The organism is Zoogloea sp. LCSB751 (assembly GCF_002028455.1).
Taxonomy (GTDB): domain Bacteria; phylum Pseudomonadota; class Gammaproteobacteria; order Burkholderiales; family Rhodocyclaceae; genus Zoogloea.
On record NZ_MWUM01000019.1, the window covers coordinates 54,904 to 107,392 of the forward strand.

Here is a 52,489-nt window from a genome sequence, read left to right on the forward strand (position 1 = left end):
GACGTCAAACTGGAGCGCGAGCGCCAGAAGAACCTGGACCGTGACAAGGGCAATCACGAGGAAGGCGTCGGAGGTCACGCCCTTCACGAAGTGAAGAAGATGGCCCCGGCCACCAAGGAGAGCCAAGCCAAGAAGCGGGCGGCCGAGAAGTCGCTCGACCGTGGCAAGGACAACCACGAAGAAGGCGTCGGCGGGCACGGCCTCTACGAGGCCACCAAGGGTAAATAAGAGGAATAACGCGGCGGTCCTCCTTGGGCCGCCGCTTCACCTTCAGCCGCGCCCGTCAGAATGCACGGGCGATGGCTTCCACAGGTTTGATTCCGCTCCCGAAGCGCGAGATGGCTTCCCGGTGCTGTCGTAGCTCGCCATACGGCAGATAGCGAATATTCAGTTCCCGAACCTGAGAAAACGCGGGACGCAGCACCTGCTGCCGAACATCGGCTTCCCGATCATCGGGAGCAACGAGGAACAGGTGAAGACGCTGTGCCGTTCCACCTGACAGCGCCAGATCCAGGAGCCGAACGATGCCGGAATAGATCGACGTCGTGTGCTCCACCTCGAAGGCCGCCACGACGGCACCGGAATCCCGTTCGAACCAGATCACATCGATGAGTCGCACGGCCTCAGCTCCTTCGCTCTGCAAAACCGGCGGCAAGACCGTGATACAGCCATCCCCGAGGCGACCCTCTCGATACGGGCGCGTCTGATCGTTGCTGGCGATCCACACCGAGAACCCCAAGGCCAGCCCGAGATCTCTCAGCCACCCTTGCACTTCCGTGTGCCCCTCGTCGGAGACCCGGTTCTTGTCCAGTTGCTTGGCAAAGGCAGCCGTTTCCTCCCGCACGGCCGCCAGGTCCTTTTCCCAGGCGTCGGTCGCCTTGGCATCCCCCGCCGCAGGCGGTAAAGGGTAGCGCTCCATGCCCAGGTCGAACATGAGCCCAGCCACCGCGCCGAGGTCATTGGACAGGCGATCCCGGTGACGCTGGTTGAACTCGATGAGCCCTTGCCGCATCGCCAGATAGTGATCCCAACGCCCGAGCTTGACCGCCGCACCGGTCAGGGCGTTGTAGCCCTTCACGATGGCGGTATTGAACGGAACGACGATCGTCGGATGGATGAAATACAGCAGGTTGGCCGCGGCGGGGCCAAGGCCCTTGATGCCCTTGGCCTCAAGCGTGCGGATCGCCTGGAGCACGTCGGCCTCCTTGGTACAGCAGTCGCATGCATGCAGTAGGCGGCCAAAGGCGCGCTGGTTGTCCCTGTCTTCGTAGATGTCCGGAATCCGCAGCTTGGGCTTCCACAGGAAGGCATGGTCAGCCCCCTTGAAGATCTGGCGCTGCTCGGCAATCGAGGCAACAACGGTTTCGAGGGATGATCCTCGATAGACATTGCCGAATGTGTCCTCGTCGATCTCTTTGATGACCTGGCCGACTCCACGTCGAATCGAACGAAAATTCTTCAGGCGTTCGGGCCACAAGAACCAGGATTGGTATGTTCCATTGGGGTCTTGCTTCCAACGATCGATCAAGAGGTGGGTGGTCTCAGACATGAACAAGAAAGGCAAGACAGATAATCGATCAGGATATCACCAAGCAAAGGTGCAACGGGGCTCGGGCCCACCTTTGCACAGGGGCTTTCCTGATGCCTTTTACACTCGCTCGCGTAGCGCTTTGCCGGCCTTGAATCGCACGACCACTTTGGGAGGGATGTTCACGGCATCTCCGGTCTTCGGGTTGCGCCCCTTTCTGGCGTCACGCCGGTGGGGGGCAAAGCTCCCAAAATCGCGGATTTCTATCCGTCCGCCGTCCGTGAGCGACTGGGCCATCGAGCGGAGGATCGTAAGGACCGACTGTTCAACCCGATCCGACTCGACGTGCGGCATTCGTGCCCCCAATAGAGCCATTAGTTCCGATCTAAGCATTCGAATATTGTATCCAAAATCTCCCGACGACCAGATCACCGTGGGATGGCGTGGCACCCGAAATCGGCCTGCTCCCGTTTAAATCACGTAACTGATGCCACACCACCCAGTTTGAAGTAGCGTAACAGCGCCTCATGCAGGCGTCGTTGTAATTCCTTCGTATCCGCACCGGTGATCGTGGCGTACAACACTGGCGAGATGTCCTTGAAGGTGCCAACAATGCGCGGATCAAAATGACTTCCCGATTCGCGGACAATGATCTGCATCGCCTCCTCGAACCCCATCGGGGATTTGTAGGAACGCTCGGAGGTCAGCGCATCGAACACATCGACGACAGCAAAGATCCGGGCAATCAGCGGAATCTCGTCACCGCGCAAACCATCCGGGTATCCCTTGCCGTCCAGCCTTTCATGGTGGTGCCGGATGATCACCGCGGCCTCCTGCAACCAGGGGTTTCCAGTGACGATCTCCGTACCAAGGACCGGATGCGTCTGCATGATCTGGAGTTCAGCGGGCGTCAAGGTGCCCCCCTTCAGGAGAATGTGGTCGGGAATGCCGATCTTGCCCACGTCGTGCAGGAAGGCGCCGGCGACCAGATGCGAGATCTCCTCCACCGAGACCTTCAGTGCCTCCGCCAGACCGATGGCGTAGAGGGTGACCCGATAGTTATGGGCATCCGTGCCGGAATCCTTCTTGGCCACGGCATTACCCAGGGAGCGGATCAGCGATAGGTTCGAGTCGAGCAAGGAACGGGACAGTCCCATGGAGCGTCGCAGCATGGCGAGCATCAGCGGGTACAGCACGAAGGCGGTGGCCAGCACGGCCCCGACGGCAGTGAGAGCTCCCGTACGAACCTGATCCCGCTGGGCCCGGACGGTTTCCGCATCGAGCCGGCTGATCGTTCGCACGTAGCCCGCAAGGCGGTCATTGCTGTCCACAATTGGAACAACCACGTGAATGAGGTGTTCGGCACTCACGTCGAGCCAGGTGCGGTGAATCTGATCGCGTTCGGGGCGCTTCAGCGCCTGGGTACGGAGGACGTCGATGAGCGAGGTGGCGCTCGTTCCCCAGTTCTCATAGACCTGACGGCCAGCCCGGTCGAACACCTGCAGGCCGACAAAGCGACTCTTATCGAGCAGACGTTCCAGGCCGTCATGACCGTCTGGCCGACCGGAACTGAGGATCATCTGCATTGCAGGGTTCGCGAAATGGCGGGCACTTCGCGTGGCTTGCTCCAAGGCCGCCCGCTCGGCGCGGTAGGTACCAATCCAGTAGGCAACACCGCCGGCGATGAGCGCAACAACCAGCGCAGCCAGCCCAAGTCGGATGGCCAGCATCCAGCGCAACTGACGGGGGGTTTCCGGCAAAGGGGTACTCACGTGAGCCCGTCACTTCAGGTTCTGGAGCATTTCCATTTCATGCTTGAAGTGCCCACTCACCCGGTCCATTGCGAACTGCAGCATCATCGTGTTCTCCGCAAATTTGGCGCGCTCGACATCCATCTCGACCGTGTTCCCATCGATCGAGCCCTGGCTGGGCACATGGTATTTGAGCGGGATGGATGCCTGGGGATTGGCACTTTGCCCAGGCAAATGCCCTGCCGAGGTCGTAACCAAGGAAACCGGAGGTACGGTTTCCGATGCCTGGACAATACGTAGCGCTTCCTGGAAATCGATGTCGATGGCCTTGTAACCCGGCGTGTCGGCATTGGCGATATTCGACGCGATGATCTGCTGCCGATACGCTCGCAGTCCCATCGCGACTTGTTGAAAGTCGTGGCTCGGATGCCCCGAACCTGCCAAGGGAATGTGTCGGGATTGCAAACCCGTTCCCAGCGCCGTCCGTGTGTCGCGCGAAGCCGAACTGGCCCCCGCCGTGCTTGAGGCAACAGGGAAGGACGCACCTGCAGGGGGCGCTCCAACGGTACCGCGGCCCAATGCCTGGGATAGCGCGGACGCAAAAGAGGGTGCGCCGCTCATCGGTGCCCCATGCGCACTGTGTCCGTTATTCTCGACTACCGGAGCAGATCCAGAAGTCCCAACGCCAGTGACGGGAGGCATGGCCCATTACTCCTGTTCGTTCATGATCAGGATGGCTTTCACCGGGTCGATCGGTCCGGTCTCGTGCCATTTACTGCTGAGCTTTGGCACCGGCGGCTTGTCTAGGCAGCCATGGTTGCACTCCACGATCCAGCGTTTCATCAACACCGCCTGGCAAAAAGAAAAGGCGATGGCTTCGGGTTTGCAGCCGACCGCTTCGGCCAGGATGCGGCACGAACACCGGCTCCCGTGTTCATCGTGGACGTGCGATTTCATTTTGGAAACACCGAGGCCCCTAAAGAGGGGCCTCTGAACGATTAACTTACTTAGCGTCTCGCTGGTGGTTGTGACGCTTCGCATCCTTCGCCGGAGCCGGCTTGTCAGCCGTGGCTTCGGAGGCCGGAGCCGGCACGCCGGTCTTCTCGGTCATGTGGGAATGGGGCTTCACCTTCTTCGGTGCAGCCTTTTCGGTTTGTTCGGTCGGCGCCTTGTCGGCATCTGCGGCCTGCGCGCCAAAGGACAGGGCTGCGACGGTGGCGATCAGGGCGGTCGAAAGGAAGGTATTGAGTTTCATGACAGCATCTCCAAAAGTGGGTATCCAAAAAATTCGTGAAGCCGGTGGGCGAGTCCGACATGCCCAGTGTGTGCTTTTCTAGCCGTCAGAGACATGACCCAACGATTACATTCTTGTCAGGTTGCCAGACCGCCACATGCTCACTCGCGCTTTGGAAGTGCCGCCAGAACGGCTTTCTGAAACTCCAGCGTGCAGGACAGCAGCGCCGTCCAGTGATCCACGGCAATCCGACCCTTTTCCGGGAATACGGAGAAGTCCCCGCGTATCAGCGCCTCGGCATCGTGATCCGCCTGGCGCACCCACTTCTGCACGGCCTCAGTGGATAACGTGGCGACTTGCTCGCCGTAAGTAAAACCCAGCCGGCACAAACCCGCGGCTAGGTCCAACTGGGCCTGCAGGCGCTCCCGCAGGTCTTCGTTCGATTCTTGCATGGTCTTCCCCCTCGCTTTCGATGACCCCGCCGCACCTCCCGCCGAGGCACCGTGCCCTCATTGGCTCAGACTGGCCGCCGCGTCGCGATGTGCCTTTTCCAGCACTCGGGCCTCCTGGGCCGCTTCCTTGAGCTTCAGCCTCAAGGCACTGCAGTGAGAGGCCCACAGCCCGGCGTCGCCCTTGGGACGCCCCGAATACGCGACAGCCATCCTGTCGTGTTGCTTCGCTTCGGCGTCGTAGCCCGCCGCCTTCTTCGCAAAGTAATCGGCGATGCGTTGATGATCCGCCGGCGTGGACGCGTTCGAGATGAACTCGGGCAGCTCCGCGACAGGGGGCGTGATCGGCGTCGAAGAACAGGCGCCCAGTGACAGGACCAGTGCGACACCCGCGAGTGTCATGCCAAGACTGCGTTTCATGATGTCACCTCCGTATGAATGTGCAGGATCAGTATGCGACTGGCCGGCTGACGCTGGCGTGACCCAAGCATTACATCGCTGTCCTCGAAATGTCAGGAAGACTGCGGGCCTGTTTCCGCGCTCCGGAGGCGCAAGGCATTCCCCACTACGCTGACCGACGACAAACTCATCGCCAGCGCCGCAATCATCGGCGAGAGCACCAGCCCATAGGCTGGATAGAGCACGCCCGCGGCAATCGGGATGCCGAGGGCGTTGTAGAGAAACGCGAAGGCCAGGTTCTGCCGCATGTTGCGGACGGTGGCCGTTGATAGCGCACGGGCCCGGGCAATACCTCGCAGGTCGCCTTTGACGAGGGTCAGCTGCGCGCTGTTCATCGCTACATCGGTGCCGGTCCCCATGGCAATGCCGACATCCGCCTTGGCGAGGGCCGGCGCGTCGTTGATACCATCGCCGGCCATCGCCACGACATGTCCTTCCCGCTGCAGTCTTTCCACCAGGGCGAGCTTGTCGGCCGGCTTGACCTCTCCGTAGACTTCGTCGATCCCAAGCTGCTGCCCCACTGCGCGTGCGGTGGTGAAACCGTCACCGGTCGCCATCACCACGCGCAGTCCGGCGGCCCGCAGGTTCGCCAGGGCTTCTGGCGTGCTCGCCTTGATCGGGTCGGAAATGGCCAGCAGGCCAATAAGGAGCCCGTCACGGGCGAGATGGATCACGCTGGCACCGCTGTGGCGAAGGGCGTCGAGCTCGGCGGTGGAGTCGAGTGCCACGCCCTCCTGTGCCATCAACGCCGCATTGCCAAGTGCCAGGCGCCGGCCTGCCACGGTGCCATGAACGCCGATGCCGCTCGCCGACTCGAACTGCTCGGCCCTGTCGAGATTCATTCCCCGCTCGCGGGCAGCCCGCACGATGGCATCGGCCAGCGGGTGCTCGCTGCCCTGGTCGAGACTGGCCGCAAGGCGAAGGATCTCGTCCTCGCCCATGCCTTGCAAGGCGATGGCCCGCTCGAAGGCGGGACGCCCTTCGGTCAGCGTGCCGGTCTTGTCGACGATCAGCGTGTCGATCCGGCGCAGATGCTCGATGGCCGCCGCATCCCGGAACAGGATGCCCTGGGTGGCGGCTTTGCCCGTGGCCACCATGATCGACATCGGCGTCGCCAGCCCGAGGGCGCAGGGGCAGGCGATGATCAGCACCGAGACCGCACTGATGAGCCCGAAGACCCAGCCTTGCTCCCCCCCGAACAGCCCCCAGGCAAAAAAGCTGGCGACGGCGATGGTGACGACGGCCAGCACGAAGTAGCCGGCCACGCTGTCGGCCAGGCGCTGCATCGGCGCCCTGGAGCGCTGGGCCTGGGCGACCATCTGGACGATCTGCGCCAGCATGGTCTGGGCGCCGACCTTTTCCGAGCGGATGACGAGGCTGCCCGAGGTGTTCAGCGTCGCACCAATCACCGTGTCCGCCACCCGCTTGCTGACCGGCAGTGGCTCACCGGTGAGCATCGACTCATCGACGGCACTGCCGCCTTCGACCACCACGCCATCCACCGGGACTTTCTCGCCCGGTCGGACTCTAAGCAGGTCACCCACATGGACGTGGTTGAGGGGAATGTCCTCCTCGCTGCCATCGGCCCCGATGCGTCTGGCGGTCTTCGGGGCCAGGCCCAGCAGGGACTTGATCGCCGCCGAGGTCTGCGAGCGGGCACGCAGTTCCAGCATCTGCCCCAGCAGCGTCAGCGAGATGATGACGGCCGCCGCTTCGAAGTACACGCCGATCCGGCCGTGGGCCATGAAGGATTCCGGGAAGAGCCCAGGCGCCAGCGTGGCGACGACGCTGTAAAGAAAGGCCGCGCCGGTACCGAGGCTGATCAGTGTCCACATGTTCGGACTGCGATGGCGGATCGACTGCGCACCGCGCACGAAGAAAGGCCCGCCGGCCCACAGGACGACGGGAATGCTGAGTACCAGCTCCACGCCGCTGAGGAGGGCCGGCGACAGGTTGCCCAGCAGATGTCCCGCCATCGCCAGCACGACCACGACCAGGGTGAGCGGCAGGCTGAACCAGAAGCGGCGCCGGAAATCCCGGTATTCGCCGGTATCGTCCTCGGCCGACAGGTCCGGCATCACCGGTTCGAGCGCCATCCCGCATTTCGGGCAGTTGCCGGGACCGATCTGGCGGACTTCCGGGTGCATCGGGCAGGTGTATTCCGCGCCGGGGTCGGTGCTCGCCGCCGAAGCCTGCGGATGGACGTAACGTGGCGGATCGGTATCGAACTGTGCTTTGCAGTGACTACTGCAGAACCGGTAGGTCGTACCTGAAAATGCGCTCTGATGCGTCGACTCGGGCGGGACCGTCATCCCGCAGACCGGATCTGTCGCATTGCCCAGGATGGCGTCGTGGGTAGCGGACAGTGAATGAGGGTGGGCATGGTCATGCCCGTGCCCGGAAGCGGCGGATTTCATGGCAGCTCCTTGTGGGTGCGCGTCTGGCTCAGTTGGGCGACCGACGCGGCTTGAAGGCCGGCCACCACCCGGGTGTCCGGCGCATGTAGTCGCGATACGCCTCGCCGAAGGTCTCCAGCGCCTGCGACTCCTCCCGCTTGGCGAGACGGACGTAGGTCACGAGCAAGACCGGAAATAGAATGAGCGTCACCAAGGTCGGCCACTGAAACAGGAAGCCGATCATGATCAGGATGAAGGCAGCGTACTGTGGATGGCGGATGCGCTCGTAAGGCCCCGTGGTTGCCAGACTCCCCGTCTTCTGCGCCTCGTAGAGCACCGGCCAGGCGTCGGCGAGCAGCCAGAAACCGCCGATGATGAAGAGACTGGACAGGATGTGGAACGGACCGAAGTGGGGATTGGCCTTCCACCCGAAAATCATTTCCGGCAGATGCCCCGCGTCATGGGAGAGCCAGTTGATCCCCGGGAAATGCTCCGTGAGCCACCCGGAGAGCAGATAGATGGTCAGAGGAAAGCCGTACATCTCGGTAAACAGCGCGACGACAAATGCCGAGAACATGCCCAGCGTGCGCCAGTCCTGTTTGCTCTTTGGCTTGAAATAGCTTGCGGCAAACAGGATGAAGAAGAGCGAATTGATGACGACCAGCGTCCACAATCCGTAATCACCGTCATGGCTGTTCATGGTGATCTCCCTTGTCTTCGGCCGCATGTCCAGGCTTGTGACCATGGTGCCCATGCATGAAGCGGTGCATCAGGGGACAGGCCAGCACCAACAGGTAGGGCAGAACGCCGAACAGATGGGCGCGGTGTTCCGCCAACAGGTAGAACAGGGCCATCGCGGCAAACAGCCACCACATCCATCGACCGCGGCGGTGATGGTAGTGGGCCTGGGCATCCGTTCCAGTTTGAGACGATTCACGGGAGTCGATCATCACGGCCTCCTAAAGTGAAGGACACACTCAGCGCGGCGTGGGCGGCCGGTTGCAGCAAGCCTGAGGCCCGCTGCGGGCCGCGTTCTGCAGTTCGTTGTGCTCGGTGAAGCGCTACAGGCTACGGCGCAGTGCGTGTAGGCCACCTTTCAGGACGATGCCTGCCGCCTGTATTTCGGCTTCGATCTGGGAAAGGGACACCCGGCGCAGGTCATAGTCGATGTGCAGCCGATCCGCCTCGGCCCGAATCGCGCTCACCCCCATCATTGCCTGGAGTCGGCGGCAGGTCTCGTCAAGGGCTGCACCCGTCGCGATGCGCAACAGGCGGCGCTTGGGCATGGCCCGAATATCCTCCCCGCGGACTGCACCGGCGAATAAGGCCGGTGCCTCCAGAAAGTGCGCCAGGCACTGGGCCGAGCAGAAATGGAAGGTCACCCCATGGTAGACCGTGGTGTGAGCGCCATCACTCACCGTCATGCCGCACACTGGGTCCCGTTGGGTTTGCGTGCGCGCGTTCATCTGAGCCTCCTTGTTTATGGCTACCCCTCCAGCCCACGTCCCAGCCGCCATTGCTTGACCAGCGCGTAGATGGCCGGGATCACGGCGAGGGTCAGGACGGTGGAGGAAATCATCCCGCCGACCATCGGTGCGGCGATGCGGCTCATCACTTCCGAGCCGGTGCCAGTGCCCCACATGATCGGCAAGAGGCCGGCCATGATCGCGACGACCGTCATCATCTTCGGGCGGACGCGCTCGACGGCGCCTTCCATCACCGCCTCGTACAGGTCGCCCACGTGGGGTGCGCGGCCTTCCTCGCGGCAGCGGGCCTTGAGCGCTTCCCAGGCGTGATCCAGGTAGATCAGCATCACCACGCCGGTCTCCGCCGCCACGCCAGCCAACGCGATGAAGCCGACCGCCACCGCGACGGACAGGTTGTAGCCGAGCAGCCACATCAGCCACACGCCACCGACCAGCGCGAAAGGCACCGACAGCATGACGATCAAGGTTTCGGTGATGCGCCGGAAGTTCAGATAGAGCAGCAGGAAGATCGTCAGCAGCGTGATCGGGATGACGATCTTCATCTTCTCGATGGCACGCTCCATGAACTCGAACTGGCCGCTCCAGGTCACGTAGTAGCCCGGTGGGAACTTGATTTGCGCGGCGACAGCCTTCTTCGCGTCGGCCACGTAGCCACCGATATCCCGGTCCCGGATATCCACGAAGATATAGGCCGATAACAAGGCATTCTCAGTGCGAATACCCGGCGTACCTTTTGCGACCGAGACCTTCGCCAACTGCCCCAGCGGCACCATCGTGCCCCCCATCGTCGGCACCAGCACCTGGCTGGCGATCTGCTGGGGATCGGAGCGCAGCTCGCGCGGGTAGCGTACGGTCACGCCAAAGCGCTCGCGCCCTTCGACGGTGGTGGTGACCATCTCGCCGCCGAGCGCACTACCGATCACATCCTGCAGGTCGCCGACGGCGAGACCGTAGCGGGCCAGCTGTTCCCGGTCGGGCTCGATGTTGAGGTAGAAGCCCCCAGTGATGCGCTCGGCGAAGGCGCTGGTGGTGCCGGGCACGGTCTTCACGACGGCCTCGATCTCTTTGGCCAGCTTCTCCATTTCAGCGAGATCCTTGCCGAAGACCTTGATGCCGATCGGCGTGCGGATGCCGGTGGACAGCATGTCGGTGCGGGCCTTGATCGGCATCGTCCAGGCATTGGCGACACCGGGGAACTGCAGGGCCTTGTCCATTTCCGATATCAGCTTGTCGGTCGTCATGCCCGGCCGCCATTCGGACAGGGGCTTGAGGTTGATGACGGTCTCGAACATTTCGACCGGGGCCGGGTCGGTCGCGGTGTTGGCGCGGCCGGCCTTGCCGAACACCGACTCGACCTCGGGGAAGCTCTTGATGATCTTGTCCTGGGTCTGCATGAGCTCGGCAGCCTTGGTGATGGACATGCCCGGCAGAGAGGCTGGCATGTAGAGCAAGGTGCCTTCGTTCAAGGTCGGCATGAACTCCGAGCCGAGACGCGAAGCTGGATAGATCGACACGCCCAAGGCCAGCACGGCCAGCACGATGGTCAACTTCTTCCAGCGCATCACCGCGGCGATGATCGGCCGGTACAGCCAGATCAGGACCCGGTTCACCGGGTTCTTGGCTTCCGGCATGATCTTGCCGCGGATGAACAGCAGCATCAGCACCGGCACCAAGGTGACGGACAGGAACGCGGCGCCGGCCATCGAGAAGGTCTTGGTGTAGGCCAGCGGCGAGAACAGGCGGCCTTCCTGGCCTTCCAGCGTGAACACCGGCAGGAAGGAGACGGTGATGATCAAGAGCGAGAAGAACAGCGCCGGGCCGACCTCCTTGCAGGCGGCCAGCATGGCTTCGAAACGTTCGGCCGTGGTGTGGCCGTCCGGCAGGCGCTCCAGGTGCTTGTGGGCGTTCTCGATCATCACGATGGCGGCGTCGATCATTGCGCCGATCGCAATGGCGATGCCACCCAGGCTCATCAGGTTGGAGTTCATGCCCAGCAGGCGCATCGCGATGAAGGCCATCAGCACGCCCACCGGCAACATCAGGATCGCCACCAGCGCGCTGCGCACATGGAGCAGGAAGACCACGCAGACTAGCGCCACGATGATCGACTCCTCGATCAGCGTGCCCTTCAGGGTCTCGATGGCCCGGTGGATCAGCTCGGAGCGGTCATAGACGGTCTGCACCGACACGCCTTCCGGCAGGCCGGGCCCGATCTCGGCGATCTTGTCCTTCAGGTTGTGGATGACCTCCAGCGCGTTCTGTCCGTAGCGGGCCATGGCGATGCCGGCCACCACCTCGCCGTCGCCGTTCAGCTCGGTGAGGCCGCGGCGTTCGTCCGGCGCCAGCTCGACGCGGGCGATGTCGCGGACCAGCACCGGCGTGCCCTTGTCAGCCTTCACCACCAGCCGTTCAATGTCCGCCTTGCCGCGCAGGTAGCCCTTGCCGCGCACCATGTACTCGGTCTCGGCCATCTCCACCACGCGGCCGCCCACGTCCCGGTTGGAGTCGCGGATCACCTGGGCGACCTTCATCAGCGGAATGCCGTAGGCGCGCAGCTTCACCGGATCGACGGTGACCTGGTAGGTTTGCACGAAGCCGCCGATGGAGGCCACCTCGGCGACGCCGTGGGCCTTGGCCAGCTGGTAGCGCAGATACCAGTCCTGGATCGTACGCAGCTCGGCAAGGGTCTTCTCCTTGGCGATCAGCGCGTATTGATAGACCCAGCCGACGCCGGTGGCGTCCGGGCCGATCTGGGGTGTCACGCCCTTGGGCATGCGGCCCGCGGCGAAGTTGAGGTATTCGAGGACCCGTGAGCGGGCCCAGTAAATGTCGGTGCCGTCTTCAAAAATGATGTAGACGAAGGACGCACCGAAGAAGGAGAAACCCCGCACCACCTTCGACTTGGGCACCGACAGCATGGCCGTGGTGAGCGGGTAGGTGACCTGGTCCTCGACCACCTGCGGCGCCTGGCCGGGGTATTCGGTGTAGACGATGACCTGCACGTCGGAGAGGTCGGGCAGCGCGTCGATGGGCGTACGCAGCACCGCAAACACCCCAGCCGCGAGAATGAACAGTGTGGCGAGCAGAACCAGAAAGCGGTTCCGGCCCGACCAGTCGATGATTTGGGCCAGCATGATGGATCCTGTGTCAGTGGCCTGCGTGGGGATTGGCAGCCGGCGCCGAAGGGGCCGCCTTGCCGGCAGGGGTTGCCGAGGTGATGACCCATTCGCCGGGCTGGCGCTCGACGAATTCAACATCCACCTTAACGCCCGGCTTCAAGGCCTGGAGCAGCGAGGGATTGGCCACCTTGAACTCCATGGTCATCGCCGGCCACTTGAGGCTGGCGACCGGGCCGTGACTCAGGCTGACCGTCCCGTCCTTGGCATCGACACTGCCCACCGTGCCTTCAGCCCGGTGCCCGGCCGCTTGGGGCGCCGCCGCAGGCTTCTCGCCGTCCTTTCCGGACTTCGGTGCTCCACCATGGCCCGAATGACCAAAGCCACCGACCGCGGCTTTCAGGTTGCTTTCCGCATCGATCAGGAAGTTGGCGGCGACAACCACCTTTTCGCCGGCCTTGACGCCATCCATCACTTCGATATGGTTCTCGCTACGACCGCCCAGCTTCACGTCCCGTGGCTCGAAACGGCCTTCGCCGTGCGCGACAAGGACGATCTGGCGGGTGCCACTGTCGATGACCGCCGAGCTCGGCACAGTCACGACCTGGCCCTTGCCCTCCACCGGTACCTCTACCTGCGCAAACATTGCGGGTTTCAACAGCTGCCCCGGGTTTGGCAACTCCACCCGAACCGCGACCGTTCGCGTTTCCGCATTCAAGGTCGGATAGACATAGCTCACCTTGCCCTCGAAGACCTTGTCCGGATAGGCATTGATGCGCACCTTGGCGAGGCTGCCGCTACGCACCAGGCCGATGTCCTGCTCGAACACGTCAGCGATGACCCACACGGACGACAGGTCGGCCACTTGATACAAGGTGTCGCCCGGCATGAAGCGCATCCCTTGCAAAGCCTTCTTCTCGGTGACGACACCGGCCACCGGGGAGCGGAAGGTCAGCGTGCGCTTGGTGGCACCCGACTTGGCAAGAGCACGGATCTGCTCTTCTGAAATGTCCCAGTTGCGCAGGCGCAGCAAGCTCGATTCGGCCAGTTGCTTCATGCCGCTCTGTGCTTCGCTGCCGGCATCCTTCAGCGCGTCGACGCCCTGGGCGGCAATGGCGTATTCCCGCTGGGCCGACACCAACTCGGGGCTGTACACCTCGAAGAGCGGCTGGCCTTGGGCGACCGGCTGGCCGGTGACATTCACATGCAGGCGCTCGACGTAGCCCTCGAACTTCGGCGAGATCGCGAAGCTGCGCCGCTCGTCGATCTCCACGCGGCCGGCGGCGCGCACCGTGCGGTCCAGGCTGCGCAACTCGGCCGCCTCGGTGCGCACGCCGAGCTTCTGGACCTTGTCGGTGCTGATCTTGATCGCGTTGGCTGCCGCGGGTTCGTCATCCGCTTCGCCTTCATAGACCGGGATGTAGTCCATCCCCATCGGATCCTTCTTGGGCGTCGGCGACGTATCCGGCAGGCCCATCGGGTTGCGGTAATACAGCAGCTTGCGCTCCTTCTTCGCGCCATCCATCGGTGCCGCCGCAACCGGACTGGCAGCGGGTTCATGGCCTGACGAAGGGCGTTGCCCGAGCCAGTAGCCGCCACCGGCAGCCAACGCAACAGCAAGGCCGACCGCAATGCCTGCGCCTGTTTTCATAGGTCTTCTCCGAGAATGCGTTCGATGTCGGCCAGGCGGATCTGTGCCTCGGCCTGGGCCTTGATTTGGGATTGCCGGGCTTGGCGAATCTGCCGCTGGGCGTCGAGCAGCGTGGCGAAGTCCACCTTGCCGGTCTCATAGCCGGCCAAGGCCGCCTTGAAAGTAAGTTCGGATTGCGGCAAGAGGCTCGTTGAGGCCAGGCTCTCGGTCCGGCGAGCCGCATCGAAACCGGACAGGTTTTCGGCCAGATCGCCCAGAACCTGATTGGCGGTCGCATCCCGGCGCGCTTTGGCGGCGGACAGCATGGCCTCGGACTCCCGCTCCTGGGCCCGGCGGCTGCCCTGCTGTAGCGGCAGGTTCAGTTCCACCATCAATTCCCATTCACGCACCGCGCCCTGGTACTGGATCGGCGAAATGCCCAGCGTGAAATCCGGGTAACGGTTCTTGTAAGTGAGTTCGCGACTCTTCTCCGCCGAGCGAATGCGGGCTTCGTCCGCGAAGATCTGCGGGTTCCTTGTCCTGGCCCGCTCTTCCAGGGTCGTCGGATCGAGCTGAGCGGGCGCGGGTAGTGTCCGCAGGCGTTCCGGGGCTGCCAAGGGCGAAGACGTCGGCCTTGCAAGAAGCGCGTTCAGGCGCGCCTGCAGTTGCCGACGTTCGTTCTGCAGGGCGACCAACTCATTTTTCATGCTGGTCTGCTCGACCTGGGCGCGGATCACGTCCTGCTGAGCGGCCAGGCCGCCGGCGTAGCGCACCTGGGCGATCTTCTCGAGACGGACCATCAGATCGAGGATTTCGCGAGTCAGCTGCTCGTTGCGATAGACGTACTGGAGTTGGGAATAGGCAGTCTTGATGCGCGCGGCCAGTTCCGCCCAGGTGCCGCTGGCACGCCCTTCGGCGCCGCGGGCATCGAGTTCAGCGATCTCCCGCTTGAGGTCCCGCTTGCCCAGCCAGGGCACGTCCTGCATCAGCAGGTAGCGCGTGCTGCCGACCTGGGCCGGCAGCAGCGCTGGATTCTGTTCGCCCATGCGCGTGATGTCGCGCAGTTCGGTACGGAACTTCGGGTCGGGCAGTGCCCCGGCAGGCACGATGCGCTCTGTGGCGGCGTCCGCTTCAAACCGCATCGCCGCGTAGTCAGGGTTGCGACTGCGGGCATAGTTCAGTAGCGAGTCCACGTCGGCGCCGATCGGGGCCTCCTGTGCCTGAGCTACCCAACTGAATGCGCCCAACAACGCGATGGCGGCACACCGCATCCGCCTGCCTCGTATTCTCATGTTCCACTCCCTGGACGGTGACGCCTGGAAGGCGGGTGCTTCCCCGCGCTTCCGACATCGCGAAGCAACTTAGTCGCGCTGCAAGTGCACGACGGTCATAGCACCGTTGATCTGCTCGGCCATGAAGTGGATGGTGTCCCCGGCCTTCACCTGATCCAGCCAGGCCGGATCCTTGACGCGAAACACCATGGTCATCCCAGGCATGCCATTGGGCAGCGGCCCGTGAGACAAAGTGAGTTTGCCGGCCGACTTATCGACCTTCTTCACAAGACCTTCGGTCATTTGAGATGCAGCCATACCGTGCCCAGCATGGTTGTGGGCCGCCGCGTCGGGCGTTTCGTTGTCCGCAAGGGCCGGCAGGCTCACGGTGCCGACAAGGGCGGCAAGGACGATTCCAAGGGTGGTTTTCATGATTTGATCCAGATGAACGCAAATGAATAATCAGTGGCGGGCAAACACGCGGCTGGAGCCATCGGCACGCACAAGCAGCGTCTCGTAGGGCATGGGCCTGGCGCTTTCCATGCCCGGTGAGCCTGGCGGCATTGAGGGGACGGCCAACCCGATGGCCTTGGGCTTCTCTTTCAGCAGGCGCTGGACATCGGCGGCCGGGACATGCCCCTCGATGAGATAGTTGCCGACCTTGGCGGTGTGGCACGAACCATAGGCTTCGGGCATACCGAGCTTCTTGCGCTGGCCCGGGACGTCCGTCACATCGTGCGCTGTCACCTCGAAGCCCTGGGCACGCAGGTGTTCAATCCATTTTCCGCAGCACCCGCAATACGGGCTCTTGTACACATCGACCTGCACCGCGGCCAGCGCCGAGCCGGCCATCAGGCTCAGTACGGACGACAAGATCAGCGTTTGCAGTTTCATGATCCGTCCTTTGGTGATTGGGATGGCTCATTCTGACAAGCGCAACCCGACGGGAAGCTGTCCCAAAAATTACATTTCAGTAATCTGGGACGGCGTCAGTGGCTATGCTTGAAGCCGGGCGGATGGGTATGGCCCTTTTTCTCCTGGGGCGACACCGAGGCGGCCTCATCGTTATGATGGCCGGCATCGTCGCTGTGATCATGATCCCCATGGTCGTCGTCATGCGCGTGCCTATCGTGATGCCCATCGAGCCCACCATGACTGTGTCCCTCGCTGGACGCCACCAGCCTCGTGTAATCGGCGGCAGTCAGCCCAGGGAGCTTCTGAACGAACGCGACTAGATCCCAGATCGCCTCATCCTCCATCCCGCCCTTGGACCAGGCCGGCATACCCGACGCCTTGATCCCGTGCTTGATGATCCAGAACTGGCGCGCCTCGGCAAATTGAGGATCGAGCAGCGCCGCCGGCTTGTCGGCCAGTTTGGGTGGCGTCGGATACAGCCCCTTGCGAATCTCCGAGTCTTCCGCACCCGGAGACAAATGGCAGCCCACGCACATCGCGTCGTAGTTGCCGGAGCCGCGGCGGACGCGTTCCGGATTCGCCAGATCGATCGGCGGCTTGATGTCTCCGGCCCGAACGGCGATGGAGCGCTCCCGGGCAAATTCCAGCAAACGGTAGGTCAGTAGGTGATGCGGCTCATCGGCCGCAATGTTGATGGCGCCGGCGTACAGGGCGATGGCGCCCGATGCTGCACTCACAGCAGCCAGCGCCACGACAGTAATCAGCGTTTTTTTCATGATGGGGCTCCTCAGTTCTCGTTATCGTGACCGCGATTCAGTGTCCGGCGTGCGGGCCTGGCTTTCGAACCTGAACTTCCGTTGCAGCAGGCTTGCCTTGTGCCGGCATGGACTGTCCTCCCTGGCTGCTGGCACGTGGAGGCTCGGCAGCGGGCCCAGTCCATTCGTAAGCACGCGTCCCAGGCGGTTGCTTGTACCAGCCGGGATCCGAGTAATCGCCGGCCTTCTGCTCGGCACGGACCTTCAGGATGGTGAACATGCCGCCCATCTCGACGGCGCCATGCGGGCCTTGGCCCGTCATCATCGGAAGCGTGTTGTCCGGCAGCGGCATTTCCATTTCCCCCATGTCAGCCATACCGCGCTCACCCATCACCATGTAGTCGGGGATGAGATCGGTGATCTGCTTGGCGGCCTCCCGGTGATCGACACCGATCATCGTCGGCACGTCATGCCCCATCGCATTCATCGTGTGGTGGCTCTTGTGACAATGGAACGCCCAGTCCCCCGGTTCGTTGGCAATGAATTCGACCTGGCGCATTTGCCCGACAGCAATGTCGGTCGTCACCTCCGGCCAGCGGCCGCCCTTGGGTGTCGGGCCACCATCCGTGCCGGTCACCGTGAATTCATGGCCATGCAGGTGAATCGGATGATTCGTCATCGTCAGGTTGCCCACGCGGATCCGCACGCGATCGTTCTGGCGCACGTTGAGGGAATCGATGCCCGGGAAGGCCCGGCTGTTGAAGGTCCACAAGTTGAAGTCGAGCATCGTATTCACCTTTGGCGTATCGCTACCCGGATCGATGTCGTAGGCGTTCAAGAGGAAGCAGAAGTCCCGGTCCACCTCGTCGATGAGCGGATTTCGCTCCTTCGGATGGGTGACCCAGAAGCCCATCATGCCCATCGCCATCTGGGTCATCTCATCCGCGTGGGGGTGATACATGAAGGTACCCGGGCGGCGTGCCACGAACTCGTAGACGAAGGTCTTGCCCGGTGGGATCTGAGGCTGGGTGAGCCCACCGACACCATCCATTCCATTGGGCAGGCGCTGTCCGTGCCAATGGATGGTGGTGTGCTCGGGCAGGCGGTTGGTGACGAAAATGCGGACCCGATCGCCTTCGACCACTTCAATGGTGGGGCCGGGGCTTTGTCCGTTGTAACCCCACAGGTGGGCATTCATCCCGGGCGCGATTTCGCGCACAACCGGTTCAGCCACCAGGTGAAACTCCTTGACCCCCTTGTTCATGCGCCATGGCAGGGTCCAACCATTGAGGGTGACCACCGGGTTGTAGGGCCGGCCTGCGCCAGTGACGCCGCGGGGAAGATGTGGCGGTGCCGTGTTCGGATCATTCTTCGTGATCAGTTCCGGCAAGGCGGCCATGGCCACCGGACTTACCGAAGCCGCGGCAACGGCACCTCCGGTCAGTCCCAGACTTTGGATGAATGCGCGACGTGATGTCATCGGATGTCCTTTTGGTTCAGTGATCCGGACGGCCGGTGCTGGCCGGTGCGGTGCGTGCGGCAGGAGCCAGGGACGGCTTACCGATCAGGGCCATCTGCAGATCGCTTTGGGCGATCCAGTAGTCACGCAAGGACTCGATGTAGCTGTTCACGCTGGTGATCTGGGAACGGGCGTCGGCCAGCAGATCGAACACCCCGATCAGCATGCCGTTGTAGCGCAGCAGGTTCTCTTCGGCGATCCGTTTGTTGAGCGGTACGATTTCGTCCCGGTAGTGCTTGGCGATATCGAAGCTGCTGCGGTATGCCGAGTAGGCTTCGCGTACTTCCGAACGGGCATTGATTGCCGCCTCGGCCGCGCGTTCGATTGCTTGCCCATAGATGGCTTCGGCCTTGGCGACCTTGCTGCCGCCAAAATCGAAGAGCGGGAGCTCGAAACTCACTTCGTAGCCGCGTTTGTAGCCACTGTCCCGCGTCCCCTCCAGGACGCGCGCCGGACCGAACTCCAGCACGTTGATGAAGCGCGTGGCCTGGGTAAGGCCAAGGTTCTTGGCCAGCGCTTCCGTTTCGAGACGGACGGCCTGGAGATCCAGCCGCTGATCAAGCGCGGTCTGTTCAACGGCCGGCTGTTCGTCGGGTGCCTTGGGCAGATCCGGCAGGCGCTCGGGGAGCTGAATCGACTGTGGCGACGGCAGACCGAGCAGCTTGGTCAAGCGTTCCCGCGCCGCGATATGGGCTTGCTCTGCGCGAGCCAGATCGAGAGCGGCTGAGGCATAGAAGCCTTGCTCACGCGCCTGCTGCAAGCGATTGAAATTACCGACCTCGGCCATCTTGCGAGCCAGTCCGGCACCCGCTTCTGCAGCTTGCCTGACTTTCCGGAGGTAACGCACCGACTCCTCCGCGGCGATCGCACCGAAGTAGGCTTTGCGCGTCTCCGAGGCCACCCGGGCAACCTCCAGCGCCGTCATGCGCTGGGTCTGGGCGAAATTCCGCTTCTCGACCTCAACGGCCATGGGCATCGTGATCAGCGCAAACAGGTTGAAGGTCAGTACCTGTTCGATCTTGAACTCGCGCACACCATTCTCGGCTCGACTGGCACGCAGCATGGAGAAATGGGGGTTGGGCAGCCGCCCGGCCTGGACCATTTCAGCTTCGCTGATGCCAAGCTCGTAGAACAACGCGCGCAGCCCGCGGTTGTTATAGATGGCGACCTGAACCGCGTCCTCCACCGTCAGCGGCTTGGTCAGCAATTCGGCGACGCGGGCATCGACCTCCTTGCGGTCCGCATCGTCTCTGGCCCAGCGGGCATCGGCGCCGATTCGGGCACGGGTCGTATCCCGGACCGTGCCGAAGCCTCCGTCCGCAGAAAAGCTGGCACAGCCGCTGAGGGTCAGCGTGCCGAGCACCAGCACGGTCAGGGTCTTGATCAGCCCCAGGGGGCGTACGGATAGGTATGAGCGCATGGCGGCCTCCTAATGATGATGGCCGGCAGGCGGCATGGCCGGCGGCGTCGGCGCCGCATCGCCCTTTTTCTGCAAAGCCTCACGGGCTTCACGAGCCTCAGCGGGCTGGTCAGGCGTGGAGGGGGCTGCATGTGCATCCATTCCGCGCTGGACCGATTCATTGGCGGCGCGCCACGGCTCGACCGGCGGTTCCGACCAGGCGTGGTAATCCGACAGGGAGGACACATACGGGGACGGGCTGGAGCTCGTCTCCAGCAAAGGCGGCGTAGCCGCCCAGACGCTGTTCATCATGGCCAGCGCCGATAGCCCGAGCAAATAGGATCGCATCGGTCTTCTCCATGGGGTCAAAAGGTAGGCTGGGAATCTGGCGTTCCCATGGCGAGCAGTGTGCGGCGCAAAAACCGACAGGAGACTGACCCACGAATTACATCTTTGTAATCTTGGGAAAAACGGAAGTGCGTTGCGCCACACTAGCGCCAGCCGTATGAGCAGGAAGCGAGGAAGACCATGAAAATACTGATCGTCGAGGACGAACCCAAAACCGGGGACTACCTTAAGCAGGGGCTGGTTGAGGCCGGCTTCAATGTGGATTTGGTCCGGGATGGCATGGACGGGCTGCATTGCGGCATGACCGAAGCCTACGACCTCATCGTGCTCGACGTGATGTTGCCGGGGCTCGATGGCTGGCGCGTCCTGCAGGCCCTGCGCAAGGCTGGCAAGGAGATGCCGATCTTGTTTCTGACCGCCAAAGACAGCGTTGATGACCGGGTCAAGGGGCTGGAGCTGGGCGCTGACGATTACCTCGTGAAGCCCTTCGCCTTCTCGGAGCTCCTGGCCCGAGTGCGCACACTGCTACGCCGTGGTGTGAAGAACAAGGAAGTCGATGCCTTGCGAGCAGCCGACCTCGAACTGGATCTCCCGCGTCGGCGTGTCACCCGAGCAGGTCGGCGGATTGATCTGACCGCCAAGGAGTTTGCCCTCCTTGAACTGTTGTTACGACGACGTGGCGAAGTGCTCCCGCGCTCGTTGATCGCATCGCAGGTATGGGACATGAACTTTGACAGCGACACCAACGTGATCGAAGTGGCCGTGCGCCGCCTTCGCGCCAAGATCGACGACGGCTTCGAGCCCAAGCTGATTCGCACTGTGCGGGGCATGGGCTATGTGCTGGAAGAACAGGAGAGCGAATAGTGCGCACGAGCATCCGCCGCAAGTCCCTGACCTTCCGCCTGACCCTTCTCTTCGCGGCGGCATCGACGGCCGTGTTACTGGTTTTGGGTTTGATCGTGGCCCAGTCCGTCGAACATCACTTCGAAGAACAGGACATGGAGGCCCTGACCGGCAAACTTGAACTGATTCGCCATGCCATGGCGAAGGTCCGCTCACCCACGGACCTGGCGGCCATTCCCCAGCAGATGGATGACTCACTGATCGGACATCACGGCCTGGTCGTCGCACTCAAGGGACCGGATGGGCGCACCCTGTTTGCGACCGAAGGCGCGCCTTTCCCTCAACCGCTGCTGGATCGTGTCAAGACGGCCGGGGTCAATCACCCCTACGTCTGGCAAGTGGATGGACAAATGCCTTTCCGGGGCATTGCGGCCGAGGTGCCGACCGGGGTGCCGTCGTGGCCGCCGGCCGTTGTCGCAGTGGCGACAGATATCTCCCATCACCGCAATTTCATGGACTCGTTCATGAGGACACTGTGGCTCGTCATCGTGGGCGGCACGGCCGCAACCGGTCTGCTCGGCTGGTTCGTCGCCCGCCGAGGCTTGGCACCTCTGCGCGAGATGAGACGGAGGGCAACGGAAGTGAGCGCCCAGCATCTTGACCAGCGCCTGCCAGTGGACACCGTGCCGGTCGAACTGGCCGAGTTGGCCGAATCCCTCAACGACATGCTGGCCCGGCTGGAGGAGTCCTTCACGCGTCTCTCGGACTTCTCGTCCGATCTGGCCCACGAACTCCGCACGCCAGTCAGCAACCTGATGACGCAAACCCAGGTGGCACTCTCGAAGACCCGCACATCAGGCGAGTACCGGGAAGTGCTGGAATCCAACGCCGAGGAGTACGAACGCCTCTCGCGCATGATCTCGGACATGCTGTTCCTGGCCAAGTCGGAAAATGGTCTCATCGTGCCAGGTCAGGAAACCTTTGATCTGGCGGACGAGGTCATGGCCCTGTTCGATTTTTACGGGGCCCTGGCCGAAGAGAACGGCGTGGCCCTCAAGCTAGAAGGTTCAGGATGGGTGACCGGAGACCGGCTGATGCTCCGACGCGCCATCGGCAACCTTCTATCCAACGCGCTTCGCTACACGCCATCGGGTGGGCACATCACCGTAACGGTCAGCGTCATATGCGACAACACCGACACCGAAATCGTCCACCTCGCCGTCGAGAACACCGGGGAGCCTATCCCGACAGAACACCTGTCCCGTCTCTTTGATCGCTTCTACCGTGTGGACGCATCGCGCCGCCATTCGGGCGATGGCGCCGGACTGGGCCTTGCGATCACCCGTTCCATCCTCCGCGCGCACCAAGGCGACATCGAGGGTCGGACGGGGGAAGACAGCAACATTTTCGAGATGTGGATACCGACATCGATCGTCACGCCCCACAGCGCGGACTGATCCGTTTGCAGGCTCACGGCCATGATCTGCTCAGATGCATTCTCTTCATCAAACGACCTTTTGCTTGAAGCGACGAGTCGTCGCCTGAAGGCCCTCGGACTGCAAACGCTCCAGGCGACGGATTCGGGAGACGCCGAGACGGTCACGGCCTTGTTTGCCCAGTTCATCGACTGCGCGTATCGCAGCTACGCGTTAGAGGAGCGCTGGCTCAAGGCCTGTGCGAGCCCTGATCGGGAAGCCCATCTTCGGGAACACACCTACCTGATCGAACTGACCGCCGAGCTCTACATGAACCTCATGGACGATGACCGACGGACCTGCGCTTCAATACGTCAGGTACTGCAGGAGGCCTTCCTGCCGCACATTACTGTCCGGGACCGCGGCTCATACTGAACCACCACACTGTGGCTTCATGAGCGGAGTGCGCTATCTGCCGGATATATCCAGTGGATACATTCTCTTTTTTGATCTAGTATCCGAGTGCCTTCCCGCCGCGTGGAAGGCGTTCTTACGTACTGTGCCCTTACCATGAAACACTCTGCCCGCAGCCTTCTTATGAAGAAACACGCTTCGTCCCTCAAGGCGAAGAAGCGGCTTGTCGTGTCCGTGGAGTCTGTCCGGCCGACTCAGGCTGTTCAGGAGCGCGCGGTACATCTGGCCGCTGCGGCTCGGCGCGCCAAAGAAGCCCACTTCCTCGACAAGTACCGGATCGCGCTGCCCCCGGCTGATGCTGCCTGAAGAGGGCTATGGCTACCTCCCGATCACGGAGGTGGAGCCCGCGACCCTTGGGGCATTCACCTGCGGAAAGCCTCGGCTGGACGAGTTCCTGACCACACAGGCGCGGGCCTTGCATGAAGCCAGACTGGGCTTCACCAACGTGGTCTTCCATCAGCAGTTCGAAGGTCCAGTCGGCTACTTCACGCTCGCCAACGACGCGATCAAGCTCAACGACTCCGAGAAGTTCGAATTGGGGTTCGGTGAGCACATCGAACTTGCTGCCTTTCCCGCCGTCAAGATCGGGCGACTTGCGGTCCATCAGGATCTGCAACGCAGGGGAGTGGGCGGCGCCTTGATGGCACTCCTCCTCGGTGACATTCTCAATACGGCGGGCTTGTCTGCTGCGCGATTGATCGTCGTCGATGCGGACAACGACGACGCAGTTCTCTGCTTCTACGAAAAGCTCGGTTTCGAGACCAGTCTGTGGGCGGAAGACATGGCCAAGAACCACACTAAGAAGCGCGCTCCCGCCGCCACGATCAAGATGCACCGGGACGTTTTCAAGGGCCTCTGAACGCGAGTTGAAGCGGATGGTCCGAAGACCATCCGCTACCACCTCAGAACTTCGGGTTCAGCGTTCCCTTTTCGGTGATTGTCTTCCACAGGGCATCGTTCTTCATCACGTACTTGGCTCCGTCCTTGGCTTCCATCGTCACACCGTTCCGCATCTTGACGCGATTGCCGGCGGCGTCGATATGAACCATCGTCCCGTCCTTTCGCACGAAGACTTTGCCACCATCCTTGAGTTCAATGGTCTGTGCCGTGACCCGCTCGCCGGCGGCCAAAGCGGACAGTGAGACAGCCAGTAACAAGGGTATCAACAGCTTGCGCATGATCATTCTCCTTCGCATGGATTAGATTGATTGCATTTGCTTTTCTGGGTCGATCTATCACATTTGAATCACCTCCATTTCCGATTCAGGGTTGAGGTGACACCGCCACCGCAGGTCGGCCGAGATCACGAACAGTGATCGGAGCGGCACGGTGATCATGTCGCCAAACCTTGAAACAGGCCGGCAGCCATCGCCATCTCGCAGAGGCAGCGGGGATGACCAGCGTTCGGAGCCAGCAAGAGGAGGCCTGAGCCAAGCTCAGGGCCTTGGCCGACATCCAGCATATGTCGAGCCTCGGTACTGGGGACCGCGGTGCCTAAGGCCAGTGCAAGAGCGAAACAAACGAAGCCAATGGACAGCGCGGAGCGAGTCGGCGAACACGGAGCCTCCAGACATGGAAACGAATCAGCTCGGGCGAATCCCCATGCGAGCGAGCCTAAAGGTCACAAGCGCGGGGGAGCAGAACCGTTGTGCTGTATCGACCGCTCAGGTCGTCAGCACAGTGTCGTCGGGAGGCCTAAATGCGGAAGCAGCAGTGCAAGATGGCGTGCGGTGGGAACGACTCAGCGAGGAAGTTGGCTAAGGCGGCAGGCGGGAACCGGAAATTCAGCTCGGATGCTGTGGAAACGACATAGAGGCTGGTCAGCAGAATTGCAGGCAGCGTCGGGATCTGCGTCTGATCATTCAACTGACCAAAATGGGCATGTTCGGTGCAAAGATTGGGGTTAGCCATGTCCGGTCGCTCCATCCCGTCACAACAGGCGGGTATGTCCATGGATGGGTTGTCGTCCGAGGACATGATGGATACCGATACTTGATTCAATCCAACCGGAGAGGACTGAGGACAGGCATACGACGCAACCGCCATTTGCGCGAACAGAAATACCCCAATCAACAGATGACAGATTAGTTGTTTGAAGTGGCGGGTCATGGTTAACACGCCACAGCGTCAGGCTGACGACGTCCGTTGGCATCGGGCTCACTTTGATCGAGGTCTGCGCCTCCCAAACGGAACCTGCTGCAAGTGCTGCGATGATCGGATGAGACCATGGCATTAGTGCGCCAACACAACGCTCGGCAAGGTTTTCCAGCGTGGAGACTATCGCCCTCCACTGATTGATTGGCTCGAGAATTTCGGCGTCGCCGGGTCATTTCACACCACACATGAAAGCACAACTCATTTTCACTTAATGAAGTCTAGTTCAGACAATGTCGGGGGACCACCACCGAATCCAGCTAAGATTGTTTGCAAACGCGTCAACTGGGTATTTGCCTTCGGTCAGATAGGGCGGGCATCCGGCGCGTCCAGCGCCCGGCACTACCGCGTCAGCGGGGCCAGGCGGATCCCCGCATGAGAAGGCCGCCGGCACGAAACACAGCCGCGGCAGAGCATCCACATCGAACACCCCAGTTCTCACCCGGCGCAGCAGGACAGTTGCTTCACGTCCTTACTGAAGGTCTGCGCCGCGAGCTTGAGTCCCTCAACCATGGTCAGATAGGGAAACAACTGGTCGGCCAGCGCCTGCACGGTCATCCGGTGGCAGATCGCCAGCGCCGCCGTCTGGATCAGCTCGCCCGCTTCTGGGGCTACCGCCTGTACACCGATCAGCCGCCCCGTGCCGACCTCGGCGACCAGCTTGATGAAGCCGCGCGTATCAAAGTTTGCGAGCGCCCTTGGCACATTGTCGAGCGAGAGCGTTCGGCTGTCGGTCTCAATGCCGTCGTGCTGTGCCTCCACTTCGCTGTAACCCACTGTCGCTACTTGTGGATCGGTGAATACCACCGCCGGCATCGTTGTTAGGTCCAGCACCGCGTCGCCGCCGGTCATGTTGATCGCGGCGCGTGTGCCGGCCGCCGCTGCCACATAGACGAATTGTGGCTGGGCGGTGCAGTCACCGGCTGCGTAGATGTGCGGCGCGCTGGTGCACATGGCGCGGTCGATGACGATGGCCCCTTGCGCATTGACCTCGACGCCTGCCGTATCGAGATTGAGGCTGCGGGTGTTCGGTGCGCGGCCGGTGGCGATCAGCAGCTTGTCGGCGCGCACGTCCCCGTGTCCGGTGGTGAGCATGAATTCCCCGTCAGCATAGACGACCTTGCTCGCCTGGGTGTGCTCTAGAACCTCGATGCCCTCGGCGCGGAAGGTGGCCGTAATGGCTTCGCCAATGGCCGGGTCTTCACGGAAGAACAGCGTGCTGCGCGCCAGGATCGTGACCTGGCTGCCCAGGCGGGCGAAGGCTTGCGCCAGCTCGACCGCGACCACGGACGAGCCAATTACGACCAGCCGCTCGGGAATGCGGTCGCTTGTCAGCGCCTCGGTGGAGGTCCAGTAAGGCGTGTCCTTCAAGCCGGGGATTGGCGGGGTCGCGGGGTTGGCCCCGGTAGCGATGAGGCAGCGTTCGAAGCTCACCTCGTGCGTGCCACCGTCACCAGTCGCTACGATCAGCGTACGCACGTCCTTGAAACGGGCTTCGCCACGCAGCATGGTGATGGCCGGGGTGCTCGCCAGGATGCCCTCGTACTTGGCGTGGCGCAGTTCTTCTACTCGGCCATGCTGCTGGGCCAGCAGCCGCTCGCGCAGCACGATCGGCGCTGCGGTAGGCAGACCTTCATCGAACGGGCTTTCGCGGCGCAGATGCGCAATGTGTGCGGCGCGGATCATGATCTTGGAGGGCACACAACCGACATTGACGCAGGTGCCACCGATAGTGCCGCGTTCGATGAGCGTAACGCGCGCTCCACGTTCCACGGCCTTCAAGGCCGCCGCCATCGCCGCACCGCCGCTGCCGATCACGGCGACATGCAGCATCTGCTCGCTGCCACCGCGCTTCGTATCGCCGCCCAGCCAACCCATCGCCTTGTCCAACAGTCCGCCGGTCAGTTTGCCTGCCGAGTCGGCAATCCGTGCGCGGTAGCCAAGCTCTGTCACGGTCGCGACCAACGGGTCCAAGCTCATGTCCGCGTCCATGTCGATCTCGGCCCGTCCTTGCGGATAGGACACTGAGGCCGAGCGCACACCGGGCACGTTCCCCAGAGCCTCCTGGATATGCTCGGCGCACGACGTGCACGTCATGCCATCGATGTGGAAGGCGATTGTTTCGGCCATGATGGCGTCCTCACTGCTTGACGGTAGCGGGGTAGCCCGCGTTTGCCATGGTCTTGGTCAAGGCTTCGGCGTTGGTCTTTGCGTCGTCGAAGGTGACGATGGCTATCCGATTTTCGTAGCGCACTTCGGCCTTTTTCACGCCGTCCACCTTGGTAAGTACTTTCTTGACCGTGATTGGGCACGCGGCGCAGGTCATACCGGGCACAGACAGGGTGATGGTTTGGGATGCAGCCCAGGCAGGGGGGCTCAGGGTGATCAGGATTGCGAGTTTTTTCATGACAATATTCTTTCAGTAGAACAGCGGCAGGACGTAGGGAAAAACGAGGGCAACCAAGACCAAGGTGGCCACGATCCAGAAGATCGCCCTGTAGGCCTTCGCCACCCGCGGCACGGCACACACCTCACCCGGCTTGCAGGCATGAACCGGGCGGAAGATGCTGCGCCAGGCGGAAAACAGTGCGATGAGCGCCGCACCGATGAAGAACGGTCGGTACGGTTCCAGCACGGTCAGATTGCCGATCCAGGCACCCGAGAAGCCGAGCGCGACCAGCACGAGCGGGCCGAGGCAGCAGGTCGAGGCGAGGACGGCCGCTACGCCGCCGGTCGCCAGTGCGCCACGGCCGTTCTTGGGTTCCAACATCAGGTTCTCCTTCCGGGATTTCGCTTGATGTTGTAACGTTATTTCCGTAGTCAACTACGGAGTCAAGCGCCATGGAGAACGCTTCGGAGAACCTGACCATCGGGGCCTTCGCCAAAGCAGGCGGGGTCAATGTGGAGACGATCCGCTTCTATCAACGCAAGGGCCTGCTGCCGGAGCCGGAGCGGCCGTATGGACGCATCCGCCGCTATGGGCAGACGGACGTGGCGCGGGTGAAGTTTGTGAAATCAGCCCAGCGCTTGGGGTTCAGCCTGGAGGAAATCAGCCAACTCCTGAGGCTGGAGGACGGCACGCATTGCGGCGAGGCGGCTGAATTGGCTGCTCTACGCCTGGCTGATGTACGTGCCCGCCTAGCAGACCTCAAGCAAATGGAGGTGGCGCTGTCGAAGTTGGTGAGCGAGTGCAACGCGCACCACGGCAATGTCTCCTGCCCACTGATCGCGGCTTTGCACTGCTGCTAGGTCAAAAGCCGTCGCGCGCCTTAGCGTACGATTTTTCCGTTTCGTGAGCTGCGTGGGTCAGGTGATCGCGGACTAGAGACTCCACGGCCCCCATGTACGTCATCAAGGACCTCTACACGCGTCAGCTGCGACTGACAGGCTACCCCCTCCCGTGAAACGCCTCCAAGTAGGTCGACCATACGCCGTTGAGGAGTTGCCGGTAGCGATGTATGTCGCCCGGACGAACGAAAAGGTCCTGCCCGAAGAGCGGCGTCCCGATGTCCGGTTTATGGACAATGACCGTCGGGTCATCGAGCGCATCCTGCTCCCAATCAGCCAGAAAAAGATGGGGCGCAGCCGCATAGAGTTCTTGAGCCGACGTGCCATCTCCGTGTTTGACGGTATTGGCCAGCAGACGGAGTTCATCCAGGCCAGAACGCTGGTCCATGCTCAGGACCGGATCCGGGAGCGTCTTGTCCCACGCTTTGAGCACATCGGGCCCGAACTTGAGCGGCTTTTGGTGTAGGACTCGAACGTGGAACGCCCGGACTTGCTGCTCAAACAGGTGGTAGAGACTGACCGCGAACATGTTCTGAAGCCCCTGGCGCAAATCGAGAACGATGTCGAAATGCGCTAACGACGCTTCGAAAGCAGCCTCATGAGCCATTTGCGGATCGAGCCAGTTGCCATCGTTGGCACACTCACGGCTCGCTCGGTACGCCTCCTGTTGAAGCGCCTCGACTTCCGCGTGTACGGAGTCAAAGGTCGGCAGGAGGCGCACCGTCAAGGTCTCGACAAGTCGGTCAATCTGATTGCGGTACAGCTGTCGGTAATGTTCCAGTTCCCAGTGAGTCAGCATCGCCGTCCTGTCCTCGCCAAAGGCCGGGGGACAACGACGTTATCACGATTGCGTGGCGGCCCGTTGCGACCTCAAATTGTAGGCGACGCTTGCCACAATAATGAGCAGGATCAGGACCTGTGCGGTAACGGTCTGGATCGACGGGTAAACGCCAAGAACATCGATGCGCGGTATCGAGATAGGCGTGATCTGCAGGATGCCGACCTTTTGCAGTGCGGCCACACCTTTGCCCATCAGAACGACGGCGAGCACCCCCACGAGGGCTGAACTGAAGGCAAAGAACTGGTTGATCGGCAGACGTGCCGCGGAGCGCAGGAGTACCGCTGCGACCGCCGCCAGGATGACCACGCCGGAGGCAAGGCCGGCAAGCAAATAGACGCCATTGTCCTGGGTCCAGAGCGCAGCATAGAAGAGGACCGTTTCGAAGACTTCACGATAGACGGTGACGAACGACAACACGAACAGCATCAGCGCCGATTTCTTGCTCAGCGCGGACGACAGTTTTTCCTTCACGTAGGTTTGCCAACGGCCTGCAAGACTCTTCTGGTGCATCCACATGCCCACGGCCAGGAGCACAACGGCGGCAAACACGGCGGAAACGCCCTCCGTCATCTCGCGGCTGGCGCCGCTCACATCCACGACATAGGTGGCCACCAACCAGGTCAGGCCCCCGGCGGCGAGCGCTGTCATCCATCCCGCATGTACATAGGGCAGTACATCGGTCCGGTCCGCTTTTTTCAGGAATGCCATCATTGCGACGACCACCAGCAAGGCTTCCAGGCCTTCCCGCAGCAGGATGGTCAGTGCGCCAAGGAAGGTCGAGAGGGCGTCTTTGGTGCCCCCCAAGGCCTCCTGCGCTTCATCGAGCTGGGCTTGCAGTTGCTGGGCAATGTCGTGGGCACGCTCGACCTGCCCGGCAGTCAGTGCATTGCGGTAGAGCCCCATCGTCTTTTCGATGTCGTGGAAAAGCGCTTGATTCTTGGCGGCCAGCGCCGGCTCGACGGGCTCGAAGCCATCCAGATAGGCCGACAATGCCAGCTGCGAGGCCAAGCGTTCGTTTCCGTTGTCCAGCGCGACAACGCTCTCCCTCAGCTTGTCTTTCGCGATCTGTATGCTGCCCGTGTTTGACGTTGCGAGTAACTGGGGCGTGCTCCGTAGGTAGGCGGTGAGCTGGCGAGCGGCATCGGCGCCGACGGTCTTGGCGAGCGCTGCCTCGGAATGCTGGCTCAGCGTCGCCAGGGTCGGCACGGCCTCACGGAGGGCAGGTTGCGCGGCCCACAATTTGGCCCCTGCCTGCTGATCGGCCTCGGAGTACGACAGCGTCGAGGCGAAGTAGGCCAGTGCCCAGCGGTCTTCGTCCGAGAGCTGTACGAATCCCGGCATGGACGTTCCCGCCACACCTCGCGTGATGATCTGCTGAAGCGCAAACACACTGCGCTCCCGGGCGCGTTCGTGGTCGGCCAGCGCGATGGGAGGTGGGTTCAGCTTGGCAGCGAGTGGGCCGTCCGCATGCCCCGAGACGCCGTGGCACGACGCGCATTGGCTCTGATAGAGCGTGGCGCCCCGTTGTAGATCGGGCAACTTGCCGGGGGCCATCGAGACCGGATAGGCCGCGATGAGTCCGCCTGCCAATTTGCGTGCCTGTTCTCCCACAGATGCGGCCGAAGCCTTTTGTGCGATGAGCGCACGTAGCGCCGCTGCATCGCTCGCCAGGGTCGGAGCGGCCGGCACCGCTGGCAATTCGGCCAACTGTCGTTCTGCGGCCTGTGCGAACTCCTGCATCTCGGCATATTCGGCTTCGTTGGCGACCTGTCCCTCATTAACGGAACGGCCATAGTCGACGGCAAGGTAATCCAGCAGCTGCCAGATCTGCTTGGTCTTGTCTTGCGTCGCTTGAGGCGCAACTTGGGCGATCGAGACCGTCGCAACCAAAGAAAACAGAACGATTGAAAGGAGACGCAGGGCTTGCATGAGGGGTCTTACCGTTGAATGTCTTTTTTTGATTCTGCGTCCAAATGAGAATGCGTGCAATTCCTTTTCTCATGCGCGATCCTTCCCAACGCGAATCGCGTCGCTTCACGACGCCTCACGCCTGAGACGCGGCAGATGATGGCCCTGGGGTTGCGCAAGGCACCTTCAACCATCACGCGCCGCCTCCCTGTCTTGGGGGCACATGCTGTCGCCCACCGGCATGCGTGGCGGCGAGATGGCTCTCCGATGCGGCGGGCGTGGTGAGCTCTGCCCCTCCATGGGATAGCTCGTTCAAGATCCCGCACTCGGCCGCTTGTCGGCCTTCCTGGCAACACTCGCGCAACGTCTGAAGCTGCTTTTCCAACTGCTGCAACTCCCGTATCCGCTCGGCAACGTGGCCGATATGGGCATCGAGCAACGCGTTGACGTCTTCGCAACTCTCCGACGGAGTGTCCCTGAAACGCAGGAGCACCCGGATTTCGTCCTGCGTCATGTCAAGGGAGCGACATCGCCGAATGAAGGCGAGGCGTTCGAGATGAACGGCATCGTAGATCCGATAGTTGCCTTCCGTCCGCGCAGCACGCGGGAGCAACCCTTCGCGCTCGTAGTAACGAATGGTGTCCACCGGCGTACCTGTCTGCTGGGCGAGCTGACCGATTTTCATTGCAAGGCCTGAAGCCCGGCGTGGGCTCAAAAGTGAATCGAGGAAGGTCATCACCTTACCCGCTTGACTCTGGAGTTGCTACAGGGTTTTTAATGATGGAAAGAGGAGAGCACCATGAAACCATTGCCCATCAGTCTGCAATCCGAGACGCAGCCCCCATCCTGCGGTTGCGGTAGCACGTGCCACGCACCGGGGGCATCCGCGACGGACGATACCCTTCGAGCTGACTCCGTACGAGAGGGCTTGCTACTCCACATTCCAGCAATGGATTGTCCTGCTGAAGAGAGCGAGATCCGCCGGGCTGTCGAGCATGTCGAGGCTATCGGTGGGCTCCGTTTTGACTTGTCGGCCCGTACCCTGCGCATCGATGCGCCGGAAGACGCTTTGCCGACAATCATCGACGCCATCCGCAAGGCGGGCTTTGCTACAGAGCTCGTCAAGCCGGGCACGCCGGTGGGCAAAGATCGCGACGGCATTCCCCGTGGCATCGCTGTTCTTGCGATGGCGCTCGCTCTGGCGTTGGGTGCAGAGCTCTTGGCTTACCTGATGCCCCAAGTGCTTCTAGCCAAGATGGCCGGGATGGGTTTGGCGGCAACAGCGATCATGATGGCCGGGTTTTCAACCTACAGCAAAGGGCTTGCTGCCCTGTCTCAGGGACGTCTGAATATCAATGCGTTGATGTCGGTAGCGGTTACAGGTGCATTTGCCATCGGCCAGTGGCCTGAAGCCGCCATGGTGATGGCTTTATATGCCATTGCAGAGCTGATCGAAGCAAGGTCGGTCGATCGGGCGCGGAACGCCATCAAGAGTTTGCTCGCACTCACACCCGAAACCGCTGAAGTGAAACAAGCCAATGGTAACTGGGAAGAGCTTTCCTCCCGCGACGTGATGCTTGCTGCAGTCGTCAGGGTCAAACCTGGCGCACGCATTCCGTTGGATGGCGTCGTGACTGCCGGCAGCAGTGCGGTCAATCAGGCACCGGTTACCGGGGAAAGCCTGCCTGTGGACAAGGCCATCGGCGACACGGTCTTTGCAGGGACGATCAACGAATCGGGGCTACTGGAGTTCAAGGTTACCGCCCGATCCAATGAGACCACACTGGCCCGGATCATCCACGCGGTTGAAACAGCTCAAGGCAGCAAGGCGCCCATGCAGCGTTTTGTCGATCGCTTCGCGGCCCTCTACACGCCCGCCGTGTTCGTGATCGCACTGGCCGTGGCGCTCCTGACCCCGTGGTGGTTGGAATGGAGCTGGTCTCAAGCGCTTTACAAAGCCTTGGTCCTTCTTGTGATCGCCTGTCCCTGTGCCTTGGTGATTGCAACGCCCGTTACGGTGGTGAGTGGGCTCGCCAGAGCAGCACGTCGGGGAATTTTGATCAAAGGCGGCGTTTATCTGGAAGATGCCCGTAAGCTGAAAGTCATTGCCCTCGACAAGACGGGGACGATAACCGAAGGAAAACCGAAGCTGGTCGCAACCGAAATTCTGGACCAGACAGTATCCGAGAAAGTGATTTTGGATTGGGCCGGTAGCCTGGCTGCCCTCTCTAACCACCCGGTATCGAAAGCCATTTCAACGGCACTGGCGCCCGCCGCCACCGTTGTCGATGACTTCATGTCGCTGCCGGGGCGTGGTGTCCAGGGGCGCATCGGTAACCAAGACCTGATCCTTGGGAATCATCGTTTGATCGAGGAACGCAAACTGTGCGGTCCTGCCATTGAAGCTCGCCTCGTCGAACACGAGGCCCAAGGGCGCACGATGACACTCCTGGCCAACGAAAGCGGAGTGCTGGCGATCTTCGCCGTTGCCGACACGATCAAACCTCATGCCCGGGAAGCCATCTCGACATTGCATGCCTTGGGAGTCAAGGCAGTCATGCTGTCTGGCGACAACCAGGCAACGGCTCAAGCCGTTGCCGAACAGGCAAATGTGGACGATGCACGCGGGAATCTACTGCCTGACGACAAGCTCAAGGCCATCGAAGCCTTGCAGAAAGAATTTGGCCCCACGGCGATGACCGGTGACGGGATCAATGATGCGCCAGCCTTGGCGCGCGCCGATATCGGCATAGCAATGGGGGCTGCTGGAACGGATACCGCCATGGAAGCCGCCGACATCGTGATCATGAACGATGATCTGCGCCGTATCCCTGAAGCCATTCAGCTTTCGCGCACGACGTACCGGGTGCTCTGGCAGAACATCATTCTGGCGCTGGGAATCAAGGCGATCTTCCTGGTCCTGGCCCTGCTAGGCAGTGCCACTATGTGGATGGCGGTGTTTGCCGACATGGGAGCCAGCTTATTGGTGGTCGGCAACGGGCTGCGACTGCTACGCCTTGGGCAACCTGACGATCAGTCCACCAAGGTTCACGTCTGAGTTGAAACATCTTCCGGGATACTTTTGAACATGCGTTTTTGGGTTGCCCTCCTTCTGGCTGTATTCATGCCGCTCCAGCTCAGTTGGTCAGCGGTGGGTGCTTATTGCCAGCATGAGACCGGGGAGAAAGCCGGCCATTTCGGGCATCACAGTCACGAGCACAAAGCATCGAAGGCGGAGACCTCAAAGCAATCTAATTCTGGCGAAGGTGTCTCCATCGATGGAGACTGTGGGCTGTGCCACTACAGCGCCCTCAAGATTCTCGGTCAAGACACGCTCTGCCTGCCTTGGTGCCCGGTGCCCTCTGCTCCGGAATCAACGCCAGCCTTCTTTCGCACCCACATCCCCCCAGGCCCCGAACGGCCCAACTGGCTTGCTGCGCTCTGATTCGGCGCAGCGACCTGCTTTAGTTTCCACTAGGTTCCACTTAGAGCCCGCCTCCAGGCGGCGCCTGCGCCGGATCTCGTTTGTTTCGTCGTTCTGTCGGTTTCGGCCGACGACTTCACAACAAGGAGATTTCAATGCGCACCCCCGTGCCATTCAGAACCGCATTTCCGCTGCTCGCGGTCCTTTTTGCGACCGCATTCGGTGTCCAGGCTCAGGTGCCGACATCGCTTGCCACGCAAACCGTCGTACGCAATCAGCTTCCCGTCGAAGCCGGTGGCCCGTTGACCCTCGCCGCCGCGCTTGATCTGGCCCTCCGGGCCAACCCCGACATCACCGTAGCACTACGCGAGCGCGAAGCCAGTGAAGGCGCTGTGATTCAGGGACGTGCCCGGCCCAATCCGTCCATTGAGTATCTTGTGGAGGACACCCGCGCCACGACCCGTACCACAACCGTACAGCTCAATCAGCCCATCGAGCTGGCAGGCAAGCGGAGTGCCCGGATTGCGATCGCCGAGCGTGGCCGGGACATTGCCGACATTGAGCTGGCCACTCGCCGTGCCGAGATCCGGGCCTCGGTGGTCAGCGCCTTTTTTGACGTACTTTCAACACAAGAGCGGACCCGGCTCGCAAAAGAGACCGTCACCCTCGCGGAGCGAGCCACAGCTGCGGTTTCCAAGCGTGTCATCGCCGGAAAAGTCTCTCCCGTCGAGGAGACCAAGGCGCGTGTCGCGGAAGCCGGGGTCCGGGTCGAACTGGCTCAGGCTCAAGGTGAGCTGCGGGTTGCCCGTCAGCGGCTGACAGGGCTCTGGGGCAATCCGATCCCGCGATTCGAACGTGCAGAAGGTGACGTCGACACGCTTCCGCCAATACCGTCTTCCAACACGGTCGAGCAGCGTATCGAGGCATCACCCGTCCTAAAGCGGGCCTCAGTCGAGATCACGCGGCGCACCTCTGTCACGGCGCTGGAGCGTGCCCGGCGCATTCCTGACCCAACAATCAGCGTCGGGGTAAAACGTGCCGAGGAGCTTGGTCGAGATCAACTCCTCGTGGGCGTGTCCATCCCAATTCCCGTCTTCGACAGCAACCGCGGCAACCTCCTCGAAGCCCTCAAGCGGGAAGACAAGGCGCGGGACGAACATACCGCCCTGCGGGTCCGGCTTACCGGTGATGTCCTGCAGGCCCGTGAGCGGCTGAGCAACAGCCGACTTGAGCTCGAATCCCTACAACGCGACGTGCTGCCCGGGGCGCAACTGGCCTACGAGAACGCAGCGAAGGGTTTTGAGCTGGGCAAATTCAGCTTTCTCGATGTCCTCGATGCCCAGCGGACGCTATTCCAGGCACGTAACCAATACCTGCGCGCCGTAACCGACACCCATCGGGCCTCGGCCGAAATCGATCGCCTTCTGGCTGATCGTATCTCTGAATAACGCAAGGAGGATTCCAAGATGAATCTGAAGAACATGACGACCCGGATCAGCCGAAAGCACCTGATCGCCGTAGCCCTGATCATCGCCTTTGGCGGAGTAGCAGGAGGGTTCATTCTGCACAGCGGACAGGCAGCCAAGGCAGACGGCACCCACGCCAACGATGCTGCACATGATGACGCGGAACACCATAACAAGCCCGCGACGGAGATTCCACCGGACCGAGAGGAAGGCAAGGTCGAGCTCAGCGACGAGCAGATCAAGACCGCAGGAATTGAGATCGACAAAGCCGGCCCAGCCCGGATTCGATCATCTCTGCAACTCCCCGGGGAAATTCGCTTCAATGAGGATCGCACAGCGCACGTCGTTCCGCGTGTTGCCGGGGTCGTGCAGAGTGTGTCGGCCAATCTGGGACAGATCGTCAAGAAAGGGCAAGTGCTGGCCGTACTGGCAAGCCCGGCGCTTTCTGAACAACGTAGCGAGTTGATGGCGGCTCAGAAGCGGTTGAGCTTTGCCAGAACAGCCTATGAGCGGGAGCAGAAGCTGTGGGAGCAAAAAATCTCCGCCGAGCAGGACTACCTGCAGGCACAACAGGTGTTGCGTGAGGCCGAAATTGCCGTTGCCAACGTGCAGCAGAAGCTCACCGCCATTGGTGCCAGTGTGGATGCGGATGGCAGCCTCAACCGTTACGTGCTCCGTGCCCCCTTCGATGGAATGATCGTCGAAAAGCACATTGCCCTGGGCGAAGCGGTCAAGGAAGACGGCCAGGTGTTCACGATCTCCGACCTGTCGACCGTATGGGCGGAAATCAGTGTTCCGGCCAAGGATCTGGCCCGGGTCCGGGTTGGCGAGAAGGTCACCATCAGGGCCTCGTCCTTCGACTCCACGGCGACCGGCACCGTGGCCTATGTGGGCGCGCTCATTGGCGAGCAGACCCGTACGGCACGGGCTCGGGTGCTCCTCTCGAATCCCCACGGAAGCTGGCGTCCCGGCCTCTTCGTCAACGTGGAAGTGATCTCGAACGAAACCGAAGTGCCGGTCGCCGTGCTTTCGGAAGCCATTCAAAGCATGGACGGAAAGAGCGTCGTGTTCGTCCGGGTCAGCGATGGTTTTGTGACTCAGCCCGTCCAGATCGGGCGTAGCGATGGAGCACGCACCGAAATCCTGTCCGGACTCAAGACAGGCACCCCCTATGCCACTGCCGGCAGCTTCGTGCTCAAGGCGGAAATCGGCAAAGGCTCGGCTGAACACGAGCATTAAGGAAAAGGTGAACGATCATGTTTGAACGCATCATTCGCTTTTCCATTGAACAGCGCTGGCTCATCCTTCTGGCGGTTTTCGGGATGGCTGCGCTGGGGGTCTTTAGTTACCAGAAGCTTCCCATCGACGCCGTGCCTGACATCACCAATGTCCAGGTCCAGATCAATACCCTGGCCCCGGGTTACTCCCCGCTTGAAACGGAGCAGCGGGTGACCTACCCCCTTGAAACGGTGATGGCTGGTCTGCCCAACCTGGTCCAGACACGCTCCTTGTCTCGCTACGGTCTGTCCCAGGTGACGGTGATCTTCAAGGATGGGACCGACATCTACTTCGCACGGCAACTGGTGAACGAACGGATCCAGGGCGCGCGGGACAAGCTGCCCGCCGGCATATCGCCAGCCCTGGGGCCGATATCAACCGGGCTCGGCGAGATCTACCTATGGACGGTGGAAGCAAAGGAAGACGCCAGGAAACCGGATGGCAGCCCCTACACCCCCATCGACCTACGGGAGATACAGGATTGGATCATCAAGCCACAACTGCGCAATGTGCCGGGCGTGACGGAAATCAATTCCATTGGCGGCTATGCCAAGGAGTATCAGGTCGCTCCCTTGCCGGAACGCCTGGCGGCCTATGGCATGACACTCCAGGAGATCGTCACGGCGCTGGAGCGCAACAACGGCAACGTCGGGGCCGGCTACATCGAAAAGCGAGGGGAGCAATACCTGGTTCGTGCCCCCGGACAGGTGAAGACCGAAGAGGACATTCGCAACGTCATCATTGGCACTGCCCAAGGTCTCCCCATCCGCATCCGTGACGTGGCCGAGGTAGGCATTGGCCGGGAGCTTCGCACTGGGGCTGCCACCGATAATGGTCGTGAGGTGGTACTCGGCACCGTCTTCATGCTGATCGGCCAGAATAGCCGCACAGTTTCCCAGGCCGTGGCCAAGAAAATGGAGGAGATCAACCGCAACCTGCCTGCCGGGGTGGAGGCAGTCACCGTCTATGACCGCACCACGCTGGTGGACAAGGCGATTGCCACGGTGAAAAAGAACCTCCTGGAAGGCGCCATTCTCGTCATCGCCATCCTGTTCCTGTTCCTCGGCAACATCCGGGCCGCACTTATCACCGCCTGCATCATCCCTCTGGCGATGCTGTTTACGTTCTCAGGCATGGTGGCCAACAAGGTGAGTGCCAACCTGATGAGTCTCGGGGCGCTCGATTTCGGCATCATCATCGACGGTGCCGTGGTGATCGTCGAGAACTGTGTCCGCCGGCTATCCCATGCGCGGGCATCCCTGGGCCGTCCCCTGAACCGGACGGAGCGCTTCCACGAGGTTTTCAAAGCCTCGCGCGAGTCGCGTCGAGCATTGCTTTTTGGGCAACTGATCATCATGGTGGTCTACCTGCCGATCTTTGCCCTGACCGGCGTCGAGGGCAAGATGTTCCATCCGATGGCCTTTACCGTCGTCATTGCACTCCTGGGCGCGATGATCCTGTCGGTGACCTTCATCCCAGCCGCGGTGGCTCTCTTCATCGGTGACAAGGTGTCCGAGAAGGAGAACCGCCTGATGCACTTGGCCAAGGAGGCCTACGCACCTGCACTCCAGTGGGCCATGAGCGCCAAGCCCGTCGTGCTCACGTTTGCCCTCGTGACAGTGATGCTCAGTGGTCTGATCGCCATGCGGATGGGCAGCGAGTTCATTCCGAATCTCAATGAAGGTGATTTCGCCATCCAGGCCCTGCGCATCCCGGGTACCAGCCTGACGCAGTCGGTAGCCATGCAGCGGCAGCTGGAGAGCCGACTGAAAGAGAAATTCCCAGAGGTCGAGCGTGTCTTTGCACGGACGGGGACGGCCGAAATCGCTTCGGACCCGATGCCGCCTAACATCTCGGATGGCTACATCATGCTCAAGCCCGAGAAGGACTGGCCCGAGCCCAGGCGAGCGCGTGACACCTTGCTGGAAGCCATTCAGGCCGAAGTGGCCACCTTGCCTGGAAACAATTATGAGTTCTCTCAACCCATCCAGCTTCGTTTTAACGAGTTGATCTCCGGTGTCCGAAGTGATGTGGCCATCAAGATCTTTGGCGACGACATGGACGTTCTGAATGGAACGGCCACGGAGATTGCCGCCATGCTGGAAAAAATCAATGGAGCCTCCGAAGTGAAGGTGGAGCAAACCACGGGCTTGCCAGTGTTGACCGTTCAAATCGACAGGGACAAGAGTTCCCGCTACGGGCTGAATGTCGGGGATGTGCAGGATGCTGTGGCGACTGCGGTCGGTGGTCGTGAAGCCGGGACCGTCTTCGAAGGCGATCGTCGTTTTGACATCCAGGTCCGGCTGCCCGACAACCTGAGGAGTGATCTGGAGGCGATCAGGCGGCTCCCGATTCCATTGCCACGCGGCGGTGCCGCAGGAGAGACCCGGGCGAATTTCATTCCACTGGCCGAGATCGCCACCCTGGACCTGGCCCCCGGCCCCAACCAGGTGAGCCGGGAAAACGGCAAACGACGAATCGTGGTGAGTGCCAATGTACGAGGTCGGGATATCGGTTCCTTCGTTGGGGAGGCCGAACGGGGTCTCTCACAAATCAAGGTACCCGCAGGATACTGGACAACGTGGGGAGGCACCTTTGAGAACCTGCAGTCCGCCACGGCACGCCTGCAAGTCGTCGTGCCCGTTGCGCTGCTTCTCGTTTTTGTGTTGCTCTTTGCGATGTTCGGCAACATAAAGGATGGCCTCCTGGTGTTTTCGGGCATCCCGTTCGCACTGACCGGAGGCATCATTGCCCTGTGGCTACGTGACATTCCCCTTTCCATCTCGGCGGCAGTGGGCTTCATTGCCTTGTGCGGCGTTGCGGTACTGAATGGCCTGGTGATGATTGCTTATATCCGCAGCCTGCGCGAGGAAGGCCAGGCGCTTGATCCCGCGATCCGCGAAGGGGCTTTGACCCGTCTGCGACCCGTTCTCATGACGGCGCTGGTGGCATCCCTGGGTTTTGTGCCGATGGCGATCGCAACAGGAACGGGTGCGGAAGTTCAGCGCCCCCTGGCCACTGTCGTGATTGGTGGCATCCTCTCATCGACCATCCTTACTCTGCTTGTGCTGCCACTGCTATATCGCTTGGCACACGGCTCAGATGAAGACAATGAAGGCGAGGATTCGCCTGGGACTAATTGATGTTTCCCTGAGCGCTCATCCACACAAGCCTGCCGGCAGCCCCATTCAACGGCGGCCGACAGGCTTGCGAGTCCGCTCATTCACCCATAGCCTTTTACGGGATTTGGCTTGTTTCCCCTGTAGTGGATTTGTCATACCCTTGCCCTTGATGAACCGCCTCGACCAATATCTTGAAGCCGCCCAGCGGGAAAACACTCGGCTGAGCTACGAGTCGGCCTTGCGACACTTCGAGGTCGAATGGGGAGGCTTCTTGCCGGCCACCACTGACTCAGTTGCCCGCTATCTGGCCGACTACGGCAGCAAGCTTGCGTCCAGCACGCTGCGCCAGCGTTTGGCAGCGCTGGCACGGTGGCATGCCGATCACGGTTTCGTTGATCCGACCAAAGCCCCCCTGATTCGCCAGGTTCTCAAGGGCATCCGTGCGCTCCATCCCAGTCAGGAGAAGCAGGCCAAACCCCTCGAACTTGACCGTCTGCAGCATATTGTCGATTGGCTTAACCGAGGGATTGCCCTTGCTCAAGAATCTGACGATCGACGGGCGCTCCTCCGGTATACCCGCGATCGGGCACTTGTCCTCGTTGGTTTCTGGCGGGGTTTCAGAGCCGACGAACTTTCCAGTCTGCGCGTTGAATACATCGAGGTCGTCCCGGGCGAAGGCTTGACCTGCTATCTCCCGCGAAGCAAAGGAGACAGGGAATTTGCGGGACGGCGCTTCCAATGTCCGGCCTTGTCGAGACTCTGTCCCGTGACCGCATATTCGACATGGATCGCAACCGCGGGACTCGTTGAGGGTGAGGTCTTTCGGAAGATTGGGCGATGGGGAAACCTCGCGCCGACGGGACTGCATCCGGGAAGCCTGATCCCGCTGCTGCGGGAGATCTTTGCTGCTGCGGGGATCGAGGAATCGGGAGACTACAGCAGTCACTCACTGCGCCGAGGCTTTGCAGGGTGGGCCCGGGCCAGCGGTTGGGACGTGAAGGACTTGATGGCCTATGTCGGCTGGAAGGACATCAAGTCGGCCATGCGTTACATCGATGCAGTGGATTCCGGGCTGCAGGCGCGATTCGAGAAGGGGTTGATCTTGCGGGAGGTGCCTGCTGAAGATAAAACCGCGCCGGCGGAGTCACGCCTTGCGTCCGAGACTGCCACTGTCCGCGTAAAACTCACGTTGATCCGTCTGAGCGAGTCAGCGCGCGGCATGAACCGGGCCCGCCAAGCCATTGAACAGCACTGCTTCGAACCCTTGAACATGCGCCGTATCAACGCGGACGGCTCCGAGTACGAACTGGCGATTCCCCTTGTATCCAGAGATGCGCTGGACGAAACGATCTATGAGTTGATCGACACGATGTATCAGCTTGCGGATGACAATCACTGCGGACTCGAAACACGCTTCCACGAACCTGCGACCAACACCACCTGGGATTGATTCACATGGATAACGATTTGGGCTCCTTCCTCGTTTTTCGGGAACTGACGGTGCGCGGCCTCTCTCCCGCCCTTGAGCGCTTGGGAGATGTGATCCAGGAGCACTTGCCCACACACTGGCTACGCGACAAGGCCAAGGAGCAGGAAAATACCCGCATGTTCGGCGATAGATCGCTGCTTGTTTTCGAGAGGGATGGTTCTGGAGGGTTACCCGCTTCCGGGGTCGCCATGCTGACTGACGGCGAGAAAGCGGAGGTCGTCAACATCGTCCCGCTCGAAAAAAGTCAGTTGTCCGTCCAGGAGTACAACGCAGTCCTGGTTGAACTGACCACAAGCGCGATACAACCTGCTGCTGTGGCATTGGGGCTCAAATGCGAACTCACCGACGACTTGAAGCCTTTTACGGCATGGGTCAGCCCCGCGGCAGGGGACGCCTTGCGGCGCTTCAGCATTCTGGCCAACCATGGAACAGGCTCGGCCCACACGCTGGACAGGGAGCGCTGGTTTGCTTTTCTTCTGCACTGCCATCAAGACCGATGCGAACTGGACACGGACATGCTGCAGCGATGGCTGATGGAGCAAGGAGGCTGGACCTTCGAGCGTGCAAGTGATCTGGCCATCGAATATGAGTTCGGACGAGGCCTTTTGAAATTTGCCGAGCAGAACGCATGAGCACCGACGATGAGGACGTTCGTCGGCCGTGGGTCTTCATTCTCGATACCTGTGTCCTGCTGGATATCGTTCGATCGCCAGTCCGACGCGAATTCTCCCCAGAGAGTTCACGAGCACTCGTCGATGTCTCCAGCCGGGTACGCGCTCAAGCTCAGGAATTCCGTATCGTCATCCCTTCGCTAGTTCGCGAAGAGTTTGAACTGAACCTACCAAAGGTCCAAGATGACGCGGTTCAAGAGCTTTCCCGGACGCTGTCGAATCTCTCCCATGCACACCAGACACTGGACATTCTGTTAGCCCGAACGCCGAGCCCTTTGACTCATGACGCGGCCCAATGGATCGCGGATTGCGTAAGCTTTGCGCGAGACCTGATCAATGCCGCCCAAGAGCTCCCGACCTCCGACGAAGATGTCCGACGTGCGGGCATGCGCTCCTTGAAAGGCGTTGCGCCTGCGAAGCGGGGCAAATCCAGCTTGCCGGATTGTGTGATTACCGAATTCGCACTGCGTATCGCCCGAGAAAACCTCCAGAATGCCGGCGCGCCCTCAGTCCTTTTCATCAGCTCCAACGATGCCGACTACTGTGACGGCCGACGCCTCACTGCATCGCTACAGACTGAATTCGATGCTGCAGGCCTGGGTTTCTGCAGAAACTGGGCGGAGTCTCGCGGAAGCATCATGCGCCGGTAGGTGAAGACCCATGCCGATCAATCCTCTAAGTGGGGTTCAAGATCCGCGAGGGGCTGAATCGCGTCTGCAATGTCGCAGCACGCCCTGGCCACCGACTGAAGCTCTTCTACCAGCGCAGCTGCCGCCTCCCACAAATCCTCCTTATAGGGCTCACTAAGCGGAGCACCGTTGATCACCGTGTGGGCCATACGGTGAAGGCGCAGGATGTCGTCTCGAATCCCATTGCTCTGTTTGAGGCGCCGCATGATCGGCTCCAGGTGTTCAACCTGCCTCAGCAACTCAGTTGTGTCATAGCCGTCTTGCAGATCAACCAGTTTGGCCGCGTTCACGTCGCCGTACGGCGTTGTTAAAAAGTTCGGAGGCGGTATTTTCATTTTGATTCAGCCTTGGTTTTTGCCTGCCGCGCATATTGGACGGAGGCCGCAGCCTCTTTGAACGTGGTGTCGCCAATCCAGGCTTCGGGCTTGCGATTGAGTTTGAGGCTGTAAACCCCGAAACGCTTCACGTGCGCCACCTGGTAGGGACTCAGGAAGGACACTTCCTCGTCCGAAATCATCCATCCCTCCCGCTTCATGCGTTGAAGCGTCCGGATCATGTCAACAGTGTTATGGAGAATCAGGGCTGAAGCCACGAGATCGTTGTAGCGCAACCGCTTCTGCTGCTCGTCCGGCTCATTGACGGCGATGACGTCTCCACCGAATGAGACCCATTTTGCAAAGCCGTTATAGGACTCGACCTTGTTGGTGTTGGCCGTGATCTCCTGGCGCATCTCCCGGTTGCCGATCCACTCCAACAGGAACATGGTCCGAACGACATTCCCCAACTCTTGAGCAGCGAAGAAAAGACGGTTCTTGCGACTGCTGGAGCCCAGCTTACGGAGCAGCGTGGCGGAAGAGATCCGGCCCGCGTAGATGGAAAGCGCAACCTGCATCAGGTCTTTCCAGTGGCGCTCGATCAACTCCCAGTTCACCACACCGGAGAACAGGCGGTTGATGTGTTCGTATTTCGCGGCCTTTTCAGGTCGGTAGAGCGTCAAATTCTTCCAGTTCCGGATTCTGGGCATCAGCTTGATGCCCAGAAGATGGGTAAAGGCGAAAACCGTCGAAGACTGCCCCTGAGTGTCGGAATGCACCGTATCGGATTCGACAGACAGGCCCGCCTTGAGCAACCCTTCGATGACGTAAATGGCCTCCCAGACACCGGGAGCGATGAAGTGCCGGAACACCGCGATGTAGTTGTTGGCAACGTGGCGGTAAGCCACAGCGCCCATCTTGCGATACCGAAAATGGTATCCGGCCAGCAGATTCTCGTCGAAGAAGTCGTATTGCGTACCGTCGGCGGCAACGGTCTTGCCGTCCCCCCAGATCTTGGGCAGATCCAGCCGAAGATAGACCTCGTTGAGTTCGCGCTGAGCGGCTTCGAGGCTCTCGATCGACAAGTGGCGGCGATTAACGAACGAGAGCATGTGCGGCGTGATGCCGTTGTTGCTTAGATGCCTCGCGGCCTGACTAGGACCCAGGTTGCAACCCATGGCAAAGATGGTCAGCAGATAGCGTTCGGCAGGCTGCTTGATCTTGGCCATGTTGCCGGAAAGCGGGCCGAAATGTCGGGTGAATCCCACCCATTGCTCGATGTTTCCCAGCACGTCAAGGATGTGCCGTGAGGGCATGCGTTCCGTCAGCGCATTCTGCAGTGCCACCGCGGATTGCGGGATTTCGCGGGCAGTCGTCTTACGCAGCACCGGCTCTCCGAAGGCATTCAGAATCACGTCACCATGGCACTCGGGAAACCTCTCGTCCAACGTCTGTGCAGTCTTGCTGAGTGCGTCGCGTAGTCCCTTCACAAAGTCATCCGACTTGAGCGGAAGTCCGATTTTCTCGCAGTAGGCGGGAAGGAGTGCCTGGCACTCTTCCCAGGGAATCAACTGATCACGGTAATCCGCGAATTCCTCCGAACCGGCGATGCTGAGATCCCCCGCGCGCAGATCCTCTGCCAGGTGTGAGAACACGCAGATTTCCAGGTGACGACGGCTGATTCCTGCATGGATGCCAGCAGTATCGCCGGTGCGCAGAAGCTTGCGCCAGCGTTCCGCGGCGAACGAGAGGTCTACGCTGTCTCCAATCCAGTCGATGCGATGCTTGTCCTGATACAGCTTGATGACTTCAAGCGCGTCGATCAATGTTCGATCCTGGCTGGTCGGACGAATATCAAGAAGATGTGCGAGCCTGAAGAGCAACGAGCGGTGAGGCCGGAAATGCTTCCAGATCAACGGCAGATAATTATTGCCGCTGCTGGCCTGTATCTGAGCACAGCGCTCTCGAACCTGTTCGATGCCTCCCGCAGGCTCAAGATACTCTCGAATCTGGGCGCCGGCAGCAGCATTGTCTGGCTCGTCCGCCAGGATCGACAACACACCGTCCAATGTTCCGACAAGGCGCTCGACCTGACCCCGCTGGTCGATCTGTATCCTTTCCAGCTCTTCCTTCGCGCGTTTGTGAATGGTGGCCACGCGGCGAAGGAACATTTCAGTCAGCTGATCTCGGGCGCGAACCTGCATGCGGTGGATCAGAGCAACCATCAGCGTGTAACGCTTGGCTTCGCCACACTCCTTCAGTTCCGATACATCGTAGACCATCGCCTGTCCGGCAAAATAACGCACCTTGGTGTCCGGGATTCCCTCGAAGACCCTCTCCAACCCAGGGATCGACTCCAGCCACTCCAGGTGATCAACCAGTGTTTCCAAGTGCTTGCGGGTCGGGCGTTTCGCTGATTTCTTGAGCCGGTTGTATTCACTTTGGCGCTGCTCGAACTTGTCCGTCTGCAGGAGCGCTTTTAGGTTTTCACGGTGCGCGTCGCCGATGCGCCCAGAAACCGATTCGAAAATCCGCGTCTGCACCGCGACATGGGCTCTCTCAGCCAGATCCTCCAGCGTCGAGAAGGCCGGGAGTTCGTATCGCACCATGATCAACCCCTCGATCATGGCATTGATGATGTCGGATCGTTGATCTAGCAGCTCAGCAGCATCGAGAGCAAGGCGTTCGGTCCGAGCCATCGAGTTCGCACCGCCGGCATAGAAAGACTGCACCTTGAGATATTCAAGAATTGCCGTTCGACGACGAGACAGCCTCATTCCATCTGAGTAATCGAAAGCGATCGAGTCACCGAGTTTCAGCTGTTTGCGGATGTGATTGATGACTTCAGGCGGGATGGACTCTTCTGGAGGGAAGTGCCAAAGATGCTGAAAGCACTTGAGCAATACTGCCAGACTGAGTCTTGCAGAAGCTGACCGTGCTTTGGCGTGTAGCCAAGGAATGTCATCCTCGGGGAGCGGGAAAAACTGCTCCAAATCATCTTGGGAGTAGAAGCTCAGGAACTGGGGGTACGCCGTGTTCTCAAGAGATGCCACCTGACACTCCACCGTCGTTATCGGACGGATGTCAGTCTAAGGTATTTTCCCGCGGTCATGCAGATACTCAACGATCCGACGTTGAAATTTGCACTCATACAAAACAAAGACTTACAGGGGATATGTATATGTTTTCCCTTCATCCCGGTCATACCCCGGCTGCAGTTGCTCAACACCGACGGCTATTGGCTGCGGAGCACCGATCCTGCGGAAGAATGGGGCTTCCTGCTGAAGCGCCCCTACAATTTCGGCACCCGTTACCCGGAAGCCTGGCATGCCATCACTGCCGCGGACAACGGCCAGCAACTCATCGCCGACGACATCTGGACCTGGTCCACCGTCGCATTGTCAAAAAGCTATGAGGGCCGTGTCGAAACCCGCAATACCTGGAAAGTGATCAGCCGCCTGCCGAACGAGGGCCTGGCGCAACTGCGCTGGGAGGTCTGGTCGCAAATCGTCGTCGGCACCCTCCTGCTCCTGACCCTTTTTGCTGTCGGATGTCGCCGGCTGGTCATTTCGAACGCCCAGCGCAACGCCTTCCACAACGCCGAGCAGATCGCCCGTGAAGAAGCCCGGGCCACCCAACTGCTTTACCAGGCTCAACAGAACTTCCAGGTCGTCTTCGAAGCCAACTCCAACGGTCTCGCGGTGGTGGACGTGAATAGCCGGATCGTCATGGCCAACAGGGAATTGGACCGGATATTCGGCTACGCCCACAAGGAACTGATCGGACAGCCGCTCAGTCGGCTGTTGCCGGACGAGAGCCGCGACGCCCATGCATCCTTTCTTGCCGCCTACTTTGACCAACCGTTCAACCGCAAGATGGGCAAGGGCGATGCCCTGTACGGCAAGCGCAAGAATGGCAGCCTGTTCCCCATCGAAGTCGGCCTGAGCCACTTTCGCGACAACGACCAGGATTTCGCGCTGGCCAATGTGGCCGACTTCACCGAACGCAACCGTGCCGAGGCGCTCGAGAAATTCCGCAGCGGCGCTCTGCAACTCATTGTCGAGGGCGCTCCACTGGAGAAGATCCTCGACACCATCGTGCACGGCATCGAGAGAATCGACCCGACCGCCCTGTGCAGCATCCTGCTCATCGGCCCCGAGGGCGGACAGCTGCTGCACAGCGCGGCCGCCAACCTGCCCAGTTTCTACATGACGGCCATCGACGGCTTACCCGTGGCCCCGGGGGAAGGCTCATGCGGCACAGCCGCCCATTCGGGTCAGCGGGTGATCGTCGAGGACATTCGGTCACACCCCTTCTGGACCAGATATCGGGACATCGCGGTACAAGCCGGGCTCGCCTCATGCTGGTCGGAACCCATCAAGGATTCGGGCCAGCACGTGCTGGGCACCTTCGCCATTTATCACCGTACACCGTCCCTGCCCACTCCGAACGACATCCAGCTGATCAGCCACGTATCCACGCTGGCCTCCCTCGCAATCGAACGCAAATACGCCGAACTCGCGCTGGCCAACTACCGGGACCATCTGGAGAACCTGGTCGAGGACCGCTCACGCACCATCAAGGAGCTCAACCTGCAGCTCGAGAAGCGGGTCGAGGAGGCCGAGGATGCCAACCGGGCAAAAAGCACCTTCCTCGCCAACATGTCCCATGAGATCCGCACGCCACTGAACGTGATCATCGGCTTCTCACAATTGCTGAAGAAACCCATCGCCGGCACGGCGCACGCCGCCAAGCTGGACGAAATCGTCGCCGCGGGACGCCACCTGCTGGCGATCATCAATGACATTCTCGACCTCTCGAAGATCGAGGCCGAACAGATACACCTGCAGAGCCAGCCTTTCCGTATCCCGGCCGTCATCGATCACGCCTACAGCATGCTGGCCATGCAGGCTGAAGAAAAAGGTCTGGACCTGCGCAGGGATATCGACGGGCGCCTGAACGACATCGTCGTCATCGGCGACTCCCTCAGACTGGGGCAGATCCTCATCAACTTCATCAACAACGCGGTCAAGTTCAGCGAGCACGGGAGCATCATCATCCACGCCCGGCTGGATGAACTGCACGATGAGATGGTTACGGTGAGGTTCGAGGTCGAAGACAAAGGTATCGGCATTTCACCGGACCAGCAGTCGCGTCTGTTTCAGGCCTTCAGCCAGGCCGACGCCTCGACATCGCGCAAGTACGGTGGAACAGGACTGGGACTGGTCATCTCGCGCAAGCTCGCCATGCTGATGGGCGGCGACGCCGGCGTACGCAGTCAACCAGGCGCAGGCAGCACGTTCTGGTTCACTGCCCGGCTGGCCCTTGGCCGCCCGGACATGCTGCTCCAGACGTCCGGACCTGACGTGGACGATGCCCCGATCCGCTCCGGTGCCAAGGTTCTTCTCGTGGAAGACAATGAACTCAATCAGGATGTGGCCAAGGAGATCCTCGCCGAGTTCGGACTCACGGTGGACATCGCCAACCACGGGGCGGAAGCCATCGACGTGGTCAAGCTCAAATCCTACGACCTCATCCTGATGGACATGCAGATGCCCGTCATGGACGGTCTGGAGGCCACCCGGCGCATCCGGGCCCTCCCGGGACTCGAGCGCGTTCCCATCGTCGCGATGACCGCCAACGCCTTCGACGAGGACCGCAAACGCTGCGAAGAGGCCGGCATGAGCGACTTCGTTGCCAAGCCGGTCGAACCTCTCATCCTCTACCGGACCCTGCTCCGCTGGCTCGGGACCGACAGCACGACACAGCCCCCGACGGGCGAATCGCCATCCATCATGCCATCCACGATTGAAGCCCCGACGACGGCAAACGCCGACGAACGGGAAGCAGGCCAGGATCTGCCCGTCATCGCGTTCGAGCGCGGTATCTCCATCTGGAAAAGCAAGGAAAAACACTTGAGCTTCCTGCAGAAGTTCGCCAGCCAGTTCGGCAACTTTGCCACGCAACTGGATGCGGCGAGTCCGGCAGATCGGGGCGCATTGATCCACAGGATCCGGGGCGCCGCCGCCAACGTCGGGCTGGAATGGCTGGCTGACACTGCCAGGACCGCCGAAGAGCAGCTCAAGCGGCAGGAGGATTGCAGTGCTGCCCTCGATGAGTTCAGGTACGCCCTGTCCATCACTCTTGCGCGAATCCCCGTCAACGCCCCGCCCTGCCCTCCGGCCGCCACCAGTCCGCCGCCTGCCGGCCCTGGCCTGGAGGAACTCTTCGGGCAACTGCGGGTGGCGCTGCAGGGGGACAACCCGGATGACGTGGAACCTTTCATCGCCCAGCTCCTGTCTCACGTACGTGCTGAGCAACTCAAGGCCCTGATCGATGCTGTCTCACGCTACGATTTCCGCGGAGCCGAAACGGTGCTCGCATCGCTCGCCCGGGAGCTCGGCATAGTCAACGGAGGTCGATGATGCCTATCGGACCCATACTCGTCGTCGACGACGAACCCCTCAACCTGGACGCCATACGCGAGGCCCTCAAGGACAACTACCGCCTGGCATTCGCCACCAGCGGCGTCGACGCGCTCGCCGCCGCACACCGGCACCACCCCGCCCTGATCCTGCTCGACATCCAGATGCCCGGCATGGACGGCTACGAAACCTGCCGCCAACTGAAGGCCGATCCACGCACTGCGGCGATCCCCGTCATCTTCGTGACCAGCCTGTCGGAGACTCCGGACGAAACCTACGGTTTCCAGGTCGGAGCGGTGGACTACATCACCAAACCCATCCACCCGGCCATCGTCCAGGTGCGAGTCGCGAACCAGCTCAACCTGGTACGCGCCTCCGAACTCGAACAGAGCTATCGGGACGCCATCACCATGCTGGGCGAAGCCGGGCATTTCAACGACACCGACACCGGCCTGCACATCTGGCGGATGGCCGCCTACGCCAGGGCGATTGCAGCAGCCACGGGCTGGAGTGAGGAAGCCTGCGCGCTGCTGGAACTCGCAGCCCCGATGCACGACACCGGCAAGATCGGCATCCCCGGCACCCTCCTGCGCAAACCCGGCAAGCTCGACGCGGACGAATGGGTTGTCATGCGCACCCACACCACCATTGGCCACGAGATCCTCAGCAAGAGCAACGCCCCGGTCTTTCAACTGGCTGCCGAGCTGGCCCTGCGCCACCACGAGAAATGGGACGGCAGCGGCTACCCGGACGGTCTGGCCGGCACCACGATTCCAGAATCGGCGCGGATCGTCGCGCTGGCCGACGTCTTCGACGCCCTGACGATGCAACGGCCATACAAGGATGCCTGGCCCATTGAGCGCGTGATAAGGTTCGTCGAAGAAAACACGGGAACCCATTTCGAGCCGCGCCTGATTGAGATATTTACCGCGATCCTCCCGCAGCTCCTGGAAATCAAGGAGACCTGGGATACGCGGGAGAACGCCATGGAAACGCAAAAATGAGTGAGGACCTGTTCGAGACCGACCGCACGCCGCGAGCGCGGGTGATGATCGTCGACGATGACGAGATTTCCGCCGGTCTGCTCGAGAGCCTGCTCGAAGACGAATTCGAGACCTGCACCCTTCCCTCTGGCGAAGCCTGCCTCGACCACCTGATCCGTTTCGGCCCCGACGTGGTGCTGCTGGACATACAAATGAGCGGGATCGACGGCTACGAGACCTGCCGCCGCCTGCATGCGCTGGAAGAGTGGTCGTCACCGACGGAGCAGCCGGTAGTGATCTTCTTTTCCGGCCATGACACCCTGGAAGAACGTCTCAAGGCCTACGAGTCGGGCGGCGACGACTTCATCGCCAAGCCACCGGCGCCGGAAGAAGTGGTGAGCAAGGTCCGCGCACTCGTCACGCTGGTGGCCGAACGCAAACGCGTGCAGTCCGAAAAGGACTCCATCCAGAAGATGGCCATGTCCTTCCTCACCAACCTGGGCGAGAGCGGCGTGGCGCTGCAGTTCCTGCGCAGCGGCCTGGCCTGCACAGACATGGCCGAACTGGCCCGACTGACGATTGCCGCCCTGCGCGACTACGAGCTGGATGCCCACGTGCAGCTCGGCGCCCTGGGCCGGGCCAGGACTTTCGTCCCGTCAGGGAGCGCGACGCCACTCGAAGAATCGGTGTTCGAGCAGGCGCGCAAGATGGAACGCATCTTCCAGTTCCGCCGCAAGATCGTCATCAACTACCCGCACGTCTCCATCCTCATCAACAACTTCCCGATCGAGGACGAGGAGCGCTGCGGGCGCCTGCGCGATCACCTGGCAATCATCGCCGAAGGCTGCGAGGCTAGCATGCTGGCCCTGCTGCGCGACACCGAGATCCGGGCCCGCACCAGCCTGCTGCAGGACACCGCCGCCGGCGTCGAGCACGCCATCGTCACCCTGCGCGAGCAGTACCGGACGCTGCAGGCGGAAACCCGCCTCAGCCTGCACGAGCTCAACCAGTTCTTTGCCAAGGAGCTGATGTATCTCGGCCTCTCGGACGTCCAGGAAGAACAGATGCTGTCCATGCTGTCCCGCGGCATCGAGCAGACCCTGGCGGCTTTCGACAGGGGACTGGACTTCGACTCCCAGCTGGGTGGCCTGCTGGCCAACATCCGCGCGGGCAAGGATTAGACAAACGGATACAGTGCGCCCTGGCGCAGGGTATCCGGGACATAGCTGTGGGCTTGCCCGTTGGGGCGAATTCATTCGCTCCAACGAGCGCAAGCTCCTGCAGGGTCAGGCGGTTTCCCAGCCTGGCCCCGCAGGGCCGCGCCGGTTTTAGAACACGTGGTTCACACCCAGCATGTAGCCGTTCGGGTCGTAGCCCGGCTTGGCGACGGTGCCGACCAGGTTGCCGCCGTCGGTCAGGCTGTAGGTGCCGTTGGCCTTGTTGAGCAC

The 52,489-nt window shown here is 61.3% G+C and carries 49 protein-coding genes (1 of these 49 cut by a window edge); 18 read left to right on the plus strand and 31 right to left on the minus strand.

Annotated elements, in window-relative coordinates:
- On the plus strand, nt 1-228 hold the 3' portion of the coding sequence (locus B4920_RS18650) for a hypothetical protein (protein ID WP_079436172.1). 138 nt of this gene lie to the left of the window's left edge; 228 of the gene's 366 nt are visible here — the last part of the coding sequence; its start codon lies beyond the left edge, outside the window; the stop codon is at nt 226-228.
- A gap of 55 nt (nt 229-283) precedes the next feature.
- Here B4920_RS18650 and B4920_RS18655 read toward each other — a convergent pair whose 3' ends face one another.
- The 21 genes from B4920_RS18655 to B4920_RS18755 form a co-directional block, all read right to left on the minus strand.
- Nucleotides 284-1,549: a type II restriction endonuclease gene (locus B4920_RS18655; protein ID WP_079436235.1), complete on the minus strand. Its 1,266-nt coding sequence runs from the start codon at nt 1,547-1,549 to the stop codon at nt 284-286.
- Between the two features lie 99 nt (nt 1,550-1,648).
- The gene (locus B4920_RS18660; RefSeq protein WP_079436174.1) at nt 1,649-1,921 is read right to left on the minus strand and encodes an HU family DNA-binding protein; all 273 of its coding nucleotides are present in this window, start codon (nt 1,919-1,921) and stop codon (nt 1,649-1,651) included.
- Between the two features lie 83 nt (nt 1,922-2,004).
- The gene (locus tag B4920_RS18665; protein ID WP_139379557.1) at nt 2,005-3,300 is read right to left on the minus strand and encodes an HD-GYP domain-containing protein; all 1,296 of its coding nucleotides are present in this window, start codon (nt 3,298-3,300) and stop codon (nt 2,005-2,007) included.
- A gap of 9 nt (nt 3,301-3,309) precedes the next feature.
- Entirely contained in the window at nt 3,310-3,744 is a 435-nt protein-coding gene (gene flgB, locus B4920_RS30535; RefSeq protein WP_254050986.1) for a flagellar basal body rod protein FlgB, read from the minus strand.
- Nucleotides 3,745-3,987: 243 nt separating this feature from the next.
- Nucleotides 3,988-4,236 carry a hypothetical protein gene (locus tag B4920_RS18675; protein WP_079436178.1) on the minus strand — a complete coding sequence of 83 codons (249 nt, stop codon included), beginning with the start codon at nt 4,234-4,236 and terminating at the stop codon, nt 3,988-3,990.
- 46 nt (nt 4,237-4,282) lie between these two features.
- The gene (locus B4920_RS18680) at nt 4,283-4,534 is read right to left on the minus strand and encodes a hypothetical protein (RefSeq protein ID WP_079436179.1); all 252 of its coding nucleotides are present in this window, start codon (nt 4,532-4,534) and stop codon (nt 4,283-4,285) included.
- Nucleotides 4,535-4,674: 140 nt separating this feature from the next.
- Nucleotides 4,675-4,965 (minus strand): hypothetical protein, encoded by a 291-nt coding sequence (locus B4920_RS18685; RefSeq protein WP_079436180.1) that lies wholly within the window; start codon nt 4,963-4,965, stop codon nt 4,675-4,677.
- Nucleotides 4,966-5,022: 57 nt separating this feature from the next.
- Nucleotides 5,023-5,382, minus strand: coding sequence for a hypothetical protein (locus tag B4920_RS18690; protein ID WP_139379558.1), 360 nt, complete (start codon nt 5,380-5,382; stop codon nt 5,023-5,025).
- Nucleotides 5,383-5,474: 92 nt separating this feature from the next.
- Entirely contained in the window at nt 5,475-7,838 is a 2,364-nt protein-coding gene (locus B4920_RS18695; protein WP_079436183.1) for a heavy metal translocating P-type ATPase, read from the minus strand.
- A gap of 28 nt (nt 7,839-7,866) precedes the next feature.
- Nucleotides 7,867-8,517 carry an isoprenylcysteine carboxylmethyltransferase family protein gene (locus B4920_RS18700; RefSeq protein ID WP_079436185.1) on the minus strand — a complete coding sequence of 217 codons (651 nt, stop codon included), beginning with the start codon at nt 8,515-8,517 and terminating at the stop codon, nt 7,867-7,869.
- Nucleotides 8,504-8,692 (minus strand): DUF2933 domain-containing protein, encoded by a 189-nt coding sequence (locus B4920_RS18705; RefSeq protein WP_368664732.1) that lies wholly within the window; start codon nt 8,690-8,692, stop codon nt 8,504-8,506. Before B4920_RS18705 ends, B4920_RS18700 begins: the two co-directional genes overlap by 14 nt.
- Nucleotides 8,693-8,878: 186 nt before the next feature.
- On the minus strand, nt 8,879-9,283 hold the full coding sequence (locus B4920_RS18710) for a YHS domain-containing protein (protein WP_161493335.1): 405 nt from the start codon (nt 9,281-9,283) through the stop codon (nt 8,879-8,881).
- A gap of 20 nt (nt 9,284-9,303) precedes the next feature.
- Nucleotides 9,304-12,438, minus strand: coding sequence for an efflux RND transporter permease subunit (locus B4920_RS18715; protein WP_079436191.1), 3,135 nt, complete (start codon nt 12,436-12,438; stop codon nt 9,304-9,306).
- A 13-nt stretch (nt 12,439-12,451) separates the two neighbouring features.
- Nucleotides 12,452-14,071, minus strand: a complete 1,620-nt coding sequence (locus B4920_RS18720; RefSeq protein WP_079436192.1) for an efflux RND transporter periplasmic adaptor subunit — start codon at nt 14,069-14,071, stop codon at nt 12,452-12,454.
- Nucleotides 14,068-15,243, minus strand: coding sequence for a TolC family protein (locus B4920_RS18725; protein WP_254050987.1), 1,176 nt, complete (start codon nt 15,241-15,243; stop codon nt 14,068-14,070). Before B4920_RS18725 ends, B4920_RS18720 begins: the two co-directional genes overlap by 4 nt.
- A gap of 168 nt (nt 15,244-15,411) precedes the next feature.
- Nucleotides 15,412-15,753, minus strand: coding sequence for a copper-binding protein (locus tag B4920_RS18730; protein ID WP_079436196.1), 342 nt, complete (start codon nt 15,751-15,753; stop codon nt 15,412-15,414).
- Nucleotides 15,754-15,783: 30 nt separating this feature from the next.
- Nucleotides 15,784-16,215: a DUF411 domain-containing protein gene (locus tag B4920_RS18735; protein ID WP_079436198.1), complete on the minus strand. Its 432-nt coding sequence runs from the start codon at nt 16,213-16,215 to the stop codon at nt 15,784-15,786.
- Between the two features lie 95 nt (nt 16,216-16,310).
- Complete coding sequence (locus B4920_RS18740; RefSeq protein WP_079436199.1) at nt 16,311-17,012, minus strand: cytochrome c; 702 nt, start codon at nt 17,010-17,012, stop codon at nt 16,311-16,313.
- A 37-nt stretch (nt 17,013-17,049) separates the two neighbouring features.
- Nucleotides 17,050-18,471 carry a multicopper oxidase family protein gene (locus tag B4920_RS18745; RefSeq protein WP_079436200.1) on the minus strand — a complete coding sequence of 474 codons (1,422 nt, stop codon included), beginning with the start codon at nt 18,469-18,471 and terminating at the stop codon, nt 17,050-17,052.
- Nucleotides 18,472-18,487: 16 nt separating this feature from the next.
- Complete coding sequence (locus B4920_RS18750; RefSeq protein WP_079436202.1) at nt 18,488-19,930, minus strand: TolC family protein; 1,443 nt, start codon at nt 19,928-19,930, stop codon at nt 18,488-18,490.
- A 9-nt stretch (nt 19,931-19,939) separates the two neighbouring features.
- On the minus strand, nt 19,940-20,257 hold the full coding sequence (locus B4920_RS18755; RefSeq protein WP_079436203.1) for a hypothetical protein: 318 nt from the start codon (nt 20,255-20,257) through the stop codon (nt 19,940-19,942).
- Nucleotides 20,258-20,437: 180 nt separating this feature from the next.
- On the opposite strand from B4920_RS18755, the gene B4920_RS18760 reads away from it, so the two are divergent.
- From B4920_RS18760 to B4920_RS18780, 5 genes are all read left to right on the plus strand, one after another.
- Nucleotides 20,438-21,121, plus strand: a complete 684-nt coding sequence (locus B4920_RS18760) for a heavy metal response regulator transcription factor (protein WP_079436204.1) — start codon at nt 20,438-20,440, stop codon at nt 21,119-21,121.
- Entirely contained in the window at nt 21,121-22,557 is a 1,437-nt protein-coding gene (locus tag B4920_RS18765) for a heavy metal sensor histidine kinase (protein ID WP_079436205.1), read from the plus strand. The genes B4920_RS18760 and B4920_RS18765 overlap by 1 nt, the downstream gene beginning before the upstream one ends.
- A gap of 21 nt (nt 22,558-22,578) precedes the next feature.
- Nucleotides 22,579-22,950, plus strand: a complete 372-nt coding sequence (locus B4920_RS18770; protein WP_139379559.1) for a hypothetical protein — start codon at nt 22,579-22,581, stop codon at nt 22,948-22,950.
- Nucleotides 22,951-23,112: 162 nt separating this feature from the next.
- The gene (locus tag B4920_RS18775; protein WP_079436208.1) at nt 23,113-23,295 is read left to right on the plus strand and encodes a hypothetical protein; all 183 of its coding nucleotides are present in this window, start codon (nt 23,113-23,115) and stop codon (nt 23,293-23,295) included.
- A complete protein-coding gene (locus tag B4920_RS18780) occupies nt 23,285-23,848 on the plus strand; it encodes a GNAT family N-acetyltransferase (RefSeq protein WP_079436210.1) in 564 nt (187 codons plus the stop codon). Before B4920_RS18775 ends, B4920_RS18780 begins: the two co-directional genes overlap by 11 nt.
- A gap of 43 nt (nt 23,849-23,891) precedes the next feature.
- Here B4920_RS18780 and B4920_RS18785 read toward each other — a convergent pair whose 3' ends face one another.
- The 5 genes from B4920_RS18785 to merT form a co-directional block, all read right to left on the minus strand.
- On the minus strand, nt 23,892-24,167 hold the full coding sequence (locus B4920_RS18785) for a CopK family periplasmic copper-binding protein (RefSeq protein WP_161493336.1): 276 nt from the start codon (nt 24,165-24,167) through the stop codon (nt 23,892-23,894).
- 517 nt (nt 24,168-24,684) lie between these two features.
- On the minus strand, nt 24,685-25,098 hold the full coding sequence (locus B4920_RS18790) for a hypothetical protein (RefSeq protein ID WP_079436212.1): 414 nt from the start codon (nt 25,096-25,098) through the stop codon (nt 24,685-24,687).
- 483 nt (nt 25,099-25,581) lie between these two features.
- Nucleotides 25,582-27,273: a mercury(II) reductase gene (gene merA, locus B4920_RS18795; protein ID WP_079436213.1), complete on the minus strand. Its 1,692-nt coding sequence runs from the start codon at nt 27,271-27,273 to the stop codon at nt 25,582-25,584.
- 10 nt (nt 27,274-27,283) lie between these two features.
- Complete coding sequence (gene merP / locus B4920_RS18800) at nt 27,284-27,550, minus strand: mercury resistance system periplasmic binding protein MerP (protein ID WP_079436215.1); 267 nt, start codon at nt 27,548-27,550, stop codon at nt 27,284-27,286.
- Nucleotides 27,551-27,562: 12 nt separating this feature from the next.
- The gene (merT, locus tag B4920_RS18805; RefSeq protein WP_079436216.1) at nt 27,563-27,913 is read right to left on the minus strand and encodes a mercuric ion transporter MerT; all 351 of its coding nucleotides are present in this window, start codon (nt 27,911-27,913) and stop codon (nt 27,563-27,565) included.
- Nucleotides 27,914-27,984: 71 nt separating this feature from the next.
- Between merT and merR the strand changes: the two genes are divergently transcribed.
- Nucleotides 27,985-28,392 carry an Hg(II)-responsive transcriptional regulator gene (gene merR / locus B4920_RS18810; RefSeq protein WP_079436218.1) on the plus strand — a complete coding sequence of 136 codons (408 nt, stop codon included), beginning with the start codon at nt 27,985-27,987 and terminating at the stop codon, nt 28,390-28,392.
- Nucleotides 28,393-28,531: 139 nt separating this feature from the next.
- Here merR and B4920_RS18815 read toward each other — a convergent pair whose 3' ends face one another.
- The 3 genes from B4920_RS18815 to cadR form a co-directional block, all read right to left on the minus strand.
- Nucleotides 28,532-29,230, minus strand: coding sequence for a hypothetical protein (locus tag B4920_RS18815; protein ID WP_079436219.1), 699 nt, complete (start codon nt 29,228-29,230; stop codon nt 28,532-28,534).
- Between the two features lie 42 nt (nt 29,231-29,272).
- Complete coding sequence (locus B4920_RS18820) at nt 29,273-31,201, minus strand: FTR1 family protein (protein ID WP_079436220.1); 1,929 nt, start codon at nt 31,199-31,201, stop codon at nt 29,273-29,275.
- A gap of 172 nt (nt 31,202-31,373) precedes the next feature.
- Nucleotides 31,374-31,865 (minus strand): Cd(II)/Pb(II)-responsive transcriptional regulator, encoded by a 492-nt coding sequence (gene cadR, locus B4920_RS18825; RefSeq protein WP_079436221.1) that lies wholly within the window; start codon nt 31,863-31,865, stop codon nt 31,374-31,376.
- A 243-nt stretch (nt 31,866-32,108) separates the two neighbouring features.
- Between cadR and B4920_RS18830 the strand changes: the two genes are divergently transcribed.
- The 8 genes from B4920_RS18830 (at nt 32,109) to B4920_RS18860 (ending at nt 43,280) form a co-directional block, all read left to right on the plus strand.
- Nucleotides 32,109-34,238, plus strand: coding sequence for a cation-translocating P-type ATPase (locus B4920_RS18830; protein WP_254050988.1), 2,130 nt, complete (start codon nt 32,109-32,111; stop codon nt 34,236-34,238).
- Nucleotides 34,239-34,268: 30 nt separating this feature from the next.
- A complete protein-coding gene (locus B4920_RS31005; RefSeq protein ID WP_347249816.1) occupies nt 34,269-34,625 on the plus strand; it encodes a DUF2946 family protein in 357 nt (118 codons plus the stop codon).
- Nucleotides 34,626-34,759: 134 nt separating this feature from the next.
- On the plus strand, nt 34,760-36,052 hold the full coding sequence (locus B4920_RS18835; protein ID WP_079436223.1) for a TolC family protein: 1,293 nt from the start codon (nt 34,760-34,762) through the stop codon (nt 36,050-36,052).
- Between the two features lie 18 nt (nt 36,053-36,070).
- Nucleotides 36,071-37,309 (plus strand): efflux RND transporter periplasmic adaptor subunit, encoded by a 1,239-nt coding sequence (locus B4920_RS18840; RefSeq protein ID WP_079436224.1) that lies wholly within the window; start codon nt 36,071-36,073, stop codon nt 37,307-37,309.
- Between the two features lie 17 nt (nt 37,310-37,326).
- Nucleotides 37,327-40,491, plus strand: coding sequence for a CusA/CzcA family heavy metal efflux RND transporter (locus tag B4920_RS18845; protein WP_079436225.1), 3,165 nt, complete (start codon nt 37,327-37,329; stop codon nt 40,489-40,491).
- 148 nt (nt 40,492-40,639) lie between these two features.
- On the plus strand, nt 40,640-41,920 hold the full coding sequence (locus B4920_RS18850) for a site-specific integrase (protein WP_079436226.1): 1,281 nt from the start codon (nt 40,640-40,642) through the stop codon (nt 41,918-41,920).
- Nucleotides 41,921-41,925: 5 nt separating this feature from the next.
- Nucleotides 41,926-42,591 (plus strand): hypothetical protein, encoded by a 666-nt coding sequence (locus B4920_RS18855; protein ID WP_079436227.1) that lies wholly within the window; start codon nt 41,926-41,928, stop codon nt 42,589-42,591.
- On the plus strand, nt 42,588-43,280 hold the full coding sequence (locus tag B4920_RS18860) for a PIN domain-containing protein (protein ID WP_079436228.1): 693 nt from the start codon (nt 42,588-42,590) through the stop codon (nt 43,278-43,280). Before B4920_RS18855 ends, B4920_RS18860 begins: the two co-directional genes overlap by 4 nt.
- Nucleotides 43,281-43,297: 17 nt before the next feature.
- Here the strand turns inward: B4920_RS18860 and tnpC are convergent, their stop codons facing one another.
- Together tnpC and B4920_RS18870 are read right to left on the minus strand one after the other, a co-directional pair.
- Nucleotides 43,298-43,654: a Tn3 family transposase post-transcriptional regulator TnpC gene (gene tnpC, locus B4920_RS18865; protein WP_079436229.1), complete on the minus strand. Its 357-nt coding sequence runs from the start codon at nt 43,652-43,654 to the stop codon at nt 43,298-43,300.
- Nucleotides 43,651-46,686: a Tn3 family transposase gene (locus tag B4920_RS18870; RefSeq protein WP_079436230.1), complete on the minus strand. Its 3,036-nt coding sequence runs from the start codon at nt 46,684-46,686 to the stop codon at nt 43,651-43,653. Before B4920_RS18870 ends, tnpC begins: the two co-directional genes overlap by 4 nt.
- A gap of 165 nt (nt 46,687-46,851) precedes the next feature.
- Here B4920_RS18870 and B4920_RS18875 point away from each other — a divergent pair, with 165 nt between their 5' ends.
- Genes B4920_RS18875 through B4920_RS18885 form a run of 3 tightly spaced genes read left to right on the plus strand, consistent with a single transcriptional unit; the run spans nt 46,852 to nt 52,222 of the window.
- On the plus strand, nt 46,852-50,058 hold the full coding sequence (locus tag B4920_RS18875) for an ATP-binding protein (RefSeq protein ID WP_161493337.1): 3,207 nt from the start codon (nt 46,852-46,854) through the stop codon (nt 50,056-50,058).
- Complete coding sequence (locus B4920_RS18880; protein ID WP_079436232.1) at nt 50,058-51,062, plus strand: HD domain-containing phosphohydrolase; 1,005 nt, start codon at nt 50,058-50,060, stop codon at nt 51,060-51,062. Before B4920_RS18875 ends, B4920_RS18880 begins: the two co-directional genes overlap by 1 nt.
- On the plus strand, nt 51,059-52,222 hold the full coding sequence (locus B4920_RS18885) for a PleD family two-component system response regulator (RefSeq protein ID WP_079436233.1): 1,164 nt from the start codon (nt 51,059-51,061) through the stop codon (nt 52,220-52,222). The genes B4920_RS18880 and B4920_RS18885 overlap by 4 nt, the downstream gene beginning before the upstream one ends.
- Nucleotides 52,223-52,489: the final 267 nt, after the last annotated feature.

Coding starts and splice junctions, on each gene's coding strand:
- B4920_RS18655 (WP_079436235.1), bottom strand. CDS start 1,549: ATGTCTGAGACCACCCACCTCTTGATCGATCGTTGGAAGCAAGACCCC.
- B4920_RS18660 (WP_079436174.1), bottom strand. CDS start 1,921: ATGCTTAGATCGGAACTAATGGCTCTATTGGGGGCACGAATGCCGCAC.
- B4920_RS18675 (WP_079436178.1), bottom strand. CDS start 4,236: ATGAAATCGCACGTCCACGATGAACACGGGAGCCGGTGTTCGTGCCGC.
- B4920_RS18680 (WP_079436179.1), bottom strand. CDS start 4,534: ATGAAACTCAATACCTTCCTTTCGACCGCCCTGATCGCCACCGTCGCA.
- B4920_RS18685 (WP_079436180.1), bottom strand. CDS start 4,965: ATGCAAGAATCGAACGAAGACCTGCGGGAGCGCCTGCAGGCCCAGTTG.
- B4920_RS18690 (WP_139379558.1), bottom strand. CDS start 5,382: ATGAAACGCAGTCTTGGCATGACACTCGCGGGTGTCGCACTGGTCCTG.
- B4920_RS18695 (WP_079436183.1), bottom strand. CDS start 7,838: ATGAAATCCGCCGCTTCCGGGCACGGGCATGACCATGCCCACCCTCAT.
- B4920_RS18700 (WP_079436185.1), bottom strand. CDS start 8,517: ATGAACAGCCATGACGGTGATTACGGATTGTGGACGCTGGTCGTCATC.
- B4920_RS18705 (WP_368664732.1), bottom strand. CDS start 8,692: ATGTGGTGGCTGTTTGCCGCGATGGCCCTGTTCTACCTGTTGGCGGAA.
- B4920_RS18710 (WP_161493335.1), bottom strand. CDS start 9,283: ATGAACGCGCGCACGCAAACCCAACGGGACCCAGTGTGCGGCATGACG.
- B4920_RS18715 (WP_079436191.1), bottom strand. CDS start 12,438: ATGCTGGCCCAAATCATCGACTGGTCGGGCCGGAACCGCTTTCTGGTT.
- B4920_RS18720 (WP_079436192.1), bottom strand. CDS start 14,071: ATGAAAACAGGCGCAGGCATTGCGGTCGGCCTTGCTGTTGCGTTGGCT.
- B4920_RS18730 (WP_079436196.1), bottom strand. CDS start 15,753: ATGAAAACCACCCTTGGAATCGTCCTTGCCGCCCTTGTCGGCACCGTG.
- B4920_RS18735 (WP_079436198.1), bottom strand. CDS start 16,215: ATGAAACTGCAAACGCTGATCTTGTCGTCCGTACTGAGCCTGATGGCC.
- B4920_RS18740 (WP_079436199.1), bottom strand. CDS start 17,012: ATGAAAAAAACGCTGATTACTGTCGTGGCGCTGGCTGCTGTGAGTGCA.
- B4920_RS18745 (WP_079436200.1), bottom strand. CDS start 18,471: ATGACATCACGTCGCGCATTCATCCAAAGTCTGGGACTGACCGGAGGT.
- B4920_RS18750 (WP_079436202.1), bottom strand. CDS start 19,930: ATGCGCTCATACCTATCCGTACGCCCCCTGGGGCTGATCAAGACCCTG.
- B4920_RS18755 (WP_079436203.1), bottom strand. CDS start 20,257: ATGCGATCCTATTTGCTCGGGCTATCGGCGCTGGCCATGATGAACAGC.
- B4920_RS18760 (WP_079436204.1), top strand. CDS start 20,438: ATGAAAATACTGATCGTCGAGGACGAACCCAAAACCGGGGACTACCTT.
- B4920_RS18770 (WP_139379559.1), top strand. CDS start 22,579: ATGATCTGCTCAGATGCATTCTCTTCATCAAACGACCTTTTGCTTGAA.
- B4920_RS18775 (WP_079436208.1), top strand. CDS start 23,113: ATGAAGAAACACGCTTCGTCCCTCAAGGCGAAGAAGCGGCTTGTCGTG.
- B4920_RS18780 (WP_079436210.1), top strand. CDS start 23,285: ATGCTGCCTGAAGAGGGCTATGGCTACCTCCCGATCACGGAGGTGGAG.
- B4920_RS18785 (WP_161493336.1), bottom strand. CDS start 24,167: ATGCGCAAGCTGTTGATACCCTTGTTACTGGCTGTCTCACTGTCCGCT.
- B4920_RS18790 (WP_079436212.1), bottom strand. CDS start 25,098: ATGACCCGCCACTTCAAACAACTAATCTGTCATCTGTTGATTGGGGTA.
- merA (WP_079436213.1), bottom strand. CDS start 27,273: ATGGCCGAAACAATCGCCTTCCACATCGATGGCATGACGTGCACGTCG.
- merP (WP_079436215.1), bottom strand. CDS start 27,550: ATGAAAAAACTCGCAATCCTGATCACCCTGAGCCCCCCTGCCTGGGCT.
- merT (WP_079436216.1), bottom strand. CDS start 27,913: ATGTTGGAACCCAAGAACGGCCGTGGCGCACTGGCGACCGGCGGCGTA.
- merR (WP_079436218.1), top strand. CDS start 27,985: ATGGAGAACGCTTCGGAGAACCTGACCATCGGGGCCTTCGCCAAAGCA.
- B4920_RS18815 (WP_079436219.1), bottom strand. CDS start 29,230: ATGCTGACTCACTGGGAACTGGAACATTACCGACAGCTGTACCGCAAT.
- B4920_RS18820 (WP_079436220.1), bottom strand. CDS start 31,201: ATGCAAGCCCTGCGTCTCCTTTCAATCGTTCTGTTTTCTTTGGTTGCG.
- cadR (WP_079436221.1), bottom strand. CDS start 31,865: ATGAAAATCGGTCAGCTCGCCCAGCAGACAGGTACGCCGGTGGACACC.
- B4920_RS31005 (WP_347249816.1), top strand. CDS start 34,269: ATGCGTTTTTGGGTTGCCCTCCTTCTGGCTGTATTCATGCCGCTCCAG.
- B4920_RS18835 (WP_079436223.1), top strand. CDS start 34,760: ATGCGCACCCCCGTGCCATTCAGAACCGCATTTCCGCTGCTCGCGGTC.
- B4920_RS18840 (WP_079436224.1), top strand. CDS start 36,071: ATGAATCTGAAGAACATGACGACCCGGATCAGCCGAAAGCACCTGATC.
- B4920_RS18845 (WP_079436225.1), top strand. CDS start 37,327: ATGTTTGAACGCATCATTCGCTTTTCCATTGAACAGCGCTGGCTCATC.
- B4920_RS18850 (WP_079436226.1), top strand. CDS start 40,640: ATGAACCGCCTCGACCAATATCTTGAAGCCGCCCAGCGGGAAAACACT.
- B4920_RS18855 (WP_079436227.1), top strand. CDS start 41,926: ATGGATAACGATTTGGGCTCCTTCCTCGTTTTTCGGGAACTGACGGTG.
- B4920_RS18860 (WP_079436228.1), top strand. CDS start 42,588: ATGAGCACCGACGATGAGGACGTTCGTCGGCCGTGGGTCTTCATTCTC.
- tnpC (WP_079436229.1), bottom strand. CDS start 43,654: ATGAAAATACCGCCTCCGAACTTTTTAACAACGCCGTACGGCGACGTG.
- B4920_RS18880 (WP_079436232.1), top strand. CDS start 50,058: ATGCCTATCGGACCCATACTCGTCGTCGACGACGAACCCCTCAACCTG.
- B4920_RS18885 (WP_079436233.1), top strand. CDS start 51,059: ATGAGTGAGGACCTGTTCGAGACCGACCGCACGCCGCGAGCGCGGGTG.